Annotated in this window: 47 protein-coding genes (2 of these 47 running past the window's edge); 17 read left to right on the top strand and 30 right to left on the bottom strand. The window is 62.9% G+C overall.

Annotated elements, in window-relative coordinates:
- The 7 genes from C8C89_RS11140 to C8C89_RS11110 all read right to left on the bottom strand — a co-directional run.
- A protein-coding gene (locus tag C8C89_RS11140; protein ID WP_243857973.1) for an ATP-dependent DNA helicase RecQ crosses the window boundary here: on the bottom strand, positions 1–1,231 show its 5' portion. It extends 458 nt beyond the left edge of the window; only the first 1,231 of its 1,689 coding nucleotides appear in the window; the start codon lies at positions 1,229–1,231; its stop codon lies off the left edge, out of view.
- Between the two features lie 103 nt (positions 1,232–1,334).
- Positions 1,335–1,733: an MAPEG family protein gene (locus C8C89_RS11135; protein WP_101482289.1), complete on the bottom strand. Its 399-nt coding sequence runs from the start codon at positions 1,731–1,733 to the stop codon at positions 1,335–1,337.
- A gap of 37 nt (positions 1,734–1,770) precedes the next feature.
- Positions 1,771–5,175, bottom strand: a complete 3,405-nt coding sequence (locus tag C8C89_RS11130) for a PAS domain S-box protein (protein WP_133989909.1) — start codon at positions 5,173–5,175, stop codon at positions 1,771–1,773.
- A complete protein-coding gene (locus C8C89_RS11125; RefSeq protein WP_133989907.1) occupies positions 5,172–6,296 on the bottom strand; it encodes a hybrid sensor histidine kinase/response regulator in 1,125 nt (374 codons plus the stop codon). The genes C8C89_RS11130 and C8C89_RS11125 overlap by 4 nt, the downstream gene beginning before the upstream one ends.
- Positions 6,297–6,402: 106 nt before the next feature.
- Positions 6,403–7,011, bottom strand: a complete 609-nt coding sequence (locus C8C89_RS11120) for a chemotaxis protein CheB (RefSeq protein ID WP_133993299.1) — start codon at positions 7,009–7,011, stop codon at positions 6,403–6,405.
- Between the two features lies 1 nt (position 7,012).
- Positions 7,013–7,858: a CheR family methyltransferase gene (locus C8C89_RS11115; RefSeq protein ID WP_166674712.1), complete on the bottom strand. Its 846-nt coding sequence runs from the start codon at positions 7,856–7,858 to the stop codon at positions 7,013–7,015.
- A 128-nt stretch (positions 7,859–7,986) separates the two neighbouring features.
- A complete protein-coding gene (locus C8C89_RS11110) occupies positions 7,987–8,973 on the bottom strand; it encodes an aldo/keto reductase (protein WP_101482292.1) in 987 nt (328 codons plus the stop codon).
- 86 nt (positions 8,974–9,059) lie between these two features.
- On the opposite strand from C8C89_RS11110, the gene C8C89_RS11105 reads away from it, so the two are divergent.
- Together C8C89_RS11105 and C8C89_RS11100 are read left to right on the top strand one after the other, a co-directional pair.
- Positions 9,060–9,950 carry a LysR family transcriptional regulator gene (locus C8C89_RS11105; RefSeq protein ID WP_243857972.1) on the top strand — a complete coding sequence of 297 codons (891 nt, stop codon included), beginning with the start codon at positions 9,060–9,062 and terminating at the stop codon, positions 9,948–9,950.
- 67 nt (positions 9,951–10,017) lie between these two features.
- On the top strand, positions 10,018–10,527 hold the full coding sequence (locus C8C89_RS11100; RefSeq protein ID WP_101484676.1) for a GAF domain-containing protein: 510 nt from the start codon (positions 10,018–10,020) through the stop codon (positions 10,525–10,527).
- Positions 10,528–10,531: 4 nt separating this feature from the next.
- Here C8C89_RS11100 and C8C89_RS11095 read toward each other — a convergent pair whose 3' ends face one another.
- Entirely contained in the window at positions 10,532–11,119 is a 588-nt protein-coding gene (locus tag C8C89_RS11095) for a class I SAM-dependent methyltransferase (RefSeq protein WP_101482293.1), read from the bottom strand.
- Positions 11,120–11,157: 38 nt separating this feature from the next.
- Positions 11,158–12,051: a DMT family transporter gene (locus C8C89_RS11090; RefSeq protein WP_101482294.1), complete on the bottom strand. Its 894-nt coding sequence runs from the start codon at positions 12,049–12,051 to the stop codon at positions 11,158–11,160.
- A gap of 96 nt (positions 12,052–12,147) precedes the next feature.
- Here C8C89_RS11090 and C8C89_RS11085 point away from each other — a divergent pair, with 96 nt between their 5' ends.
- Both C8C89_RS11085 and C8C89_RS11080 read left to right on the top strand, forming a co-directional pair.
- Positions 12,148–12,927, top strand: a complete 780-nt coding sequence (locus C8C89_RS11085) for a helix-turn-helix transcriptional regulator (RefSeq protein ID WP_101482295.1) — start codon at positions 12,148–12,150, stop codon at positions 12,925–12,927.
- An 81-nt stretch (positions 12,928–13,008) separates the two neighbouring features.
- Positions 13,009–15,471: a tetratricopeptide repeat protein gene (locus tag C8C89_RS11080; RefSeq protein ID WP_133989905.1), complete on the top strand. Its 2,463-nt coding sequence runs from the start codon at positions 13,009–13,011 to the stop codon at positions 15,469–15,471.
- Between the two features lie 137 nt (positions 15,472–15,608).
- Here the strand turns inward: C8C89_RS11080 and C8C89_RS11075 are convergent, their stop codons facing one another.
- The 4 genes from C8C89_RS11075 to C8C89_RS11060 form a co-directional block, all read right to left on the bottom strand.
- On the bottom strand, positions 15,609–15,941 hold the full coding sequence (locus C8C89_RS11075) for a hypothetical protein (protein ID WP_180338515.1): 333 nt from the start codon (positions 15,939–15,941) through the stop codon (positions 15,609–15,611).
- A 136-nt stretch (positions 15,942–16,077) separates the two neighbouring features.
- A complete protein-coding gene (locus tag C8C89_RS11070) occupies positions 16,078–16,602 on the bottom strand; it encodes a hypothetical protein (RefSeq protein WP_133989903.1) in 525 nt (174 codons plus the stop codon).
- A 2-nt stretch (positions 16,603–16,604) separates the two neighbouring features.
- Positions 16,605–17,408: a type I methionyl aminopeptidase gene (gene map, locus C8C89_RS11065; RefSeq protein ID WP_101482298.1), complete on the bottom strand. Its 804-nt coding sequence runs from the start codon at positions 17,406–17,408 to the stop codon at positions 16,605–16,607.
- Positions 17,409–17,422: 14 nt separating this feature from the next.
- The gene (locus tag C8C89_RS11060) at positions 17,423–18,022 is read right to left on the bottom strand and encodes a TetR/AcrR family transcriptional regulator (protein ID WP_101482299.1); all 600 of its coding nucleotides are present in this window, start codon (positions 18,020–18,022) and stop codon (positions 17,423–17,425) included.
- Between the two features lie 112 nt (positions 18,023–18,134).
- Between C8C89_RS11060 and C8C89_RS11055 the strand changes: the two genes are divergently transcribed.
- Positions 18,135–19,649 carry an AMP nucleosidase gene (locus C8C89_RS11055; protein WP_101482300.1) on the top strand — a complete coding sequence of 505 codons (1,515 nt, stop codon included), beginning with the start codon at positions 18,135–18,137 and terminating at the stop codon, positions 19,647–19,649.
- 65 nt (positions 19,650–19,714) lie between these two features.
- Here C8C89_RS11055 and C8C89_RS11050 read toward each other — a convergent pair whose 3' ends face one another.
- Together C8C89_RS11050 and C8C89_RS11045 are read right to left on the bottom strand one after the other, a co-directional pair.
- Positions 19,715–20,185 (bottom strand): DUF1854 domain-containing protein, encoded by a 471-nt coding sequence (locus C8C89_RS11050; RefSeq protein ID WP_101482301.1) that lies wholly within the window; start codon positions 20,183–20,185, stop codon positions 19,715–19,717.
- Between the two features lie 2 nt (positions 20,186–20,187).
- The gene (locus C8C89_RS11045; RefSeq protein ID WP_101482302.1) at positions 20,188–22,458 is read right to left on the bottom strand and encodes an ABC transporter ATP-binding protein; all 2,271 of its coding nucleotides are present in this window, start codon (positions 22,456–22,458) and stop codon (positions 20,188–20,190) included.
- Between the two features lie 512 nt (positions 22,459–22,970).
- Between C8C89_RS11045 and cphA (C8C89_RS11040) the strand changes: the two genes are divergently transcribed.
- The 5 genes from cphA (C8C89_RS11040) to C8C89_RS11020 all read left to right on the top strand — a co-directional run bounded on the left by cphA (C8C89_RS11040) (position 22,971) and on the right by C8C89_RS11020 (position 30,567).
- Positions 22,971–25,148: a cyanophycin synthetase gene (gene cphA, locus C8C89_RS11040; RefSeq protein WP_101482303.1), complete on the top strand. Its 2,178-nt coding sequence runs from the start codon at positions 22,971–22,973 to the stop codon at positions 25,146–25,148.
- Positions 25,149–25,213: 65 nt separating this feature from the next.
- Positions 25,214–27,784 carry a cyanophycin synthetase gene (cphA, locus tag C8C89_RS11035; protein WP_101482304.1) on the top strand — a complete coding sequence of 857 codons (2,571 nt, stop codon included), beginning with the start codon at positions 25,214–25,216 and terminating at the stop codon, positions 27,782–27,784.
- A 151-nt stretch (positions 27,785–27,935) separates the two neighbouring features.
- Entirely contained in the window at positions 27,936–28,202 is a 267-nt protein-coding gene (locus C8C89_RS11030) for a hypothetical protein (protein WP_243857971.1), read from the top strand.
- Positions 28,203–28,265: 63 nt separating this feature from the next.
- Positions 28,266–29,165 carry a MurR/RpiR family transcriptional regulator gene (locus C8C89_RS11025; protein ID WP_133989901.1) on the top strand — a complete coding sequence of 300 codons (900 nt, stop codon included), beginning with the start codon at positions 28,266–28,268 and terminating at the stop codon, positions 29,163–29,165.
- A gap of 79 nt (positions 29,166–29,244) precedes the next feature.
- Complete coding sequence (locus C8C89_RS11020; RefSeq protein ID WP_133989899.1) at positions 29,245–30,567, top strand: aspartate aminotransferase family protein; 1,323 nt, start codon at positions 29,245–29,247, stop codon at positions 30,565–30,567.
- Here C8C89_RS11020 and C8C89_RS11015 read toward each other — a convergent pair.
- The 6 genes from C8C89_RS11015 to tssF form a co-directional block, all read right to left on the bottom strand.
- Positions 30,564–30,827 carry a PAAR domain-containing protein gene (locus C8C89_RS11015; RefSeq protein WP_133989897.1) on the bottom strand — a complete coding sequence of 88 codons (264 nt, stop codon included), beginning with the start codon at positions 30,825–30,827 and terminating at the stop codon, positions 30,564–30,566. The two genes, C8C89_RS11020 and C8C89_RS11015, sit on opposite strands and share 4 nt — an antisense overlap.
- A 28-nt stretch (positions 30,828–30,855) precedes the next feature.
- Entirely contained in the window at positions 30,856–32,199 is a 1,344-nt protein-coding gene (locus C8C89_RS11010) for a hypothetical protein (protein ID WP_243857970.1), read from the bottom strand.
- A 77-nt stretch (positions 32,200–32,276) separates the two neighbouring features.
- Complete coding sequence (locus tag C8C89_RS11005; RefSeq protein ID WP_133989896.1) at positions 32,277–34,529, bottom strand: hypothetical protein; 2,253 nt, start codon at positions 34,527–34,529, stop codon at positions 32,277–32,279.
- A gap of 23 nt (positions 34,530–34,552) precedes the next feature.
- Complete coding sequence (locus C8C89_RS11000) at positions 34,553–37,297, bottom strand: type VI secretion system Vgr family protein (protein ID WP_133989894.1); 2,745 nt, start codon at positions 37,295–37,297, stop codon at positions 34,553–34,555.
- A gap of 48 nt (positions 37,298–37,345) precedes the next feature.
- Entirely contained in the window at positions 37,346–38,374 is a 1,029-nt protein-coding gene (gene tssG / locus C8C89_RS10995; RefSeq protein ID WP_166674711.1) for a type VI secretion system baseplate subunit TssG, read from the bottom strand.
- On the bottom strand, positions 38,335–40,176 hold the full coding sequence (tssF, locus tag C8C89_RS10990; RefSeq protein WP_133989890.1) for a type VI secretion system baseplate subunit TssF: 1,842 nt from the start codon (positions 40,174–40,176) through the stop codon (positions 38,335–38,337). Before tssF ends, tssG begins: the two co-directional genes overlap by 40 nt.
- Before the next feature lie 294 nt (positions 40,177–40,470).
- Between tssF and C8C89_RS10985 the strand changes: the two genes are divergently transcribed.
- The 4 genes from C8C89_RS10985 to C8C89_RS10970 all read left to right on the top strand — a co-directional run bounded on the left by C8C89_RS10985 (position 40,471) and on the right by C8C89_RS10970 (position 47,347).
- Positions 40,471–42,705 carry a serine/threonine-protein kinase gene (locus C8C89_RS10985; RefSeq protein ID WP_133989888.1) on the top strand — a complete coding sequence of 745 codons (2,235 nt, stop codon included), beginning with the start codon at positions 40,471–40,473 and terminating at the stop codon, positions 42,703–42,705.
- Positions 42,702–43,259 (top strand): hypothetical protein, encoded by a 558-nt coding sequence (locus C8C89_RS10980; RefSeq protein ID WP_101482309.1) that lies wholly within the window; start codon positions 42,702–42,704, stop codon positions 43,257–43,259. The genes C8C89_RS10985 and C8C89_RS10980 overlap by 4 nt, the downstream gene beginning before the upstream one ends.
- 357 nt (positions 43,260–43,616) lie before the next feature.
- Complete coding sequence (gene mutS, locus C8C89_RS10975; protein ID WP_133989886.1) at positions 43,617–46,307, top strand: DNA mismatch repair protein MutS; 2,691 nt, start codon at positions 43,617–43,619, stop codon at positions 46,305–46,307.
- A complete protein-coding gene (locus C8C89_RS10970) occupies positions 46,304–47,347 on the top strand; it encodes a hypothetical protein (protein WP_133989884.1) in 1,044 nt (347 codons plus the stop codon). The genes mutS and C8C89_RS10970 overlap by 4 nt, the downstream gene beginning before the upstream one ends.
- 54 nt (positions 47,348–47,401) lie before the next feature.
- On the opposite strand, the gene C8C89_RS10965 is transcribed toward C8C89_RS10970, so the two are convergent.
- Positions 47,402–47,947, bottom strand: coding sequence for a peptidylprolyl isomerase (locus tag C8C89_RS10965; protein ID WP_133989882.1), 546 nt, complete (start codon positions 47,945–47,947; stop codon positions 47,402–47,404).
- 93 nt (positions 47,948–48,040) lie between these two features.
- Here C8C89_RS10965 and C8C89_RS10960 point away from each other — a divergent pair, with 93 nt between their 5' ends.
- Positions 48,041–49,162: a cupin domain-containing protein gene (locus C8C89_RS10960; RefSeq protein ID WP_101482312.1), complete on the top strand. Its 1,122-nt coding sequence runs from the start codon at positions 48,041–48,043 to the stop codon at positions 49,160–49,162.
- A gap of 353 nt (positions 49,163–49,515) precedes the next feature.
- The gene (locus tag C8C89_RS10955; protein ID WP_096237298.1) at positions 49,516–49,770 is read left to right on the top strand and encodes a hypothetical protein; all 255 of its coding nucleotides are present in this window, start codon (positions 49,516–49,518) and stop codon (positions 49,768–49,770) included.
- A 291-nt stretch (positions 49,771–50,061) separates the two neighbouring features.
- Here the strand turns inward: C8C89_RS10955 and bamC are convergent, their stop codons facing one another.
- The 8 genes from bamC to C8C89_RS10915 form a co-directional block, all read right to left on the bottom strand.
- Complete coding sequence (gene bamC, locus C8C89_RS10950) at positions 50,062–51,255, bottom strand: outer membrane protein assembly factor BamC (protein WP_101482313.1); 1,194 nt, start codon at positions 51,253–51,255, stop codon at positions 50,062–50,064.
- 81 nt (positions 51,256–51,336) lie between these two features.
- Positions 51,337–52,215 (bottom strand): 4-hydroxy-tetrahydrodipicolinate synthase, encoded by an 879-nt coding sequence (gene dapA / locus C8C89_RS10945; protein ID WP_101482314.1) that lies wholly within the window; start codon positions 52,213–52,215, stop codon positions 51,337–51,339.
- 84 nt (positions 52,216–52,299) lie between these two features.
- Entirely contained in the window at positions 52,300–52,872 is a 573-nt protein-coding gene (locus tag C8C89_RS10940; RefSeq protein WP_101484677.1) for a class I SAM-dependent methyltransferase, read from the bottom strand.
- A 42-nt stretch (positions 52,873–52,914) separates the two neighbouring features.
- Entirely contained in the window at positions 52,915–53,592 is a 678-nt protein-coding gene (locus C8C89_RS10935) for a site-2 protease family protein (protein ID WP_101482315.1), read from the bottom strand.
- Positions 53,593–53,675: 83 nt separating this feature from the next.
- Positions 53,676–54,299 (bottom strand): L-threonylcarbamoyladenylate synthase, encoded by a 624-nt coding sequence (locus tag C8C89_RS10930; protein WP_101482316.1) that lies wholly within the window; start codon positions 54,297–54,299, stop codon positions 53,676–53,678.
- Between the two features lie 38 nt (positions 54,300–54,337).
- Positions 54,338–55,222, bottom strand: a complete 885-nt coding sequence (gene htpX, locus C8C89_RS10925; protein WP_035821167.1) for a protease HtpX — start codon at positions 55,220–55,222, stop codon at positions 54,338–54,340.
- A gap of 92 nt (positions 55,223–55,314) precedes the next feature.
- Entirely contained in the window at positions 55,315–56,148 is an 834-nt protein-coding gene (locus C8C89_RS10920; protein ID WP_101482317.1) for a 3',5'-nucleoside bisphosphate phosphatase, read from the bottom strand.
- A 102-nt stretch (positions 56,149–56,250) separates the two neighbouring features.
- Positions 56,251–57,129 (bottom strand): alpha/beta hydrolase, encoded by an 879-nt coding sequence (locus tag C8C89_RS10915; RefSeq protein WP_133989880.1) that lies wholly within the window; start codon positions 57,127–57,129, stop codon positions 56,251–56,253.
- A gap of 229 nt (positions 57,130–57,358) precedes the next feature.
- Here C8C89_RS10915 and C8C89_RS10910 point away from each other — a divergent pair, with 229 nt between their 5' ends.
- Positions 57,359–57,671 carry the 5' portion of a gamma carbonic anhydrase family protein gene (locus C8C89_RS10910; RefSeq protein ID WP_133989878.1) on the top strand. The gene runs 212 nt beyond the window's last position, so 313 of the gene's 525 nt are visible here — the first part of the coding sequence; it begins with the start codon at positions 57,359–57,361; its stop codon lies beyond the right edge, outside the window.

The raw sequence follows: 57,671 nt of genomic DNA, 5'->3' as shown, positions 1-57,671 counted from the left end.
CTTTCAACAGTTTCAGGCAGACCTTCAAGTGGCCATCGGAAAACTCCGGCAAGCCCGATGCCAGCGCAGCAAAAGCGAAGGTGGCCGGCAGCTCTTGCGCTGCCGCGACGATGGCGGCCAGTTCGCCTTCCGTGGGATAGTGCTTGGCCAGGAAGAATTGCTGGACCCGCTTGTCTTGCTGGAAGTACAGCAAGGTACAGTCGGCGGGCAAGCCATCTCGCCCCGCCCGGCCCGATTCCTGGTAGTACGCTTCCAGGTTGGCCGGCACCTGCAAATGGATCACGAAGCGCGTGTCGGGCTTGTCGATGCCCATGCCGAAGGCGTTGGTGGCCACCATGATGCGGCGTTCGCCGCCCATGAACAAGTCCTGGTGGAGCTGGCGCTCGCGCGCCGCCAGCTTGCCGTGGTAGCACGTGACGCTCTCGCCCACATCCTCCAGCCGCGCCGTCAGATCCTCGACGGCCTTGACGGTGGCCGCATACACGATGCCCACGCCGGGTGTCCCGCGCAGCAGACGCAAGACTTCATCCTGTTTTTCTCCGGCATTGGTGACCTGGATCACGCGGTAGCGCAAATTGGCGCGGTAGATGCCCGTATTGATGATCTGCAGCTTGCGCGCTTCCAGTTGCGCGTCGATATCGGCCATCACTTCCCCTGTGGCCGTGGCCGTCAACGCCAGCACGGGCGGGCGGCCCAGCGCGCGCAGGACGGCGGCAATTTCCAGGTAGGCGGGACGGAAGTCGTGGCCCCACCGGGAAATGCAATGGGCTTCATCGATGACGACCAGGCTGGGCGGCGCGGCGCCCAGCAGGGACAGGAAGGCGGGATTGGTGAGACGTTCCGGTGTGCAAAAGATGATGAGCCGGCCACCCTGGGCTATGCGGGCGATGGCGGCATCGTCCTCGGCGCGCGACAGGCTGCTGTTGAGCTGCACGGCCGTGATGCCCAACTGCTGCAGCTTTTCCAGCTGGTCTTTCATCAGCGAGATCAGCGGCGACACCACCAGGGTCGCACCGGGCAACAGCGCGGCGGGCAGCTGGTAGCACAGCGATTTGCCGCTGCCGGTGGGCATGATGGCCAGGGTGTCCCGCCCGGCCAGCACGCTGTCGATCACTTCCTGCTGGCCCGCGCGCAGCCGCGCCACGCCAAATACGGAGCGCAGCAGGCGCTGGATCTTGCGCTGCCGGGCGCTGCCCGACTCTTGCGTTGCGGAAGTGGTGCTCGTCATCATGGTCCGGTCCCTGACATGCCGGCGCCAGCCGCCAGCTTGCCCTCACTTTATGGCCGGGCCCGGCGCACCGCCATAGGACGGCTGCTACAGCCCGCGTAGGACTTCAGGAAGCGAACAGGATGGCCCAGAAGACCATCAGCAAGCCGGCAATCGACACGCACCACACCAGCGTGCGCACGACGGGCACGCCAAACGCGTACAGGGGCAGGTAGAGCACGCGGGCGGCAAGGTACAAGGCCGCGCCGTACAGTGTCAGCGCGCTTTCCTGCGCCGTGACATGGGCGATCAGCACGGCGGCAGCAAACAGGGGCAGGGTTTCAAACAGGTTCGCCTGGGCCCGCTGCAAGCGGCCCGTGATCTTGCCCACGGGAGGCCCGTCGCCGTCGCGCGCGCTCACGTTATACGCCGTGCCGGTTTCGCGCGTGCGGAACAGCGCGGGCAGCAGGATTTGCACCAGCGCCAGCACCAGAGTACAGCCCAGCATGGTCAGTTCAGGAGTCATGTGTGTCTCTGCAGGTAAGACAGGCAGGCCGTGCCCGTCAGGGTTGGTCGAGTGCTGCTTGTAATTCCGTCAAATCATAGGGTTTGCGCAAGACACTGGCGGAAAAGCCCAATTCATCCATTGACTCCTTGCCATAGCCCGTGGAAAAGATGATGCGCATGCCCGGCTTATCGCGCAGCACCATGCGTGCCAGCGCGATGCCGGACATGCCGGGCAAGCTGACATCGGTAAACAGGATATCGAAGTCTTGCTCGTTGAGCAATTCCCACGCCGCCTCGCCATCGGAGACGCCGCTGACCGTGTGGCCCAGCATGCCCACCAGCTCGCACACCATCAGCTGGGAATCGAGATTGTCTTCCACCACGAGTATTTTCATCGATGTCGGCATGTCACCCTGCGGTACCAAAGCGTGGCCCGTCAAATCGAGCCCTGGCGTGCCGCTCCCCAGCACGCTGGCCGCCGTGCTGCCGTTTGCCGCAGAGCTGGCCACCGGCGCGCCGGACCGTTCAAACTGGCGCGCACGCATTTGCTGCTGGCGGTTGGCCAGCACATGGCGCAGCTTGCGCGCCAGCTCTTCGCGCCGGTAAGGCTTGCTGAGCAATTCCACCCCCGCGTCGAGCCTGCCCTCGTGCACGATGATGTCTTGCGCATAGCCCGAGGTGAACAATACGGCGATGTCGGGCTGCAACTCGCGCGCCTGGCGCGCCATTTCCGTGCTGCTGACGGGACCCGGCATGATCACGTCCGTAAACAGCAAGTCGATCTGCGCACCGCTGTGCAGCACGGCCAGCGCGCTTTCGCCATCCTCGGCTTTCAGCACCGTATAGCCGAGCGCGCCCAGCATGTCGACCACGGTGGTGCGCACGCCCACGTCGTCTTCCACCACCAGCACCGTTTCCGTGCCGCCCGTGACGACGCCGCTCAATTCCAGTTCCTCGTCCGCTTCGGCCATGAGGGAGCGGGGCAAATAGATTTTGACTCCCGTGCCCACGCCAGGTTCACTGTAAATGCGAATATGGCCGCGGCTTTGCGTGACGAAACCATATGCCATCGACAGGCCCAGGCCCGTGCCCGCGCCTTCCGGCTTGGTGGTAAAAAACGGCTCGAACGCGCGCTGCAGCACGGGACCGCTCATGCCGTGGCCTGTGTCCGTCACCGACAACATCACGTACTGGCCCGCCGGTACGTCAACAAGCTTGTGTACATACTGTTCGTCGAGCACCACATTGCCCAGCTCGATGGTCAGCTTGCCCACGCCATCCATGGCGTCGCGCGCATTGATGGCCAGGTTGAGGATGACGTTCTCGATCTGGCTGCGGTCGACCAGGGTATTCCACAGCCCGCCGCCGCCCACCAGCACGATGTCGATCGCTTCGCCCAGGGCGCGCCGCAGCAGCGCATCCATGTTGCGCACCACGCGCGCCAGGTCGGCCACCACGGGTTTCAAAGGTTGACGCCGCGCAAACGCCAACAGGTGCGACGACAGCTTGGCACCCCGCTCGACGGCGGCAATCGCCGTGTCCAGGCGCTGGCGCATCAAGCCATCCGTGCCCGTCAGGTGCTGCAGCAAATGCAAATTACCGGAGATGATTTGCAGCACATTGTTGAAATCGTGCGCGATGCCGCCCGTCAACTGGCCCACGGCTTCCATCTTTTGCGCCTGGCGCAAGGCATCTTCCGCCTTGGTGCGCTCACCCACTTCCTGTTCGACACGGTGTTCCAGCGTTTCGTTCAACTCATGCAACGCCTTTTCCACGCGGCGCCGGTCCGTGATGTCCGTCTTGACGGCGATCAAGGAGCGCGTTTGCCCCTGCTCGTCCAGCAGGCGGCTGACATTGCTCGACACCCACACTTGCGAGCCGTCGGGCTTCAAATAGCGCTTTTCCAGCGAGAACGACTCGCCCGTTTCCACCAGGCGCTGGAACAGCACGCTGTTGCCAGGCACGTCCGCCGGATGCATGATGTCGTTCATGTTTAGGCTCAGCAGCTCTTCTGCGGAACGCCCCAGCATGCGGCACAGGGCCCCGTTGACGCGCTGGAAACTGCCATCGAGGCCCAGCTCGGACAAGCCCACGGAGGCCTGGCCGAAAATGGCCGACATGCGCTCCTGGCTGGCGTTGAGTTCATCCTCGATCTGGCGCCGCTCCGTCACATCGAACGACACGCCCACGTAGCGGCGCTGGCCCGGCACGCGGCCGGCCACCACCTCGCCCTGGCGCGCAATCCAGCGCAACGCACCATCGGCAGGGCGGCGGATGCGATATTCCACGTATTCGAGAGGATTGGGCGCCAGATCAAGCTTGCTGGGTCCGACCTTTTGCTGGTCGCGCGCATCGACCAGGCTCACCAGCAGGCGTTCCGTCACGTCCTCCTCGTCGGCAAGGCCCCACAGGCGGCGGAAGGTAGGCGACACCAGCATCGCGCCCGTCTCGGGGAACCATTCGAAGGTACCGATGCCGCCCGCCTGCTGGGCCAGGCGCAGCCGTTCCTCGGCTTCCATACGCTCGGTGACATCGATGCCCTCGACGAGGATGCCCGTCACCACGCCCTCGTCATCCTTGATGGGCTGGTAGATGAAATCGATCTGGCGCTGGCCCGTGCGCCCGTCCGCCGTCTGCAAATCCACCTTCACCTGCCGCCCTTCGTAGGGCTCGCCCGTGCGGTAGACCTGGTCGAGCAGTTCGATGAAGCCCTGCGACTTGACTTCGGGCAAGGCCGATTCGACGGTTTTTCCCAGCAGGTCCAGTTCGAGGCGCCCCACCAGGCGCAGATAATGTTCATTCGCCAATTCAAACACGTGCTGCGGCCCGCGTAGCAGGGCCATGAAACTGGGCGCCTGCTGGAACAGGGCGCGCAGCAGCGCGCGCTCCTCGCCCAGGCGGCGGTTGGCCGCGCGCACGGCCTCGCTCTCCGTCTGCAAGGTGGTGTTGAGTTGGCCCAGCTCGGCAGTGGCCAGCTTCAGCTGGCGCCCCTCTTCCATGCGCGCCGTCAATTCCAGCGCCGTGCACAGCACGCCGTCCACCTGGCCCTCGGCGCCATGCACGGGCGCATAAAACAGGTCGAAGCAAACATCCGTCGCTTTTCCATCACGCAACAGCGGCAAACAGCGCTCGCGGTGCACCTGCGTCTCGCCACGCAGTCCCGCTTCGAGGATGCGCGCGTTCCAGTCCCAGATTTCGGGCCAGACGGCGGGCACCGTGCCGCCCAGCGCCGCCGGATGGCGCTCCCCGGCGATCTGGATGTAGTCGTCGTTGTAAATCATGACGTGCTGCGGCCCCCACATCAGCACCATCGCCATCGGCGAATTGAGCATGATGTCGACGCTGGTGCGCAAATTGGCCGGCCAGTCTTCAAGCGCGCCCAGGCTGGTGGCGGACCAGTCATGCTGGCGCACCAGCTCGCCCATACTGCCGCCGCCGCGCGGCCAGGCTGGCGCGCTCATGTGGCCAGTCCCGCTTGCACGCGCACCTGGCACTGGCGCGGGATGCGCACCGTCGCCACCGTGCCCTGCGTGGCCGTCGAACTGAGCTCGACAGTGCCACCATGCGCCTTGACGAACATGTTCACCGTGTACAGGCCCAGTCCCAGGCCCTGCCCCGTCCTGCGCTTCTCGCCCGCTTGCTGGAACGGTTCGAACAGGGTCGGCAGCAAGGCGGCGGGAATCACGCCACGATTGGCAATGCGCAACTCAATACTGTCGGCGGCGCGCCCATCTATCGACAGCTGCACCGGCGTGCCCGCCTCGCCATGGGTGAGGGCATTGCACAAGAGATTCGAAATGACTTGCGATAGCAAGCCGGCATCGCATTGGCCGTGCAGCTCGCCAACACTGCTGACTTCGACAAGCGGGGCCTGGCCGGCCGTCTCGAATTCCTCGACGATGGCGCGCGCCAGCACCTGGTAGTCGTGCGTGCTGCTGCGCAACTCCATCGTGCCGGAACGGATGCGCGCCAGGTCCAGCAGCTGGTCGACCATGCGCGCCATGCGCTTGGCGCTGCTTTCGATGCGCTGCGCCGTGACGATGACCTTCGGGTGGTCGCTCATCATCGGCAACAACATGGCGCCATTCATTACCACCGACAGGGGGGTGCGCAAGTCGTGGCCCAGCACGGCCGTGAACAGTTCATTGAGGTGCAGCGCATGCTTGAGTTCGTCGAGCTGGGCCGACAATTCGCGTTTCTGCTGGTACAGCTGCACCAGCACCGCCACCTTGCTTTGCAAGGCTTTCACGTCGATGGGCTTGTACAGGAAATCAACGGCACCCGCCTCGTAGCCACGGAAACTGTAGCTCGGTTCGCGCGATGCGGCCGTGAGGAAAATCAAGGGGATGCCGCGCGTGCGTTCGCTGCCGCGTATCAGTTCGGCCAATTCAAAACCATCCATCTGCGGCATTTGCACGTCGATCAGGGCAAGTGCAACTTCATGCGTCAACAGCAATTCCAGCGCCTGCGCGCCCGAATCTGCTTTCAGGATGACAATACCGGGCCTTGCCAGCACGGCTTCGGCGGCGACCAGGTTTTGCGCAATGTCGTCAACGACGAGGATATGGATAGGGGCGGTCACGGAATCATCTTCAGGCATCGCAACGGCAAGATGCCATCGTGTTTCGATATAGACATCAACATTGTTTCACTTTTCACATATATTACACGCACTGCTCCACTCCCACTCACTTGTGTTCGCCATCAACGAGCAAGGCCAGGCTGGCGGCCATCTGCGGCAAATCGAGCACCCGGTCGGCGCCGGCCCGCTTGAGCGCGGCGGCCGGCATGATGCCACAACTGGCCCGCTGCGGATCTTGCACCCAGGCGCTGCCGCCCAGCTGCCGCACGCGCGCCAGTCCCGCCGCGCCATCGGCCGAAGCACCCGTCAGGATGATGGCCAGCATGGCGCGCCGGTAGGCATACGCAGCCGTTTCCAGCAAGACATCGATGGACGGGCGCGAAAAATACACGGGTTCTTCCTGCGACAGGGAAAAACAGCCATCGGGTTCGATTTGCAGGTGGTAGTCGGGCGGGGCAAAATACACAGTGCCGCCTTGCAGGGGCTCCTTGTCTTGCGCTTCGCGCAAGGGCAGCGCACAGCGCTCCGCATACAGCTGTGGCAAGCGGCTGGAGCGGCCGGGCGCCAGGTGCAGCACCACCACCACGGCCGCGCCGCAGGTGGCGGGCAAGGCGCGCAGCACGGTGCCCAGCGCGTCCACGCCACCGGCCGAGGCACCTATGGCGATCAGGCGCAGGCCGGCAGGGGGTGGCGCCACTTCGCAGGTCGGCAACATATCAGGCACGCTGGAAGATGCGTTCAGCCGGGCTCAGCTCGTTGAAGCTGGACGCATGGCGGCTAAAGTGCAGGCTTTCCTTCATGCCCAGGCCCAGGAAACCCCGGTTCACCAGCGCTTCGTGGAACAGGCCCAGGCTGCGGTCTTGCAAGTCTTTATTGAAGTAAATCATGACGTTGCGGCAGGAAACCATGTGCACCTCCGAAAAAACGCTGTCCGTCGCCAGGCTATGGTCGGCAAAGACGAACTGGCGCCGCAGGCGCCGGTCAAAGATGGCGCCCTTGTAGGCTGCCGTGTAATAGTCGGACAGGGAGCGCTTGCCGCCCGCCATCTGGTAATTTTCGCTGAACTGGGCGATACGCTCGACCGGATAGATACCCGCTTCGGCAGCGGCCAGCGCCTCGACATTGATATCGGTCGCATAAATCATGCTGCGCTCCAACAAGCCTTCCTCTTCCAGCAAGATGGCCAGCGACCAGACCTCTTCGCCGCTGCTGCAACCGGCCACCCAGATCTTGATGGAGGGATAGGTGTGCAGGACGGGCACGACTTTTTCGCGCAAGGCGCGGAAATACGCGGGATCGCGGAACATCTCGCTCACTTGCACCGTGAAAAACTGCAGCATCTGCGCGAACATGGCCGGCTCGTGCAAGATGCGGTCCTGCAACTGCGACAGGCTGGCACAGCCGAAGCGCTCCATGGCCTGGCGCATGCGCCGGCGCAGCGACGCCACCGAATAATCGCGGAAATCGTGCTGATATCTCAACAAGATTCCTTCAAGCAATAACTTCAGTTCGATATCGAAAATATCATCGTCTAGCAATTTGACATCCACCCTTCTATGCATGCTGCATCCCCTGCCGCGCACCACTTCGCGGGTACACGAGGCCAGCCGAAATGCTAGCAGATCGCCAGCGATTATCCCGCAGGCAAAGTGTCAGTTTTGTACGCTGGCGTACACTCCCGCGCCTTTTTTCAAGCATCCACGCCCTTCATGCCCTCGTCCGTATAACGCGCGCCCGCCGCCATGCCCAAGGGAAAGGCGGCGTTCATCGCCGCCAGTTCGGCCCCGTCCAGCTGCACGGCCAGCGCGCCGAGGTTGTCGTGCAGATAGGCGGTGCGCTTGGTGCCGGGAATGGGGATGATGTCGTCCCCCTGGGCCAGCAGCCAGGCCAGCGCCAGCTGGGCCGGCGTGCAGCCTTTTGCGTACGCGATGTCCCTGACCTGCGCGACGATGGCCTGATTGCGCGCCAGGTTGTCGGCGGCAAAGCGGGGATTACACTGGCGAAAGTCGCCTGCATCGAGACTGGCCGCATCGACAATGGCGCCCGTCAGGAAACCGCGCCCCAGCGGGCTGTAGGCAAAAAAACTGGCGCCCACGTCGCGGCAGGCGGCCAGTACGCCCTGCTCCGGCTCGCGCGTCCACAGCGAGTATTCGCTCTGCACTGCGGCCACGGGGCAAATCGCCGCCGCGCGCCGCAAGGTGGCGGCGCTCACTTCGCACAGGCCCACGGCGCGAATCTTGCCCTCTTGCCGCAGTTGCGCCAGCGCCCCCATCGAGTCTTCCAGCGGGGTATCGAGGTTCAGCCGGTGCAGATAGAACAGATCGATGGCCTCCACGCCCAGGCGCGCCAGCGACGCTACGCACGCCCGACGAATATAGGCGGGCGAGTTGTCCACGCGGCGCGCATAACTGCCCGCCTCGCGCGCCAGGCCGCACTTGGTGGCGACCAGGGCTTGCCCGCGGTGCTTGCTCAAAAAACGTCCCAGCAACTGCTCATTGTGGCCAAAGCCGTAGGCATCGGCCGTGTCGAACAGGGTCACGCCCGCCGCCAGGGCCGCTTCCAGCGTGGCCAGCGACTGCGCCTCGTCCGTGGCGCCATAGAATTCCGACATGCCCATGCAGCCCAGGCCAAGTGCCGAGCTGCTCAAGCCGCTATTGCCGATGCGTCGTTGTTGCATGTTGATCTCCCTCAAGTGTCAAGGCAGCCAGTCTGCGCCGCGCAGGCCCTGCAAGGGAATGCGCAATTTCGTGATACCTTTCTGGTATGAGAGCCCTCGATACCCATGCCCTGACCCTGTTTTGCGCCGTCGCGCGCTGCCTGAACTTCCGCCAGGCGGCGGAACAGCTGCACATGACCCAGCCGCCCCTGTCGCGCGCCATCAGGCTGCTGGAAGACCGGCTGGGCACGCGATTGTTCGAGCGCGACACCCAGGGCGTGGCCCTGACGCCGGCGGGCCGCACCCTGCTGCCGCAGGCGCTGCACATCCTCGATCTGCTTGATATCGCGCAAACGTCGCTGCGGCAAGACAGCGCTCCCGCACGCCTGCGCCTGGGCCTGACCAGCTCGGTGGAAGCGGGCCTGTTCCGCCCTCTGCTGGCGGCATTGGGCAAGCAATTGGGCACCATGCGTCTGGAACTGACGGCGGCGCCCTCGCCGCGCCTGGTGGCTGCCGTGCGCAAGGGCCAGCTCGATGCGGCCCTGCTCGCCCTGCCCAGCGCCACCTTCGAGCTGGCCGTGCAGCCGCTGGCGCGCCAGCCCATGATGCTGGCCCTGCCCGCCGGCCACCGCCTGGCGAAGAAGCGCAAGGTCAGCCTGGACGACATCGCGGCAGAATCGATTTACTGGTTCGAACGGGCGCGCCAACCCGCCTTTTTCGACCATTGCCAGGAAATTTTTCGCCGGCATGGCTTCTCGCCCGCCTTCGTGCGCGAAGCCGTGGACCACCATGTGCTGCTCAGCGACGTGGCGGCCGGCAAGGGCATGGCGTTGCTGGCCGACTCGTTCCGCGCGCTGCGCCTCGCTGGCGTGGCCTACCGGCAATTGGTGGAAGGAGAGGAATTGGCGGCCGGCATCGGCCTGGCCTGGCGACAGGAACACGTCCATGCGGCCCTGCCCCTGCTGCGCCAGCTGGCGCTGGAGCATTTGAAAAAGTGAGGGCTGCACGCGGATGCGCCAGACGCGCTACCATGACGCCTTCCCCATTTTGTGCGCCACCACGACCATGACGTTTACCATCAGCGACGCCGCCTACGGCACCGATACCCCCGCAGCCAAACTAGCCATGTATGCGGACCTGCGCTCGCAGCTGCAAGGCTTGCTGTCGGGCGAAACCGATTTCATCGCCAATACGGCCAACTTCAGCGCGCTGGTCTTCAACACGATGCCGGGCCTCAACTGGGCCGGCTTTTATTTCCTCAAGGGTGAGGAACTGGTGCTGGGGCCGTTCCAGGGCAAGCCGGCCTGCATCCGTATCAAAAAGGGCCGCGGCGTGTGCGGCACCACCGTGGTCGAAGGCAAGTCCATCGTCGTGCAGGATGTGCACGCGTTTCCCGGCCACATCGCCTGCGACGTGAATTCCCGCTCGGAACTGGTGGTGCCCGTCTTTGCGAACGACCAGATCATCGGCGTGTTCGACCTTGACAGCCCGTTGACGGGACGCTTTGACGATGTCGACGCGCAAGGCGTCGAATCGCTGGTGCGCGTGCTCGAAGCGGCGATCGTCGCCGGGTGAATAGCTAGTTGCCTGCCTTGACGGCGATGAATTCGCCCTTGCCGACAGTCGCCAGGCACGTCGTGTAGCGGCTGTCGGCGCGGATGGCGTCAAGGAAGCCCGCCATGTCCGCGTAATGCGAACTGGCGTTGTCGACGACCAGCATGCCGCCGGCCGCCAGCGCGCGGTCCAGCTGCGGCCACCATAGGGCGTATTGCTGGCGCGCGGAATCGAGAAAGATGAAATCATATGCGCCATCGAGCGCATCGCGCAGCACGTCGCCCGCGTCGGCCAGCAACTGTTTGACCACGCCCTGCAATTGCGCGCGCACAAAGTTGGCATGCGCCATGTCGAACTTGTCCTGCGCCTTTTCCACCGTTACCACGCTGCCACCCAGCGAACGCGCCGCGCGCGCCAGCCACAGGGTCGAGTAACCGTTCGAGGTGCCGATTTCCAGCACCCGGCGCGCACCACGCGCGTGCACCAGCACGGCCAGCAGCTCGCCCGTGTCGCGCGTGATGTTGAGCATGCGCCTGGCGCGCTCCCCGTGCAAGGCGTCGTTGCTGCTACCGAATGCTTCGAGCTCGCTCAACAGAGTGTCGATGCCATGCATGCTGCCTCCTTGTTCAAAGCATCAGCATAGCAAAAAAACTAGACGCTGGCGCGGCGGCGCAGGGGGCGTTTCAGGGTTTGCACCATCACCACGCCCAGCAAGGTCACCCCGCCGCCGATCACGTCGTAGCTGTGCAGGGTTTCCCCCAGGAACATCATGGCGATGATCACCGTGAACACGGGTAACAGATTCATCAATGTCGTGGCGCGGCTGGGACCCAGCTTGGCCAGGCCATGCATCCACAAAAACGGCGCGATGATGGAGGCTGGGATGCCGGCAAACAGCACCAGCGGCAAGCCGGCGCTGGTGACGGGCGGCGCGGACTGGCTCAGGTAATACACGAACAGCACGGGCACGGCGCACCAGACCTGGATCAGCAGCGAATGCCAGTTATCCATGGGAATCTTCCAGCGCTTGAGCAGCACGCCGTAACCGGCATACGACAGGCAGGCCAGCAGCATCAGGGCATCGCCCGTGGCCGCGCCATGGGAGATCAGGGCTGCCGGGTCGCCATGGCTGAGCAGATAGCCGAGTCCCAGCAGCGACACCAGGCCGCCAAACACGCCGCCCACGGTGGGCGCCTCTTTCAACAGCAGCACGGACAGGCCCACGGCCAGCAGCGGCATCATGGACGCCAATATGCCCATATTGGTGGCCGTCGTCGTTTGCGCAGCGATATACGCGAGGCACTGGTACATGACCATGCCCAGCATGCCCAACACAAATAGTTTCCCAAGATACGGTTGCACCACGGCCCGCTGCTTCCACACGGCGCGGCCAAAGACCCCCGCCAGCAGCACGCCGGCCAGCAGCCAGCGATAAAACGAGATAGCGGCCGGGTCGATCACGCCCACGGCCAGCTTGCTGACGATGGTATTGATGGCCCAGATCAGCACGGCGATGACGGGAAGCAGATAATGCTTGGCTTGCATGCGAGAAACTCCATTATTCAATGACTGCCATTTTCGCATGGTCCGATTCCATGGATATAATGCATACCGGACAAACGATGCGATGAACAGGACAATATGGCCAGCAACCAGCATTTCCCCGCCGTTTCCGACACCCTGCCCTACCCCGTATACTTTCGCCTCGACGATTATCACGCGCACCAGCAATTCGATTACCAGAGCCATCCCTGGGGCCAGCTCACGTATTGCTCCACGGGCGTGATGGAAATCATGGTGGCGGGCCAGCGCTACCTGTCGCCGCCCCAGTACGCCGTATGGATACCGCCCGAGACCTTGCACGACGGCTATATTCGCCAGGATGTGGTGTTTCACTCGGCCTACATCGATGCCAGCCTGTGCGCGCAACTGCCGGCGCAGCCGTGCGCGCTGGTGCTGAGTCCCTTGCTGAAAGCCATCCTCGGCGACTTTGCCGCACGGGGCGTCACCACGCCCGCCACTCTGGCCGACCAGCGCCTGGCGCAAGTGCTGGTCGACCAGTTGCAGCTGGCGCCGTGCAGCCGCAACTATCTGCCGGGCAGCGACGAGCCCGTCATCGCGGCGCTGCTGGCGGCCCTGCAGGCAGATCCCGGCAGTAACCGCTCACTGGCCGAGTGGGCCGCGCGATTGCATGTCACCGAGCGCACGCTGGCGCGCCGCTGCCAGCGCGAACTGGGCATGCCGTTCGGCGAATGGCGCCAGCGCCAGCGTTTCCTGGCTGCCCTGCCCCTGCTGGAACAGGGAGAAACCGTGCAGACCATCGCGCTGGAACTGGGCTACAGCACGGCTTCCGCCTTCATCGCCATGTTTCGCCGCCAGAGCGGCGGCACGCCGGACCAGTTCCGCCGCGGCCTGCGCTGAAAAAGCGCGTCCGCTTTGTCATGGTTTGTCATATGGGGATGCTAAAATTAAAACATCTTTCCAGAGAGCAAAAGGACGCGCATGAACCCCAGCACCGAGACGGCCACCGATACCCAAGGCAGCGAGGACATGCCCCAGGCATCAGCAACGGCCGTGACGGCGCCAGCGCCCACCCGCCTGGACAAGGAGGAGATTCCCACCGTCCTGGGCAAGCTGCGCACCCTGGTGCAGGACAAGACGCGTTTCGAGCCGCAGGACATCACCCCCTTGAGCGAGGAAGATGTGCTGCAGGATTTTTCCTTGCAAGCGAACTACGCGCTCGAAGCGCGCTTCGAGCAGCGCGTCATCAATGGCTATTTCACTCCATCGGGCAATGACTGCCACTGTGCTTCCCACGAGGTGGGAGCACTCGCCCACGCGCAGGAAAAGGAACGCCTGCGCCGCGCGGCGGCAAAGCTCGACAATGCCTTGCGCCAGGCGGGCCATGCCTACAATGGCGTCGAGGCGGGCGTCTACCTGCCGCATGCCGTCAAGTACTGGCACCTGGACACCTGCAGCAACTGCCATGGAAAAGGCCGCATCAGCTGCCATACCTGCCACGGTTTGACCACGGAAACCTGCTGGAGCTGCCACGGCGGGCGCACCGTCAGCTGTGACGGCTATGGCTGCTACGGCAGCGGCAAGGTGTCTTGCTCGTATTGCAGCGGCAGCGGCACCGTTTCCGAGCAAGTCACCGATTACGTGACGGTGCAAGTGCCCACTACCACCTACAGCAACGGCAGCTCGCACACCAGCTACCACAGCGAAACGCGCACGCAATACCGCACCGAGCATCGCAATTGCTATCATTGCAGCTACGGCAAGGTCACGTGCAATAGCTGCCACGGTTCCGGCAACATCAATTGCGGCACCTGCCGCGCCAGCGGCAGCGTGACTTGCCGTACCTGCAGCGGCGTGGGCGACTTGCGCTGCAATCCCTGCGACGGTTCCGCCAAGGTGGGCAAGGCGGCCTGGGTCGACGTGCGCGTGGCGCCCGGCTACAGCGTCAGCCTGCCCAAGCAGGCCCCCGACGATGCGCGCCGCATCCGCGACAAGGAGAGCGTGCACTCACTGGCGGCCATTGCCAGCAGCATGGCCCTGGCGAAAGTGAGCATTTACAACGAAGACCAGCCGCAGGAAGTCGACGCACTGTATGGGGGCAAGCTGCGCATCGTGCGCCTGGATGCATCTTGCAACGCAGAAAAACATCACCTGGTGGCGTATGGCACGGACTTGCGCTGGCTGACGCTGGACGACATCGTGGAAAAGTTGCTGCGCGGCGACCTCAAGGCCCTCAGCGACGCGCTGGCCGGCAGCGCCGACGACGGCCTGTTCTCGGCCCACGTGCAAGGGCTATTGACGCCACTGCGCGACGTGGCCGCCTCGGAACTGAATGCGGATGTGATCGAGTCTGTCCTCAGCGGCGACGCGGACCACGCGCACGTCGATGTCGTCTCCGCCGAGTACGCGCAGAATGTGCGCACCTGCGTGCTGGGCGCCCTGCGCCAGGTCTACACGCGCCTGGCGAAGCAGTTCTGGTGGAAAAGCGCGCTGGTCGCCTTGGCCGCCGCCATCGCCACCTGGTACTTCGCCGGGCGCGGTGCCGCCGCCGTCGCAGGCTTGCTCGTCACGGGCGCCGGCTACTGGCTGTTCAACCGCAAGGTAAAAAACGTGCTGAGCGAAGCGCTGGGCGGCCAGCAGCAAGCCGAACGCGCCATGGGCATCGCCGGCAAGGGCCGCCGCAACCAGTTGGCGCAAGTGCTGATCCTCGCCCCCGCCAGCCTGGCCGTGCTGGCCGCCAGCTATGGCTTGCCCGTGCGCGTGCGCCCAGCTCCGCCGCCGCAGCAGGCGGCCATGGCGTCGGCGCCTGTCGCCCCCCATGCGCCGGCCGCCGTGCCGCAGGACGCAAGCAGCGCCAAGGCCGTCAAGCTGTATGAAAATGGCGACAAGGTGCAGGCGCTGGCCATGCTGGAAAGCCTGGTCGGCAAGGGCGACGCTGGCGCGTATGGTTTGTATGGCTGGATGCTGCTGATGGGCGAAGGCAAGCCCGGCCCCGCTACAGCGCCAACGGCCCAGCAACGCGAAGCGCGGCAGGTAGCCGCCAAGCCCCTGATCGGCAAGGGCCTGGTGAAGAACGACAGCTATGCGCTGACGGCAAAAGGCGTGATGCTGGCCGAAGGCTGGCAGGAAGCGCGCAACATGGCGCGCGGGCTGGACCTGCTGAAACAGGCCGCGAACAAGGGCAATGCGCAAGCCATGCATTTGCTGGGCCTGTACAACGTGCGCGGCTACCAGATTCCCGTCAACCACAAGGAAGCGCGCAAATGGTTCACCCTGGCCGCCGACAAGGGCAGCGCGGGCGATATCTACAATCTTGGCCTGATGGACTGGGAAGGCGCGGGCTTGAAACGCCCCGACCGCGCCAGCGCCATGCAGCGCTGGAAGATCGCCGCCGCCATGGGCGAGGAGCGCGCGATCAAGGCGGTAGCGCAGGGACAGCCTTAAGGAGCACCTGAGAAAAAGCCCATGGCGTTGTTGCATTGCCTGGCCGTACGTTCGTACTGCCTGCGGCAACGCGCCTAGCCCTGAGCATTTTTCAGGCGCTCCAACAGAATGGCGGCAAGAACCGCCGCTTCCGATTTTTATGCTGCCGCCAGCGCCTGCAAGGCCATCGGGTTCGGCGTCGGCTCGCCGATTCTCGTCAGCAGGTTGCGGTCCGTGTGGTGGAACGGTTCATCCTTGCCACGGATCAGCATGGCCGTATCTTCGTCGTAGCCCCAGGTGCCATCGGCGTGGAAATCGACCTTGATGCGGTATTCGACGGTGGTGAACGCGTGTTCAAGGAAGGGGTTCGAACAGATGCCGTAGGCCGTCGAATCGCGCTTGGCCACCAGTTCGAAACTGGTGGCGTCCACTGTCGTCGTGCCGGACGCCAAGGCGATCTGGCCGTGCGTGCCCGTCCTGATGCCGGCCATGCCGGTCAAGACTCCCAGGTTGTGTGCACGCCGGCGGACGGCTCGGTATGGATATCTTCGGGAAAATCGCTCTTGCGTCAATCTTTAAAATGGGGCCACCACCGTCTTTGCTGCCATTGCAAGACGCAGGCTACCGTCAGGGGAAGAGCGCGATGTGGCCCTCGATGAACAGCAAGGCTGCTGTCGCCAGCGCAGGACGCTGCGCTTCAAACACGGCTGCATCGTGCGTCTGCAGCAGGTTGGCGGCCACCTCGGGCAGCTCCAATGCACCGGCGATGAACGCCGCCACCGCTTCGACATTCGCGTACAGGGCGCTGTCGTAGCCTTCCCAGTCCACATAGGCCAGCCACTCGGCCAGCATCACCACGCCGGCGACAGGCGGCGACAGGGCCGCGATGCGCCCGGCGCGCAGCACACTGTCCGTGCCGATCTGCTCCTGCTGCTGCACGGCCAGCGCCACGTGCTGCAGCGCGTCATCCGGGTCGCGCCGGTACTTGTTCAGCAGGCGCTGCGTCAGCGTGTAGCGCTCGGCGTCGATGCCGCGCAAGGCAGCCGCCACCTCGTCATCATGCAGTGCCAGGTGGCGCGCCGCGCAAGCCGCATCCACGCCGGCTTTCGCGGCGACGATCTCGATGAGCTGCTGCCGGCGCGCGTCATCCATGCCTACACCAGCGGGTCGGTCAAACCGGTCAGGGTGAAGATTTCAAAGCCCGTTTCCGTCACGGCCAGCGAGTGCTCGAACTGCGCCGACAACGAACGGTCTTTCGTCACCGTCGTCCATTTGTCCGGCAAGACCTTGACCTGGTAGCTGCCCACGTTAAGCATCGGCTCGATGGTAAAGATCATGCCCGGTTCGAGCACGATGCCCGTGCCGGCGCGGCCATAGTGCAGCACCTGCGGCGTGTCGTGGAAGACCTGGCCTACGCCATGGCCGCAGAAGTCGCGCACGGAGGAAAAGCCCTGCGCCTTGGCCACCGCCTCGATGGCGGCGCCCACGTCGCCCAAGGTCGCACCAGGGCGCACGGTGTGGATGCCGGCCATCATGGCTTCATACGCCGTGTTGACGAGGCGGTTGGCCAGGATGGAGACGGCGCCGACCTTGAAGGTGCGGCTGGTATCGCCAAACCAGCCCTGGAACTTCGGCGTTACGTCGATATTGAGGATGTCGCCCACTTTCAGGATTTTCGTTTCCGACGGGATGCCGTGCGTGACCACGTGATTGACGGAGATGCAGCTGGCGTGCTTGTAGCCGTGGTAATCGATGGTGCCGGGGATGGCGCCGGCGGCGCGCATGAATTCTTCGCACAGGGCGTCAAGCTTGGCCGTCGACACGCCAGGTTTGACGAACGGCGTAATGTAGTCGAGCGTGTCGGCGGCGATGCGGCCGGCCGCGCGCATGCCGATGAAACCTTCTTCGTCATGCAGGGGGATTTTCTTGCCGTGTTCAAGCTGGGTGGAATAGCGCATGGAGTTCTTCTTTGTTAGTGTGATGTGGTGTGTGAGGCCCAGCCGCGCACGGCATCGTGCGAGGCGCGCAGCATGGCGTCGACGCTGGCCGGTATCGGCCGCTCCTGGGTCAGGTAAGGCTTGACGACGGCCACGGGGGCGTCGATCAGCACGAACTTGAGCAGCATATGGTCCAGGTCCAGCTCCGTGGTGGCGGGCATGGCTTCGGCGCAGCGGACAAAGCAGGCGTCGAGCGCAGCCTGCTCTTCCTCGACGGCGGCGGCCAGCTCCTCGCTGAGGCCACCGTTGAAATCGGGACTGTCCGCGCATTGCAGCAGGAAGCGCGCATACACGGGCTTGCGCCGGCACCAGTCCAGCAAGCCATGCACGCCGGCCCAGGTGTCGCCGCCGAGCCAGCGGCTGGCCACTTCCTCACGGAAATCGCTTTTCACGCGCAGCCAGGCGCGCGCCAGGATGGCGTTGCGCGAGTCGAAGCGGTGATACACGGAGCCGATGGGCGCGCCGGCCTTGACGGCGATGGCGGCCATCGACACGGCGCCCACGCCGCATTGGGCGGCGACGGCAATCGCGCTGTCGATAAAGTTGTTTTCGTTGAATTTTGCAAGTCTGACCATTCAAATAGAATACAGATTCTATTTGAATCCGTCAAGCGGCCCAAGATGCCCCCACAAGAGTTGCCGCGCTGCCTTACAATGATATGCACGAACCGCTACAAGGAGAATCAGCTTGCTTACGCCCCCCTTCATCGCCTCCTCACGCTTCGACGATCCACGCCTGGCATTGGAACAAGTGCAAGCCATTTACCGCAGCAGCATCGAACACCTGCGCGATGCGCTGCAGCGTTTTGTCGCCGGCGAAGACATGCACGAGCGCGTGCGCGCCTGCTACCCCTTCGTGCGCATCCAGACGGACACCGTGGCGCGCGCCGACTCGCCGCTGGCTTACGGCTTTGTCGCCGGTCCCGGCGTGTTTGAAACCACGCTGACGCGCCCCGACCTGTTCGGCGACTATTACCTCGACCAGTTCACCCTGCTGCTGAAAAATCATAACAGCGGCCAGAAGGTCCACCTGGAAGTGGGCGTGAGCGCCCAGCCGATCCCCGTGCACTTCTCGTTCGCCGAGCATGACCATATCGAAGGCAATATGGATGCGGGCCGCCGCCTGGCCATGCGCGACCTGTTCGACCTGCCCGACCTGTCGGCCATGGACGACGGCATCGCCAACGGCACGCACGAACCGGCGCATGGCGAAGCGCAGCCGCTGGCCCTGTTCACGGGTCCGCGCGTCGATTACTCGCTGCAGCGCCTGCGCCACTACAGCGGCACCTCGCCGCAGCATTTCCAGAACTTCGTCCTGTTTACCAATTACCAGTTCTACATCGACGAATTCATTCGCCTGGGGCATGCCATGATGGACCGTGCGCCCGACGCGCAAGCGCCGTCGGACGACGACGGCTACATCGCCTTTGTCGAACCGGGCAACGTGGTCACGCGCCGCGTGGGACAGACGGTGGAAAGCGAAGACGCCCTGGGCGCCGCGCCGCCACGCCTGCCGCAGATGCCGGCCTATCATTTGCTGCGCGCCGACGGCAGCGGCATCACCATGGTCAATATCGGCGTGGGACCGGCCAATGCCAAGACCATCACCGACCACATCGCCGTGCTGCGCCCGCACGCCTGGCTGATGCTGGGCCATTGCGCGGGCTTGCGCACCACGCAAAGCCTGGGCGACTACGTGCTGGCACATGCCTATGTGCGCGAAGACCATGTGCTCGACGAAGACTTGCCGCTGTGGGTGCCGATACCGCCGCTGGCGGAGATCCAGCAGGCGCTGCAAACGGCCGTGGCGGAAATCACCCAGCTGACGGGTCATGACTTGAAACACATCATGCGCACGGGGACCGTGGCCAGCACGGACAATCGCAACTGGGAACTGCTGCCGCAGCGCACGCCGGAGCGCCGTTTCAGCCAGAGCCGCGCCATCGCACTGGACATGGAAAGCGCGACGATTGCCGCCAACGGCTTCCGCTTCCGCGTCCCGTACGGCACCCTGCTGTGCGTCAGCGACAAGCCGCTGCACGGCGAAATCAAGTTGCCCGGCATGGCCAACCACTTCTACCGCGAACGGGTCGATCAGCATTTGCGCATCGGCATCCGCGCCGTGGAACTGCTGCGCCGCCAGGGCGTGGACCGGCTGCACAGCCGCAAGCTTCGCAGCTTTGCGGAAGTGGCGTTCCAATAAAAAAACGGCGCCTGCAGTTACTGCAGGCGCCGTTCTTCCTTCCCTTGCGCTTCAGTTGCCGCCGCTTACAGGAAGCGGTCGAGTATCTTCCGCGTCGTCTTGTCGATATTGAACATGTCGCGTATCAAAAAGTGGATGCCGTGGTTGTCGGCGATCAGCAGCGACGTGGCGCCGATGCGGCGGATGTCCTCCTCCCCCTTGAGCACGAACTGCGTCTCGCCCCGGTCCGTATCGACATGCCAGGTGCACGGCGTGGCGAAGCTGGAAACGCTTTTCACGCGCGCGATCTCGGGCATGAATTCGCGCCCTTCCAGCTCTTCCTGCAGCAGGCTGCGCGCCGGCTCGGGCAAGTCGTCGAGGCGATCGATCCACGCCACTTCCTTGCCATTGCCCAGCACCAGCGAAATGCCTTCGTCGGGCGACTGGATGGGGAAGGCGCGCACGGGCGCCACGCCTTCAAAGACCTGGCCGTCCGCGTCCGTCATCACCAGCTTGCCGAAAGTGTCGCGGCTTAATGTAAAAGTTGTACTGGCCATGCTTATTCCTTGTCATCCAGGGCGAGTTCGTTGTTGCGCGCCTGTGCTTCGTAGAGGCGGAAATAGGCGCCCTCTTTCGCCATCAGTTCATCGTGACTGCCCACTTCGACGACCTGACCGCGGTCCAGCACCACCAGGCGGTCGGCCCGGTGCAGGGTCGACAGACGGTGGGCGATGGCGATCGTCGTGCGGCCCTGCACCAGGTTGTCCAGCGCTTTCTGGATTTCTTTTTCCGTTTCCGAATCGACCGACGATGTCGCTTCATCCATGATCAGGATGCGCGGGTCGATCAGCAGGGCGCGAGCGATCGAAATGCGCTGGCGCTCGCCGCCGGACAGGCCCTGGCCACGTTCGCCCACCATCGAATCGTAGCCTTGCGGCAGACGCAGGATGAATTCGTGGGCATGCGCGGCGCGCGCTGCGGCGATGATGTCCTGGCGCGACGCGTGCGGCTTGCCGTAGGCGATATTTTCCGCGATGGTGCCGAAGAACAGGAATGGTTCCTGCAGCACCAGGCCGATATTGCGGCGGTAGTCGGACACGGCGAACGAACGGATATCGACGCCGTCGAGCAAAATCGCGCCTTCCGACACGTCATAGAAGCGGCAGATCAGATTGACCAGGGTACTCTTGCCCGAACCGCTGTGGCCCACCAGGCCGATCATCTCGCCCGCCTTGATGTTCAGGGTGATACCGCGGTTGACGGCCCGGTTGCCGTAGCGGAAACCGACTTCGCGCAAATCGATCCTGCCTTCGATCTTGTCCAGTTTCACCGGTTGCGCCGGTTCCGGCACGCTCGACACGTGGTCGAGGATGTCAAAGATGCGCTTGGCGGCGGACGCCGATTTCTGCGTCACGGAGACGATGCGGCTCATGGAATCGAGGCGGCCATAGAAGCGCGTGCTGTAGGCGATGAAGGCGGTCAGCACGCCGACGGTGATTTCGCCGCGCGACAATTGCCAGATGCCGAAGCACCAGATGACCAGCAAGCCCATCTCCGTCAGGAAGGACACGGTGGGCGAGAACAGCGACCAGACCTTGTTCAATTTATCGTTGACAGCCAGGTTGTGCGCGTTGGCGTCGCGGAAGCGTGCCGCTTCGCGTTTTTCCTGCGCAAACGCCTTGACAACGCGGATGCCCGGTATCGTATCGGCCAGCACGTTGGTCACTTCGCTCCACACGCGGTCGATCTTTTCAAAGCCCGTGCGCAAGCGGTCGCGCACCAGGTGGATCATCCAGGCGATGAAGGGCAAGGGCGCCAGGGTCATGATGGCCAGCCAGGGGTTCATCGACCACAAAATGACACCCGTCATGATGATCATCAGCACGTCGGAGGCGAAATCGAGCAAATGCAGCGAGAGGAAGACGCAAATGCGGTCGCTGCCGCTGCCGATGCGCGACATCAGGTCGCCCGTGCGCTTGCCGCCGAAAAATTCCAGCGACAGTTTCATCAGGTGTTCATACGTGGCCGAGCGCAAGTCGGCGCCCATGCGTTCGGACACCAGGGCCAGCACATAAGTCTTGCCCCAGCCCAGCAGCCAGGCCAGCAGGGCCGAGCCCAGCAAGCCGCTCATGTAGTACACCACCAGCCACGGGTCGATATGCTTGCCGTTTTGATACGGGATCAGCACATTATCCATCAGCGGCGCCGTCAGGTAAGGCGGAATCATGTGCGCGGCAGTGCTCAGCAACATCAGCATGAAGCCCAGGGCCAGCTGGCCACGGTAGGGATGGGCAAAGCGCCACAGACGGAACAGGGTCCAGGTCGATGGCGGCGTGTACAGTACCTTGGCACAGATCGGGCATTCTTCCTGCTCGGGCTCCAGAGGCGCCTTGCAGCTGGGACACACTTCCTGCTCCGCTTCCAGCACGGGCTGGCCCGTCAGGTGGCTGTCGAGGCGCTCGACGAACTGTTCCAGCACGCGGATCGCGTGCAGGTTCTGCCCCAAAGTGAAGCGCCACGAGGCCAGGCGGCCGTGGTCGTCGAACAATTCCAGGTGGCCGACACCGGCGTGGTCGTGGTGCGTCAGGCGCAATCCAGGACGGAAAGACCAGCTTTTCCAGGCGGTATCGCCCGGTGAACGGGCCAGCAAACGCTTCTCGGTGACAACAATTATGCCTTTTGTGAAACGTAATCGCGCATCGAGGTCAACCTCAACGCTACTTAAAACGTTCTCCCCTGGAGAAAGGTTGCTCTCCACCTCCGCCAGCCAGTGTTCCGGCAGCGAGGTGAGGGGAATAGTTGTTGCAGGAACACTCAGTTCAGTTGTCATCGTAAAGCATACTCCGGCTCAAGGCCAAGCCCTTCAGGGCGGGATTTTGGGGATGGGGCAGACGCCCGATCAATGTTTGTGTACTGCGCGATGGCGAGGTAGATGCACCAGTGGCAATTTCCTGTATTGTATCGAATGGATGCCTGCCGGTAAGGATTGGATGGCAAAACGGAGCAAAAAATGACTGGCCGTCGCAGGAAGTGCCAGGCAGGCGCGGCGCTTTTGCAACGCGGCCCAAGTACAGGGGCAAGTATACAACAGCTCGTTGTTGCGCAAATGCTCCAGCTTAGCCCGGAGTCGGTATCTTTATAACAAGTAAGGCAACAATTAGTAACAATTAGAATGACAACACCAGCAGAATACGAGAAGCAAACGCGACAAAAGACCGCTAAAAGTGGCACACTGCGCATACCCGGGATAAAGAACCAAGCAAGAGCCTGAAAAGACTCTGTAGAGCCAACATAAAGTATCTGGCGCCCAGACGCCTGGCTTGTTATCAAGAAACCACTTACATGATCAAGAAGAAGAACATCGAATTTGCCCGCGTCACCCACTTGCGCGGCCCCAACATCTGGACGTATCGCCCGGTGATTGAAGCCTGGGTCGACATCGGCGAACTGGAAGATTATCCATCCAATACCCTGCCCGGCCTGTACGAGCGCCTGGTAGCGTGGCTGCCCGGCATGATCGAGCACCGCTGCGGCGTGGGCGAACGGGGCGGCTTTTTCGAGCGCCTGCGCGAAGGTACGTGGTCGGCCCACATCCTCGAGCACGTGGTGCTGGAACTGCAAAACCTGGCAGGCATGCGCACGGGCTTCGGCCAGACGCGCTCGACCAGCCAGCGCGGCGTCTACAAGATGGCCTTCCGCACGCGCGAAGAACACGTGGGCCGCGCCGCCCTGGCCGCCGCGCGCGAACTGCTGATGGCCGCCATCAACGATGAAGCCTACGACCTGGAAGCGGCCTTGGCGCCCCTGCGCGACATGGTCGACTCGCGCTGCCTGGGCCCGAGCACGGCCAGCATCGTCGATGCGGCCACCGAGCGCCGCATCCCTTCGCTGCGCCTGAATGACGGCAACCTGGTGCAACTGGGCCACGGCGCCGCGCAGCGCCGTATCTGGACGGCCGAAACGGACCGCACCAGCGCGATCGCCGAAGGCATCGCCAGCGACAAGGACCTGACCAAATTCCTGCTCAAATCGTGCGGCGTGCGCGTGCCCGAAGGCAGCCTGGTGCGCAGCGCCGAGGCGGCCTGGGAAGAAGCGCAAGACATCGGCGTGCCTGTCGTGGTGAAGCCGTATGACGGCAACCATGGCCGCGGCGTGTCGCTCAACCTGATGACAGAAGCCGATGTGAAAGCGGCCTACGAACTGGCCGCGCGCAAGGGCGACAGCTCGGCCGTGCTGGTGGAAAGCTTCATCACGGGAGACGAACACCGTCTGCTCGTCGTCGGCAACAAGCTGATCGCGGCCGCCAAGGGCGAGTCCCTGTGGGTCGATGGCGACGGCGTCTCCAGCGTACTGGAACTGGTGAACACGCAGATCAATATCGATCCGCGCCGCGGCGAAGGCGAAGACTTCCCGCTGGGCACCGTCAAGCCGCATGAATCGGGCGAAATCGTGCTGGAGCTGCAACGCCAGGGCATGACCGCCCTGTCCGTGCCGCAGGCGGGCCAGAAAGTGCTGATCCAGCCGAACGGCAACGTGGCCATCGACGTCACGGACGACGTGCACCCCTCCGTCGTGCATGCAGCCCTGTTGGCTGCCAGAGTCGTGGGCCTCGATATCGCCGGCATCGACCTGGTCACCACCGATATCACGCGTCCGCTGGAAGAGCAGCGCGGCGCCATCATCGAAGTCAATGCCAGCCCTGGCTTGCTGGCGCACATCAAGCCGGGCGTGGGTCAGCCCCGCCCTGTGGGCGCGGCCATCGTCGATCACCTGTTCGCGCCCGAGGAAACGGGCCGCATTCCGCTGATCGGCGTGACGGGCACGCGCGGCGCCAGCCTGATCGTGCGCATGCTGTGCAAACTGCTCAACCTGTCGGGCCTGCACACGGGCGCCGTCTGCAGCGAAGGCATGTACCTGGACCAGCGCCGTGTCGTCAGCAGCGATTGCGTGAACTGGGACGCGGGCCAGCGCCTGCTGCTTAACCGCACCGTGCAGACGGCCCTGTTCGAGAGCAATCCGCGCATGATCCTGGCCGAAGGCCTGGCCTACGACAAATGCCAGATCGGCATCGTCACCGACATGGGCAGCCTCGATAGCGTCAAGGATTTCGACGTGCTCGACGAAGCAGGCCTGTACAAGGCAGTGCGCAGCCAGGTCGACGTGGTCGTGCCAACGGGCGTGGCCGTGCTCAATGCCGCCAACGCGCACGTGCTGGAACTGGCCGAACTGTGCGACGGCAGCGTGACCCTGTATGCGCAGGATGGCAGCTTGCCGGCCATCGCGGCGCAGCTGGCCGCCGGCCAGCGTGCCGTGTTCGTGCGCGGCAACCACATCGTGCTGGCCGAAGGCGGCAGCGAAACGGTCTTGCTGTGCCTGGACTTGCTGAAACCGGCCACGGCCGGCAATGTCGATAGCGTGCTGGCCGTCGCGGCGGCAGCCTGGGCCCTGAACCTGCCCGTCGACCTTATCTGCGCGGGCTTACGCACCTTCGACGCGGCACCCGGCTGCATCGGGAATTAAGACAGCACTCAAGCCCGGCCAGGACGGCCGGGCCCACAAGAACACAACAGGATTACGGTTTAATTATGGAAGTATCTCGCGTACGGGCCTTGCGGGGCCCTAACCTCTGGAGCCACGACACTGCCGTGGAAGCCATTGTTTCCTGCACCACGCAGGAACTCGACATCGCCCAGCTGCCAGGCTTCGAAGCCCGCCTGCGCGCGCGCTTTCCGCAACTGAGCCCGCTGCAACCGCTGGGCAACTACAACGCCGCGCCGATGGCGCAGGTGCTGGAACTGGCGGCGCTGGGCCTGCAGGCGCAAGCCGGCTGCCCCGTCACCTTCAGCCGCACCACGCCGACCCTGGAAACGGGTATCTTCCAGGTCGTCGTCGAATACTCGGAAGAAGCCGTCGGCCGCCTGGCCCTGGAACTGGCGCAACAGCTGTGCCGCGCAGCGCTCGACGATGCACCGTTCGACCTGGCCGGCGCCCTGCACCAGTTACAGGAACTCGATGAAGACGTGCGCCTGGGCCCCTCCACCGGCGCCATCGTCAACGCCGCCGTGGCCCGCAACATCCCGTTCCGCCGCCTGACCGAAGGCAGCCTCGTGACGTTCGGCTGGGGCAGCAAGCAGCGCAAGATCCAGGCTGCCGAAATGGACGGTACCAGCGCCATTGCCGAAGCCATCGCGCAAGACAAGGAACTGACGAAAAAACTGCTCGATTCGGCCGGCGTGCCGGTGCCGCAAGGCCGAGTCGCCGTCGACGCCGACGACGCCTGGGCCGCCGCCTGCGAGATCGGCTTGCCGGTCGTCGTCAAGCCTAAGGATGGCAACCAGGGCAAGGGCGTGACCGTCAATGTCACCACGCGCGAACAACTGACGGCCGGCTTCCTCGCGGCGCAGGAATTCCGCGACGACATCCTCGTCGAGCGCTATCTGCCGGGCCACGATTTCCGCTTGCTCGTCATCGGCAACAAGATGGTGGCAGCAGCCCGCCGCGACCCGCCGCAAGTCGTGGGCGACGGCCAGCACACGGTGCGCGAACTGGTTGACCAGGTCAACCTGGACCCGCGCCGCGGCAGCGGCCACGCCACCTCGCTGACGAAAATCCGCTTCGACGACATCGCCCTGGCCAGCCTGGCCAAGCAGGGCTATGTGGCCGAATCCGTGCCGCCCGTGGGCCAGCGCGTGATTTTGCGCAACAACGCCAACCTGTCGACGGGCGGCTCGGCCACCGACGTTACCGTCGACGTGCACCCGGAAGTGGCGGCGCGCGCCGTCGCGGCCGCGCACATGGTGGGCCTGGACATCTGCGGCGTGGACGTCGTCTCCGAGAGCATCTTGAAACCGCTGGAAGAGCAAAATGCAGGTATCGTCGAGGTGAACGCCGCGCCGGGCTTGCGCATGCACCTGGCGCCGTCGTTCGGCAAGCCGCGCCCCGTAGGTGAAGCCATCATCGCCGCCATGTTCGCCGAGGGCGACGATGGCCGCATTCCCGTTGTCGCCGTCACCGGCACCAACGGCAAGACCACCACCGTGCGCCTGATCGCCCACCTGCTCACCACCTCCGGCCTGCGCACGGGCATGACCAACACCGATGGCGTGTACATCGAAGGACGCCAGATCGACAGCGGCGACTGCAGCGGTCCGCGCAGCGCGCGCAACGTGCTGCTGCACCCTGACGTGGACGCGGCCGTGTTCGAGACGGCGCGCGGCGGCATGCTGCGCGAAGGCCTGGCGTTTGACCGCTGCCAGGTCGCCGTGGTGACGAATATCGGCGCGGGCGACCACCTGGGACTGAACTACATCACCACCGTGGAAGACCTGGCGGTGCTGAAACGGGTGATCGTGCAGAACGTGGCCGACAGCGGCGTAGCCGTCCTGAACGCCACCGACCCTGCCGTGGCGCGCATGGCCAAGAATTGCAGCGGCACGGTGACCTTCTTCGCCGCCGACAAGACGCACCCCGTGATGGCCACGCACCGCGCGCAAGGCAACCGCGTGGTGTACGTGGAAGACGGCAAACTGGTCGCCGCCCAAGGCAAGGAACGCCATGAAATCGCCCTGTCGCAAGTGCCGATCACGCGCAACGGCGCCATCGGCTTCCAGGTCGACAACGTCATGGCTTCTCTGGCCGCCGCCTGGGCCGTCGGCCTGGACTGGAAAACCATCGCGCTGGGCCTGAAAACCTTTGCCAATGAAGCCGACAATGCGCCGGGCCGCTTCAATGTGTTTGACTACAAGGGCGCCACCCTGATCGCCGACTACGGCCACAATCCGGACGCCATCCTGGCGCTGGTGCAAGCCGTCGAAAGCATGCCGGCCAAGCGCCGCCTTGTCGTCATCAGCGGCGCCGGCGACCGCCGCGACGAAGACATCCGCCAGCAGACGGAAATCCTCGGCGCCGCCTTCGACGACGTGCTGCTGTACCAGGACCAATGCCAGCGCGGCCGCGCCGACGGCGAAGTGGTGGCCTTGCTGCGCCAGGGCTTGAACGGCGCCAAGCGCACCAGCCATATCGATGAAATCAACGGCGAATTCGTCGCCATCGACAAGGCCCTGGCGCGCTTGAACGAAGGCGATCTGTGCCTGATCCTGATCGACCAGGTGGAAGAAGCGCTGGCGCACATCGCCAAGCGCGTCGCCGAAGCGTAAGCGCAGCCTCACGGCATGCAAGGGCGGCCTGCGGGCCGCCCTTTTTATTGCCTTGTGAAATCTATCCGGCAGTGGAGTGATCTGGCACAAAGTGGCGCCGCCGGCGCGCTTTTATGCTGGCAGCCTGACTAGCGAACCCGGCGGGGACAGCATGCGTGATGCACAGCAGGTCGATGCACAGTTATTTCAACCCGACATCCCGGTGCGGCTTGACATGCGCACGGCGGCACTGGTCGAGCATGCACTGGCCTTGCAGGAAATGGCTGGCACGGGCGCCGCCGCCCTGTTCCTGCATTGCCACGACGTGCCGCTGCCCACCGCCTTGCGCGTGCTGACGACGGGACCGCGCCGCCAACCGGCCGGGCCGCACCTGTTTGCCCGCCTGCGTCCGCGCACGGCTGCCCTGGTGCAAGGCTAGCAGCTACCGGCGCGCTGACGAATCCTGTACCATCGCCGCAAGCTATTAATCTGAGGCACGACGATGCAGGCAGCGACACCCCACGACCCCTATGCGGCACTGATGGCCCTGATCAAGGCGCGCCATGCGGAGCTGAGTCCGCAATTCCAGGCCGGCGCCCGCTACCTGGCCGACCATCCGGACGAGGTGGCCGTGTCATCGATGCGCAGCATTGCCGCACGTGCCCAGGTGCAGTCGGCCGCCCTGGTGCGCCTGGCGCAGCAACTGGGATTTGCCGGCTGGCCGGAACTCAAAGCCATCTTCGTGGAGCGCCTGCGCGCGGGGCCAAGCGGCTACGCGGCAAAGGCCGGTGCGCTGGCCGGCAAAGAAGGGAAAGTGCGCGACCTGGTCACCGAAGTGTTCACGGTGCAGCAGCGCAACCTGGCCGCCACGGAAAGCGCCAACCACGCCGCACTGAACGCGGCCGCCAATCTGCTGCAGGCGGCGCCCCGCGTGCACGTGGCCGGCTTTCGCGCCGCCCACCCTATCGCGTATACCCTGCACTACCTGTACCGGCTGCTGCGCCCCAGCGTACAGCTGCTGAGCGGCCAGGGCGGCACCCTGGAAATGGACTTGCGCGCCCTGCAGGCGGGTGAAGCCGTCGTCGTCGTCAGCTTCGCGCCGTATTCCAGCGAAGCGCTGCTGGTGGCGCAGATGGCGCGCCAGGCCGGCTGCCAGGTGCTCGCCATCAGCGACAGCGCCATGTCGCCGCTGGCCCTGCAGGCCGACGCCAGCATCGTCATCGCCGTCGACAGCCCCTCGTTCTTCCCCTCCATCGTGGCCGGCGTCGCGGCCGTGGAAAGCCTGGTGGAATTGCTGGTGTCGCGCGGCGGGCCGGATGCCGTCACGGCCATCGGCGCGGCGGAAAGCCAGTTGCGGGCGCTGGGTGCTTACGCAAAAACATCAACTGATGTAATTTCATAAAAAATACATCGAACGTTGCAATTTGGTGCGGCGCATCCTATAATCGGCCCTCTCCCCTTGCCGATAAGAAAGCGATGCCATGAGCCATGTCTTCCACCGCAGCTTGAGTAGCAGCTATCCCGTCGCCATTGGCGGCGATGGCCCTTACCTGATCGATGCGGATGGCAAGCGCTACCTGGACGCCTGCGGCGGCGCGGCCGTGTCTTGCCTCGGCCATTCGGATGCAGCCGTGATCGCCGCCGTGCAGCAGCAGATTGCCAGCATGGCGTACGCGCACAGCTCCTTCTTTACCAGCGAACCGATGGAGCAGCTGGCCGATTTCCTCGTCGCCCGGGCACCAGCCGACATCGACAGCGTGTATTTCGTCTCGGGCGGCTCGGAAGCGGTGGAAAGCGCGCTCAAACTGGCGCGCCAGTATTTCGTCGAGCGGGGCCAGCCGCAACGCCGCCACATCATCGCGCGCCGCCAGAGCTACCACGGCAACACCCTGGGCGCCCTGGCCACGGGTGGCAACGCCTGGCGCCGCCAGCAGTTCGAGCCGCTGCTAGTCGACGTGATGCATGTGTCGCCATGCTACGCCTGGCGCGACCAGCGAGCCCATGAAACGGATGCTGACTACGTTGCGCGCCTGGACCAGGAACTGGAAGACAATATCGCCGCACTGGGCGCGGACAAGGTCATGGCCTTCATCGCCGAACCCGTCGTCGGCGCCACGGCCGGCGCCCTGCCCGCCGTCACCGGCTACTTCCAGCGCATGCGCGAGATCTGCCAGCGCCACGGCATACTCCTGATCCTCGACGAAGTCATGTGCGGCATGGGACGCACGGGCAGCCTGTTCGCCTGCGAGCAGGAAGGCATCACGGCCGACCTGATCTGCGTCGCCAAGGGCCTGGGCGCCGGCTACCAGCCCATCGGCGCCGTCATGGTATCCAAAGACATCCGCGACACCCTCCGCGCCGGCACGGGCTTCTTCCAGCACGGCCACACCTATATCGGCCACGCCACCGCCTGCGCCGCCGCCCTGGCTGTGCAGCGGCAAATCGAGGAACGCGATTTGCTGGCCAACGTGCGCGCCATGGGCGACTTGCTGCAAGAGCGGTTGCGCCAGCGCTTCGACGACCATGCGCACGTGGGCGACATCCGTGGCCGCGGCCTGTTCCTGGGCCTGGAACTGGTGCAGGAGCGCGCCAGCAAGCAGCCATTCGACCCGGCCCGCCGCCTGCATGCGCGCATCAAGGCGCACGCCATGCAAGACGGACTGATGTGCTACCCCATGGGCGGCACCATCGACGGCCAGCACGGCGACCACATCCTGCTGGCGCCGCCCTACATCATCAACGCCAGCCATGTCGATGAAATCGTCGACAAGCTGAGCATGGCTATCGACGCCAGTCTGCGCTAAGCGCGCCCGCTGTTGCCCACCGTGGACATGAGGCTGGCGCCGCAGCTGGTCTTGTGCCCGTCAAAGGCCACGGGCACGCCATCGATCAGTACCTGCGGATCGCCCTCGGCAATCACGCAGCGCACATGACCTTTTATCGGGCAAACGCAAGGGTCGCCCTTGCGCGCCACGGCCACGCCCAGCACCGTACTGTTCGGTGCCGCGCCCACCACCTTGCCACCATGGCTGGTGGGGTCGTTCAAGCGAATCACGCCACGCATGTTTTTCTCCCTGGATAACTAAAGCACTTTATTGCGAAAACCCCTGGTAATACTCGGGCGCATCGTAGCGCAAGCCCCACCAGGGCAAATACGCATGGTTGCCGCCGCGTGCACGGAACCACGGCTTGTCGGGCCGGATCGGCCGCGCGACGGCGGGCGGCGCCACCACCAGCGCCACGGGAGCAAGCAGGTCGCTGGTGCCGGCCACCAGCACGGGCTTGCCGAAATGGTGCGCGTAAGCGATGCCCAGCGCCACGTTCGTCAGGGCCGTGCCCGCACCCGTCTCGCCCAGCACGGCGGTCAAATTGAAGCTTTGCTTGAGGAAATCGAATTCCGGCAATTGCAGAGTGAGCGTCTGCGCCAGCGCACCCAGGCGTTCGGACGAGTCCTGGTGCGTATTGCCGGCGTCATGGATGAGATAGCCAATCCCGGTCTCGGCTTGATTGGCCTTCGCCGCAGCCTCTTCGATGGCCGCCGTCCACGCCTGCACCATGCGGGGCGGTTCGCCCTTTTTGACTTCAAAATCGGCAACCTGTTTGCTACTCGGATACCCGAGCCACGCCAGTGGCGCCCGCTCCGTCTTGTAGTCGGGGCCGGCTAGCACCAGCAAGACAAGGTTCTCGTTGATCTGCCGGTCCAGGGGCCGGCTGGGCGCATCCCAGTTCATGGCCCAGACGGTTTCCTTGGGATGGGTTTGCAGGTAATCGAGCGCCGCGGAAAGTGAAGTAAAACCGGCGTTGGGACCGCCCATGGTGACGCGAACGTCGGGGAGCGTAGAACGCGCCCAGAGTGTAGGGAAGTTTGGGTTGCCGATGGTAAAGGTACGACGAACATAGTCCTGCACGAAGGCTCCAGCATCAGTCGGGTCGAGTTTCCCTTCAGGAATGGCGTATTCAATATGAATGCCAGCCAATTCACGCCAGCGTGAACGATTCTCGGCCGAATGAACGTTATAAAAGTATTCGGGGTCGGAATAGTAAATGTCGTGGAATAAATTCATAATTTCGCGAATATATTTTCGATGATAGCCACGAAATGTTTCTTCACCTTCATTACCTGCGACAACAGGTGACACAGCCTGCAAACTGGAGTACTTTTTGGAATTCGCCTTGACCATGTCATCGTCAGAGTTTGGCTGCACCAGTCCTAAAGTCCACAGCAACTGCCATTGAGTAGGATAGTCACGTCGCTGTAACGGATTCAGCCATTGGACGCCTACCACCTGCGCCATATAAGGTTGTTTTTCCGCTTCGGATATTGCTGTGACAGCATTTGACGACGTTGTAACGTTTGAACGCAAACGCACACAGGCCGCTAGGAAAATCAACGCCAGAAAAACCATCAATGCATACAGAAAAAAGGATTTCATCATATAGAATTCTCCATTTTTAATACATATTTTGAATAGCGGCATCTGATTCATGACTAGAAAAAACAAGCAACGCAAAGTCACCCATGAGCGCGCTCACCTGACGTTGGATTGAGGTGCCGTGGCGGATTTTCACGTTTGTCGATTATTGAACTCGGCATGCAAGCTGGACCGCCCTCACACCGCGCCCAATCGCTTATCGTTAATTCGTCGATAGTGGCACTTGCAAAATACTGTTCAAAAGCCTTTGCTGAATCGGTTTCATCCAACCACTTCACCAACCTCCAATCCGCCGCCACCCTCAACCTGCGCAGCGCCTCCGGCTTGATACGGCACACGCCCACCGCCACGTCATATGCGAGCGCCCGCTCTGCGTGCATGGGGTTGGTCAGGATGGTGGAATGGTCGGTGGCATAGGCGCCGGCCTGGCCGGACATCATTTCGCCGATGCGCGTGCTGCGCCACTGCTGGTAGTCGGCGTCAGGCGTGGCGTTGGGCATTTCCTGCTGCACTTTTTGGCCCGCGGGACTTTTGCCTTCCCGTACCGCTTGCGCGCGTATCACTGCGCGCTGCTCGAACCGCAGACGCGCCTCGTCGTCGGCCGTGCCCCTGGCAATGTCCATGCGTTTGGCCTCGTCTTTTGCCGCCTGCCCCTGCAAGCCGCCGGGCGGGATGGCATGATCGGCAAGATAATCGTCGCCGGCAGTACGTTGTTTGCCCGCTTGGCGCGATTCGCCGGGCGGATCGTAGCCCTCGTCGAATTCATCGCTTTTCTGGCCAAAGCGCAAGGACTGCGGCTTGAAGGGCAGCAGCAAGTCGGGCGCGTTCAGTTCGATTTTCCAGTCTTTGTGGGGCGAAGCATTGCAGGGACTGCGGGCCAAGCCCGTTGCCACGATAAACAAGGGCGCAAACCCGACCGTCAGGATGGTGGAAAAGCGACTCTCCTGGCTGGCCTCGACGCCCTGTTTGATGGAATACATCGCAAATTTCTGCGCCGGAAACCAGAAGTCCTTGCCGTCCGGCGCAGGCTTGCGCCAGTGATCGCTCCAGTAGTGATAGCTGCCCTGCCTGCCCACCTCGAATCCCTGGGCAAACACGCGCTGCACGCACACGCCTGCGGCCTCGGTGGCAGCCAGCTCGCCGCCGTCCTTGCTGTCCTTGGCCAGCGAACCCGACAGACCGCGCCAGCCGATGCCCTCGATGGCGACGGACGACACCACCACATCGTGCGGATTGCAATAGATGGTTACCCTGCCATACGATGATTTCTTGCCGCCGCGCGCGGCGCCGGCAATCCCGTATTGCTCGCGGTCCGCCGCAGCCGAAAAACCGTGCTGCACGTTGGCCATGCAGCGGTCGATTTCCTCGTCTGTCTGCGCCTCGCCCAGGCTGGCGCGCTGGCGGATGATGGCAAAGAAATTTTTCAAGGTGGCTATGCGCGCCTGCACCGTCACCCTGCCCGTGCTGCCGTCCGCCGCGCGTAGATTGCTGGCCACCCAGTTCTCGGCGCTATTGCGTTTCGCCAGGCTGTACGGGGAATTGCAAATGACATAGTTGTCGGCCACGCAGGGAAAGCTGTTCTTCACCTTGGGCAGGCGCGCGCCGAGAAAAGCCGCCGCCATCGCCACCATCGTGCCCTGGCTGTGGCAGACGATGGTGACCGGTACGTCGGCCTGCTGTTGGCGGATGGACTCGACCAGCCTGGCCAGACGATAGGCGGCCAGCACGAAATACGTGCGCGGCGGGCAGCTGTACACTTGCCGTTCCGAAAAGGGATTCATGTGCTGGATGGTGTTCCACAAAAATAGATCCTCGCTCAGCCCTTCCTTCCACAAGTCCGCCAGCGCGCTGCAGCCATTGGCAAACGGCCCGCCGCCCCAGTAATCCTGTTCGTTCAGGTAGATGCCCTTGCCGTATTTTTGCAGTTCCTCGCCCGAAGCCTTGTAGCCCCAGCGAAAACGGATCACGGGAGAAAAAGTGCCGGCATCGCGGATCAAGGTATCGGCCGACATTTCTGGATGGAGAAAGCCTTCGGCCGTGATCTCGGCGCCATAGCTGACCGCCTTCAGTTCGCCGCCCTCCACGCCACGGTGCTGCATATGATGGCAGGAACGTTTGAGGCGCTCGTTGAGGCCGTTGCACAGCCCCTCTTCGGCTGCCGCGTACCACTCGCCATCGGAATTAACGCCGTGCACGAAAATAATGACGCCGGGCAGCGGCAACTGCTGCTGCACTTCATAATCGCTGATCTGGAAATTGGCGTTGCAGGAAAACTGGCCGAGGAGATCGATGTCAGGGTCGTCGCACAGCGGAGGGTGGGGGTCAAACAGCATGGTGTGCTCTCCAATGTCGGGGTTCAGGAACGGCGGCGGAAGAAAAATCCCTTCAGCCGCTGCAGGTGATCGGTTTCCACCTTCGGCCCGCGCCCGTCGGCACCGCTGACGCCCATCATGGGGACGTCGCCTTCGCGCTCGATGTGCACTTCCACGCCTTCGACGGGCAAGCCATCGGTGGGACGCAGCAAGCGCGGCACGCGACCCAGTTCGCCTTCGCCGAAGGTGGGCAGTGCCGCCTTCATGCTGGCAGGGCCGTTCCAGTGGTGACCGTCGGTTTTGACCGTCAGCGCGCCGGGCCCGCCCAGCTCGACCGCACCGCCGGACAGTTTCAAGTAGGCGCCGCCCGCCGTCATGAAGGTGATCTCGTCCTGCGCCACGCCGACCAGGCGCGTGCCGGCCGTCAGGCGGATGTCCTTGGCGGCATCCGCCTGCAACTGGTCGTGCTGGCTTTGCAGCAGGAACTTGCCGAAATGGGCCACCTGCACGATGCCGTCCTTGTGCGCGAACAGGGAAATACCCTTGCCCGCGTTAACGTTGCAGCGCTGGGCCGCGCTCAGTTGCAAATGCTGCTGTGCCACCAGGTCGATATTCGTGCCCGCATTGCCGGCGATGGTTCTGGGCGTACTCAGCGCCACGCCCTCGGGCGCCGTGATGCTGACGGCGGACTGATCGGCGGCAATGGCTGCCCCCAACGCCTTGCTGCCGGCCGCGTCCAGCGCCAGCGCCTGGTGCTGCGCGGCAAACTCGCCCAGGGAACTAAATAATTCCAGGCATTCCTGCATCACGGCGGCATGTTCGCTGCTATCGAGTTGCTTGCCGCTGGCGCCCAGCTGTTTCCAGGCCGAAATCAACAGCGAGCGGGCCGTGCGCACGCTGCCGCTGGCGTCGCTGCGCAATTCAAAGCCGTCACCGCGCTGCTGCCCTGCCCCGTCGCTACGCGGCTCGGTCAGATAGCCGAGATTCAATTGCGTGGCCGCGTGGTCGCTGGCCAGCTGTGCGCTGATCTGCGACGGCGTGTCGTCAAAGCACAGCTGGTTGCCGCGCCCGCCCCGCACTTCGCGGCTGCGCATGCCGGACAGATAACGGTTGCCCGGCAAGGCGCCGCGGCTGCTCAAGCCGGGCGGCACGCCCACGGCGTTGTACAGTTGGCCGACGATGATGGGCCGGTCCGGGTCGCCACCGAGGAAATCGATCAGCACTTCCGCGCCGATGCGTGGCAAGCTCAAGGTGCCGCATTGTTTGCCGCTGCCCGGCCCATTGCCGGTCCAGCTGGATGCCACGCGCACCCAGGCCGAGTCGCGCTCCGTATCGGAGGCGCCGGAACCGTTGGCATGCGCGTGGTCCGGCGCGCGCGTGGAGCCAAAACGCACCTTGACACGTCCCAACGCATCGCAATGCATTTCCTCGCCGGCCGGCCCGACGACCAGCGCGCTTTGCAGGCGGACGACGGGAAAATCGCTGCGCGGATCGAAGGCAGGCACGATGGCGATGCCGCGCCGCACGCAGGTAAAACGGTTACGGTAGCGCAAGGCCGGCTGGCCATCGGCGCCCGTGCCTTGCGCCAGGCCGGCATCGCACTGCCAGCCGCTCTGTGCAAACAAGCGCCCGACCCGGGCATCCAGGCCTGTCGGCAAGTTATTGCTGGCCGCAACGCTCAAGGCCGTGATGACGAAACTGCGCTCGGCCACAGGGTGGCTATCGATGTCGGCATGCCCTTCCAGGCTGAACCACTGGCCCGCGCAAAAGTCGCGCACGCAGCCTTCCCCCTGGAAACACTTGCTGTCCATATCGTGACGCGCCATCGCCAGCTGGCCCAATTGCCGCAATTCGTCATTGCTGCCAGCGGCCAGCGGAGGCTCCACGATATAGTCGTCGAGACTGGCCGCCAGACGATTGCCATGACCGCCCTGATCCACGCCGCCGAGGGACTGCGTGACCATGAACTGCGGGCTGTGCGGGTGGCCATCGTCCCAGCTGTAGCGCTCGGACTTTCCGGGCTGCAATCGGCGCACGGCGCTCCAGGCCGTCACAGCATCCCTTTCCTCGGTGGCGTCATCTCGGTGATAGCGCACCATGCCGGCCGCGTTTTGCGCCAGGCGGCTGGCGTCATCAAACAACAGCAGGGTATGTACGGGCACGTCCGAAGCGTTCGCGCTGGCTGGCGCTCCCGCCTGGAAACACCAGGCAATGCTGCGGCGCCTGAGCAGGCGGCGGATAAAGGCAGCATCGGATTCATTGTGCTGCATCGTGAATTCGCGCACGGGCAAGCTGCGCGCCGCCAGCGCCGCATCGATGGCGAGATCCAGGCTGGCGGCGAGTACGCCATTGCCCTGCCGCCACTCGTCAAACAGCAACTGCACGATCTGCAATTCGTGCTTGTTGCGAAACACGCGCGTGTTAATGCGCTTTTCCAGCAGCGCCAGGCCGTCGCGCAGCACCAGCTGATAAGTGGCCAGGCCGCCGTCGGTCTGCCCGGCACACGCTTCGGCGACGATGCCGCAGACCCTGCGCAAATGCCCCTGGTCGGTAACGATCTGCAATTCGGCCGGCACGGCGATGAACTGTTTCAGCGGCAGATGCGCCTCGGTGGCCACGCATAGGATGCGGTACTCAATCGCGCCGCAGATGGCCTCGCTGCCGCTGATGCGCTGCGGTAGCAAGACATCCTCATTGATGCCTTCCGGGTAAGCGAGGCGCAGTCGCAGAGCGCGGTTGTCGGCAGTCAAGGCTTTGTCCACGGCCAGCCATTGCGCGAAGTCTTCCATGGTTTTCTTCCTTCCAGCATTTATCGGGGTACAGCATTTACGGCAGTTTCAGGCGGAACCATCGAATCGAATGTCGTAAAGCATGTCGTCACGGTCAGGGGTCGGCAACTTGTCGACCAAAAAAGCATCCTCGGACAGGCAGGCGCCCATGCCCAGGACGCAGGTGCGCACGTCTTCCCGGCGCAGCACCAGGCGTATTTCAAAACTCATGCCAGGCAAGCCAAACAGCGCCAGCATCTGGCGCAGGGCCAGCGCGCCTGTCCGGCCGGGCAAGAAATCCTCGTAGACATGGCGCGCCAGCGGCCCCAGCACCAGGCGCACGCGCAAGTCGGCGCGCCGGCAGCGCTCGCCCAGCATGGCGCCCTTCCCTAGTCTGGCATGCGCGGAGGCCAGCAAGGTACGCTCCTGTGGCGCGCGCCGGAACCAGGCGCCAACAAAACGCTGCAAGCGCACGGGCACGCCGAAATACTCGGCCAGCACCGCCTGCATCACGTCGGCCGCCACGGGCCGATGCCGCAGCAAGGCCGCATAATGGGCCAGCACATGCGCAGGCAAACCATCGTCCTGCCTGGCCACCTCGGCAGGCCAGGCACCCGCGAGGGCCAGTTGCAAGGGCAGGAAATCGCCGCCGTCGGCGTCTTGCTGGCATTCGATGCGGTAGCGGGCCCAGGCCTGGTAAAACAGGACCAGCGCGCGGTGCGACAGCGTATCGAGCCAGGCCCGGGGACCTCCATCGCCCGTTTGCCGCTCGTGGCGGGCGAGCGTGTCCGTGTAATGCAGCGGCAAGTTGCCATACAGGCCCAGGAAACCCAGCATCGCCGCTCGCACATGCACTTGCATATCGCCGTCCGCCTGCGGCTCCAGCCAGAGCTGTTCGATTTCGCCCGGCGCAAATGACAGCGACGCGCTGCCATGCAGGCGCAGGCAATCCTCAAACACCTGCTCCTGCGAAATGCCCTGCTGCATCAGCCAGGCAGACAGCAGGCGCACCGCCTGAAAGAAGCCTGTGCCGGACGGATCGGCCAGCAGGCGCGCGACTACACCAGCGTCTGGTTTCCATTGCGTGGCAGGCAGCACAGCAACTCCTTTCCAGTCTTTTGCGACAAGACGATCAGGCGGGTAAACGATGCCAGGTGCACATACAGCCCGAGAAAGCGTTCGATGACTTGGGCAAAGGCATGCAAGCCGCTGCCGACAAAGGCTTCTTCGTCGACGGACAGCAGGACGTCGATGCCGAAGACCAGGCTGCCGCCCGCCTCATCGTGCAGCCAGGTACTGGCGGCGCGCTGGCGCAGTCCGGTCATGCCCGCGATCTGGCGCGCGGCACTGGCCGAACCCGGCAAGTTGTACAACTCGAGTATTTGCTTGAAGAGCGGCAAGCCCTGTTCATTCAGCGACTGATGGTTCAAGGATAATTGCGCGATCAAGCGCCAATGCGACGCCGCACCCGCAGGAAAACGGCACGGCGCGCCGGGTTTGCGCAGCAGGCGCACCGGCAAGGCGCTGGCGACGCCGTCATGGTGCAAATCACCCGCGGCATTGCCGAACACCAAACGACTTGGCAAATCACGGTTGCTGCAGGTCATCATGATGGAGACCGTTTGCGTCGCGTCGCGCAGCGGCTGCATGGCGCCGTCGACAAAGGCGATGCGCATGTCGTAACCGGGATTGGTCAGCGCCATGTCTTCGTCGCGCCGCATCACCCAGTAGCGCCCCTGGCGCCCGCCCGCTTCGCCATGGCGCATGGAATAGAAAGGGTGAAACGCATCGAGTGCGCCACCGCTCTCCGTTTCACTGAGGACATGCACGCTATCGACCTTGTAAATATCGTAGCAATGCGCCTGCCGCACCGATGGCAGCAGCACATGCTCGGCGCTCGCGTGCGTCAGGCGAATGGGATTGGCCGCCTGGCGGAACAGGTTGACGACGGGAGTGCATCCCGTCAGCAGATGCCTGGCGGACAGGGGCCGCAGGATGCGCGCGATATCTGCATCGGCCTGTACGTCGGCCAGCAGCAGGTGTACGGTGCAGCGCCGGCAGGCTGGGGGCAGGCGCTGCTGCAGCGCGGCCAGGTCCAGGTCGACGAAATTGAATTTATCCGGAAAGGCAAACCATTCGCCCAGCAGACGGTAGGCGGGGTGCGAGGCAGCCATGGCCGGCATCAAGGCATCCTCGGCGGCAAAGCCGACCGGATGCAAGGGCACTGCGTCCAGCGCATGCCAGACGCCATCGACTTCCACATAGGCACAACGCGCAAGCAGGAACAGGCTGTCGCGCAAAGTGGCGCAAAAGGAAGGCTCGCCGTCGAGGAACAGGCGCAGCGCCGGCAGCGGCAGCCTGTCCAGAGTGGACGTGGCGCCCGTCGCTTCGAGCGTGATGCTGATCGCCGCCCCCAGATCCGGTGGCAGGCGCACTGCGGGCGGCGCCGCCACGATGGACTGGAAGCGCACCTCAGCCAGACGCAGCGGCGCCACAACGACATCGTAGGCGGTGGTGAACTTGCAGGCAACGCCCTGATGTTCCGCAGCATGCATGACCGTGCCGCGCGCAATGGTGGCCAGCTCGCTCACCGTGGCAGCGTCGTTATCGATGCGGGCAATGGCGCAGGCAGGAAACGGGCGCAAATAATGAGGAAAGTTCACTTCCAGCAAGGTTTCGCTGAAGGTGCCGAAGCCATCGGCCAGCCGCTTGGCCGTGCGCGCATTGAACATGGCAAACGCCTGCAGCATGCGCGCCAAGTGCGGATCGTGGGTGCTGCCCAGGTCACCGCCCACGATGCCCAACGCGCCGGCGATGGCCGGATAGCGCCGGGCAAACGCCTGATTGTGCGCATGCAAGGCGCCCAGTTCGCGCTCGTAATATTGCAGCAACTCATCCATGCCCGCTCCCATCGCCTGATCAGCACATGCCGAGGCAGCCCCATCTGCATTATTGAGGAAGCGCGAAAGAGGAATGTGAGTTTGAACAATATTGCGCGCATGCGTCGGCAAGAAATGTTATTCCGGCGCTGGCACAGCACTTTTGTTCACTCCTTGTCAATATTAATTGACTTATTCTAAACAATAGTTTTAAATCAGGAAGTTACTCAAAATCAATCATCTTGAGCATGCAGCCATCGCATTGAGCCTCTCGATGCTGGATGCCCACGTTGATGCACTCTGAAGCCAAGGTATATGGAACTGCTCGACCCCCTGCGTCAGACCCCGTCGCAAGACGACACTATCAGCGGGCACTACGAAGTGCGCCGCTTGCTGGGCGAAGGCGGTTTCGGCCATGTATTCGAAGCCTGGGATGCCAAGCTGTGCCGCAGCGTGGCGCTGAAGCGGCTGAAACCGCAAGCCGACGTGCTGCATCCGGAAAAACTCATCAATGAAGCGCGCCTGGCCGCCTCGCTCAAGCATGCCGCCTTCGTGCGCATCTTCGCCATCGAGGGCCAGGGCACGAGCCAGTCCATCGTCATGGAACTGGTCGAAGGCCAGACCCTGGGCCAGTTCATGCACAGCGGCAAGGCTGACCTGCAAGCGGCGCTCGACATCGCCTACCAGATCGCCGACGCCATGGACGAGGCGCACGCCATGGACCTCGTGCACGGCGACCTGAAACCGTCGAACCTGATGCTGGAAGCGGATGGCAAGGTACGCATCCTCGACTTCGGCCTGGCCCGCCACATCGACCCGCAAGCGACCCAAACGACCACCCTGTGCGATCTGCAGGGCACGATCGCCTACATGGCGCCCGAACGCCTGATGGGCCGCCTGCCCGACACGCGCGGCGACGTCTACGCGCTGGGCGCCATGCTGTACGAAATGCTGGCCGGCCAGCGCCACTTCGCCCACCTGAACGGCCTGGCCCTGGCCGCCGCCCACATGCAGGCGACGGAGCCGTGGCCCGACCTGCCCGACTCTGTCCCGCCCGCCATCAACGCGCTCGTGCGTTCGATGACGGCGCACGACCCGGCCGAACGGCCACGCACCATGCGCGATGTGCGCGAGGCGATCGGAAGGCGAGACGGGGAAGCAGCGACATTGACGCCACCGATCGTAGCGGTGCCATCAGTAGAGGTGGCACCCACGTTGTCCATTCGCCTGCCGATACCGCGCAAGCGCACCTTGCAAACGGGTGCAGCGGTCGTCCTGCTGACGGTGGTAGCGGCTTGGCAATGGCCAACTATAGTGCCCACTTTAAAGTCTTTTGTCACCGGAGAAGAAGCGCCGGATCCATATTCCGAAATTGCCAGCATCGCGTCTGGAATGAAGGCGTTGCGTGCATTTGATCGTGATAGCAGCCAAAAGCAGGCGATCGAAGATTTCAGCACCGTACTTAAACACAATCCTGAACATGCAGCTGCCAATGCAGGCCTGTCGCTGGCTTTCACGCTACGCTATATGGGTACCAGCCGCGACGAAACCTGGTTGCAACGCGCGGATGTCGCTGCGAAACAGGCATTGACTACAGACGACCAATTAGCTTTGGCCCATGTGGCGCAGGCATGGGTTCTTGAACACCATGGCGAACGTGCGCAAGCACTGCAAGAGATCACCACCGCATTGAATCTGGACCCAAGCAATGCACTCGGCATGTACGGCAAGGCGCGCTTGCTTATCCAAGCACAAAAATTTGACTTGGCGCGGGAGGTAATCGATAAGGCTCTCACACTTTATCCCAAAGATACCCCTTTCATTTCGATGCTGGGCAGAATGCACTACAACCTCGGCAATTACACCGAAGCTGAAAAACTGTTTCGAACGGTGATAGAGATGACTCCTCAGGTGGCGGAGACATATGCCCAGCTCAGCGCCACGCTTGAACGCCTGAATCGTAGCGATGAGGGCCTGCATGTTCTGCAACAGGGACTGCAAGTGCATCCCGACTGGGAGCTATACACCAACCTGGGCAACGCTCTGTTTAATCGGGGCGACTATCTGGGGGCGGTACAGGCATTTAAAAATGCCGTATCGGAAAACAAAGGCAATCCTGGCAACTACCTGCTATGGGCAAACCTGGCAGATGCTCAACGCTGGGTTCCCGGCCAGCTTGAGTTGTCGCGCGACTCATATCGTCGTGCGATCACTTTGATTAAAGTCGTCCTGAAACGCATGCCTGACGACCCGAAAGCCCACTCGCGCCTCGCGCTGTATTCAGCCTATGCGGGCTTGCGAGACGATGCGCTGGAGCACTTAGCACAAGCAATCCGGCTTGCTCCCACCTTGCCAGATACGTTTTTCAGGGCGACGCTAACCTATGAGCTGACAGGTAGGCGCAACGAAGCGATCGCAACACTAAGACAGGCCATAGCGCTTGGCTACCCTCTCAACCTGATCGAATCTTCCCCTGATCTGTTGACACTCCGGCGAGATGCTCGCTACCAGAAGCTACTTATTGACATGGAAAGAAAGCAGAAAACATGACGTACGAAAAACCCTGGATGAAGTTATCTATCCACTTTGATGCAGACCAGATCACCAACCAACTCGACTATGCATTTACGTCCTGCGACGGCAGCGCTGACCCGCGCCACGGCCCCTACATGGGTGGAGTACACTTCCAGCAGGGCCAACACGTTTATCTGGAAGTCAATTGCTGTGGCAGCAAAGACAGTGGTTTCACATCCTTCCAGATTGTTGATTGTTGCCTAATCAGCGTACCTCAGCTGACCCAAATCGGCCCCGATGTCCCTACACGCTACTCCCTGCCATCACCCTTCCTGCAATCGATCGGCGCCACGTATCAGGTGCCATTGGATTTCGAGTCCCATTTATTACCGCCTGATCCAGCCCTGCCCGATCTACGCCGCATTCGCCAAGAGTGGAAACACAATCTTGACGTCGGCCAGAGCAAGGGTCGCTGGGAACTCTCGTTCGTATTGACAGTACGCATCATCCGCGGCGAACAAGACTTGCCAGAATTGCGCGTATTCAGTTTTGATCCTGAGGCTTCGGTAGGTGGGCGAGTCGAGATGTAATCTCTACAGTCCCAGACAAACGATTTGCCTCCAGCCGTGAGTGAATATCGAATAACGGCAATTCAGGTTCAGAAAATCTGGGGCGTACGACGGCAACAGCTACTGGACCTAAGCCTGAAGCCCGTCAATATGCAAACTTTCAGTTCTACCATCAGCTAGATACCCGAAGCCGCGCCCCCTCCACCGGCGCGGCTTTTTCACATCCGCACGCAATACGCCGCCCCGCCTGCCGAAAGCGGTAAAATGACGGCCTTGGACTCAAGCCTCGCCTGGCAGCGCGGCCTTGAACGCACACAGCACCACCCACAGCCCGGCAGGCACGCCTTTCCCTGCCGCCGGACCAACGACAAAGAACACATGACCACCGTCCCCAAAGAAATCAACGCCGCCGCGGCAAAGAAAAATTCGGCTGAAAAGCTCACGCCGATGATGCAACAATATTTAGGCATCAAGGAAAATCACCCGACGATGCTGGTCTTCTACCGCATGGGCGATTTCTACGAGCTGTTTTTCGAGGATGCGGAAAAAGCGTCGCGCCTGCTGGGTATTACCCTGACGGCGCGCGGCGTGGCCAGTGGCAATCCCATCAAGATGTGCGGCGTGCCGTTTCATTCGCTGGACGGTTACCTGGCCAAGCTGGTCAAGCTGGGCGAGTCGGTGGCCATTTGCGAACAGATCGGCGACCCGGCCACCAGCAAGGGTCCCGTCGAGCGCAAGGTCATGCGCGTGGTCACGCCGGGCACCCTGACCGATGCGGACTTGCTGCCAGAAAAGGCCGAGCGCCCGCTGCTGGCCATGTGCAGCATCACGCAACGCAAGACGGTGACGACGGGCCTGGCCTGGCTGTCGCTGGCCAGCGGTGCACTAAAACTGATGGAGTTTTCCGGCGACAGCAGCACCGTGGCCGCGCGCCTGCAGCAGGAACTGGAACGCATCGTGCCGGCTGAAATCCTGAGCGGCGACAATGGCAACCTGTTCGACGACTACGCGGGCACGCACATCAACCGCGTGCCGGACTGGCATTTCGACGTGGTCGGCGGCCACAAGGCCCTGCTCGACCAGCTGGGCGTAGCGACACTCACCGGTTTTGGCGCCGATGGCCTCGGCGCCGCGTTCGGCGCGGCTGGTGCGCTGCTGCGCTATGCGCAGTCGACGCAGGGACGCGGTCTGCAGCACGTGCGCTCCCTGACGACGGAAACGGAAAGCGAATTCATCGGCCTGGACGCGGCCACGCGGCGCAACCTGGAATTGACGGAAACCATCCGCGGCCAGGAATCGCCTACATTATTTTCCCTGCTCGACCATTGCCGCACGGCCATGGGTTCGCGCATGCTGCGCCACTGGCTGCACCATGCGCGGCGCGACCAGAACGTGGCGCGCGCGCGCCATGAAGCGATTGCCGCGCTGGCGCAAAGCGAAGCGGCGGGGCCACTGGCTGCCACCTTGGCGCAAGTGCCCGATATCGAACGCATCACCACGCGCATCGCGCTGCTGTCGGCGCGTCCGCGCGACTTGGCCGCCCTGCGCGACGGTTTATTGCAACTGCCGGCCCTGCGCGGCGACGTCGTGCGCTGCTATGGCCCTGGCCAGGGTGGAGAAACCGGTTTGCTGGCCGCCATCCACGCGGCACTGGCGACACCGACCGCCTGCCTGGACTTGCTGGTGCGCGCCGTGGCGCAGGAACCGGCTGCCATGGTGCGCGACGGCGGCGTGTTTGCCACCGGCTTCGACGCCGAACTGGACGAACTGCGCGCCCTGTCGGAAAACGCGGGCCAGTTCCTGCTCGACCTGGAAACGCGCGAACGGGCGCGCACGGGCATCGCCAACCTGCGCGTCGAATACAACAAGGTGCACGGCTTCTATATTGAAGTTACGCACGGCCAGACGGACAAGGTGCCGGACGACTACCGCCGCCGCCAGACCCTGAAGAACGCCGAACGCTACATCACGCCCGAACTCAAAGTATTCGAAGACAAGGCCCTGTCGGCGCAAGACAAGGCCTTGGTGCGCGAAAAGCTGCTGTACGACCTGCTGCTGGCCGAACTGGCGCCGCACATCGGCACCCTGCAAACGATTTCGCAGGGCCTGGCCCAGCTCGACACCCTGAATGCGCTGACGGAACATGCGCAGCAGCACAACTGGGCCGCGCCGCAACTGGTCGACGAGCCGTGCATCAACATCGTCGAAGGCCGCCACCCCGTGGTGGAAAAGCAGATCGAGCGCTTCATCGCCAACGATTGCCGCCTCGTCAACGAACGCCGGCTGCTGCTGATTACCGGCCCGAACATGGGCGGTAAATCGACCTTCATGCGCCAGGTGGCACTCATTACCCTGCTGGCCTACGTGGGCAGCTACGTGCCGGCCGCTTCCGCCACCATCGGCCCCATCGACCGCATCTTCACGCGTATCGGCGCCACCGACGACCTGGCGGGCGGACGCTCGACCTTCATGGTGGAAATGACGGAATCGGCCGCCATTTTGAACGGCGCCACCGAACACTCGCTGGTGCTGATGGATGAAGTGGGTCGCGGCACCTCGACCTTCGACGGCCTGGCCCTGGCGTGGGCCATCGCGCGCCATCTGATCGACAGCAGCCGCAGTTTCACCCTGTTTGCCACGCACTACTTTGAGCTGACGCAACTGCCGGACAGTCACCCGAGCGCCGCCAACGTGCATTTGTCGGCCGTCGAACACAAGGACAGCATCGTCTTCCTGCACGCCGTGCAAGCCGGTCCCGCCTCGCAAAGCTATGGCTTGCAGGTGGCGCAACTGGCCGGTGTGCCGCAGCCCGTGATCAAGGCGGCGCGCAAGCACCTGGCGCGCCTGGAAGCGCAGGCGCTGGACGCCACGCCGCAGCGCGACCTGTTCGCCGCGCCGGCAGCCGATCCGTATGCGCAAGAGGAAGAAGAGGAAGCCGCGCCACTGGCCGCGCTGAACGCGGCGCAGCAAGCCTTGCTCGACGCCATCGCCGACCTCGATCCCGATGCGCTCACGCCGCGCGACGCGCTGGAACAGTTGTATCAGTTGAAACGGCTGGCCGCCGCATGACCATACGGCGCAGCATCGCCAGCCTGCGCCTGCTGGCTGCCGGCCTGCTGGTCGCCAGCCTGCCATGGCAAGCGGCGCTGGCCGCACCAAGCGAGCAGGCCGGCTTCGAGTTTGCCGTGCTGGGCCATTCCTTCAATGCGGGGCCGGACGATGCCCCCCTGAAAAAAGCCATCGCCGACACCAGCGCCTTCAATGCCTCCTTCGTGGTGGCCACCGGCATCAAGGCCGCCAGCGAATCGTGCAGCGACAAGCTGTACAGCCAGCGCAAGGACGTGCTGGACGCGAGCGGCCCGCCCCTGATCGTCTCGCTGTCTGCCAGCGACTGGGCCAACTGCCGCAATTCGCGCGGCAGGGTCAACGCCATCGAGCGCCTGAACCGCCTGCGCGACGTGTATTTCGCCGACGACCAGAGCCTGGGCCAGCGCAAGCTGACCCTGTCGAGGCTGTCATCGACGGCGAAGTTCCGCAGCTATGCGGAAAATGCCCACTGGGAATACGGCGGCGTGCTGTTCGCCACCATCAACCTGCCCGCGAATAACAACCATTTCCTGCCAGAAGCGGGACGCAACAGCGAATTCGAAGACCGGCTGGTCGCCAACCGCTCCTGGCTGCAGCGCCTGTTCGCCATGGCGCAGCGCAAGCAGCTCGACGGCATCGTGCTGTTTTCCGATGGCGACGTGGGCGTGCTGGACGAAGACGACAATTCGCTGCTACCCAGCTTCAGCTCGAAACAGGATGGCTTTGCCGGACCACGCAAGCAGATCCGCACCCTGGCGAAGAAATTCAGCGGCAAGGTCTTATTGGTCGATACGCAGCGCGATGGCGAAGCGGACGGCAAGGAAGGCAAGAGTAGAAAGGCCGCAGCCAGGACAGGCGGGCCGAAAATCAGCTGGAAAGGCAACCTGGGCCACGTCAGCATCGACAACGACTGGTCCGCCATCGCCGTACGGCCCGGCAAGACGCCCTTCTTTGAGGTACGTCAACGGGCCGTCAGGCCATCGGCGCAAGCAAGAGCCAAGGCGTCGACCGTGCGCCGTTAATAACAGAGGCACAAACGAACAGGCCGGCATGTAGCCGGCCTGGAACAAGCGGTATTAATGAATCGGATGCGTGCGGAAGTGGTCGCCCTCGTCGCCTTCATCTTCATCATCGCCATGGTCATGGCCGTGTGCGCCATGCACGTGGCCATGGGCGATTTCTTCGTCGGTGGCTTCGCGCACGTCAGCGACGGTCAGCGAGAAGCGCAGCGCGATGCCGGCCAGTGGATGGTTGCCGTCCAGCACGACTTTGTCGTCGGCGATATCGGTCACCGTGAAGATCATCGCTTCTTCGTCCGGCGAATCGCTTTCCGGCATGCCTTCGAACTGCATGCCCACTTCCAGCGGCTCAGGCAGGCGATTGCGTGGCTCGACCTTGACCAGGGCTGGATCGTATTCACCGAAAGCATCATCCGGTTCGATCTGGATCGTGTTGGAATAGCCAACTTCCTTGCCGTCGAGCTCTTCTTCGATCTTCGGCAGGGTGTTTTCATAATCACCGTGCAGGTAGACCATAGGCTGGCGGCCGTCTTCGATCAGATTGTCTTGCGCGTCTGACAGTTTGTAGTTGACAGTCACGACCGTATTTTTGGCAATCTTCATTATGCTTCCTTTCATTGTATAAGCTGGCAAATTATACCTTCACGCCGCCAACGGCAGGCGCATTCCTGCATTTCCGGTTGTTATAATGGGCGCATGAAAAAATTAACTCTCCTCGGCGATATCACGCCGGCGCAATTCCTGCGCGACTACTGGCATAAAAAGCCCTTGTTGATCCGTCAAGCCGTGCCTGGCTTCAAGGCACTGTTCGATTTCAAGGCCCTGGCCGAGCTGGCCACCCTGGACCACGTCGAATCGCGCCTGGTCAGCCATGCGGATGGCCACTGGAACATGCAGCAAGGTCCGTTGACCAGCCTGCCATCGCTGAAACAGAAGGAATGGACGCTGCTGGTGCAGGGCGCCAACCTGCACAGCGCCAAGGCCGACGCCCTGCTGCGCCAGTTCCGCTTCCTGCCGGACGCGCGCCTGGATGACCTGATGGTCAGCTTCGCCACCGATGGCGGCGGCGTGGGCCCGCATTTCGATTCCTACGACGTGTTCCTGCTGCAAGGCCAGGGCAAGCGCCACTGGCGTATCGGCGCGCAGAAGGACCTGAGCCTGATCGACGGCTTGCCGCTGAAAATCCTCAGCAACTTCACGCCTGACGAAGAATTCACCCTGGAACCGGGCGACATGCTGTACCTGCCGCCCCACTACGCGCACGACGGCGTGGCCATCGGCGACTGCCAGACGTATTCGATCGGCTTCCGCTCGCCAACCTTCCAGGAACTGGGCGAAGCTTTCCTGCAATTCATGGCCGACTCGATCGACTTGCCGGGCATCTACAGCGATCCCGACTTGAAAGCGTCGGGCAAACCGGCGGAAATCCCCCGTGAAATGCTCAGCACCATCACGGAAGAAATGAACAAGGTACGCTTCACGGAAGAAGACGTGACCATTTTCCTGGGCGAACACCTGTCGGAACCGAAGCACAATGTGTTTTTCACGCCGCTGTCCAAGCCGCTGACTGTAGGCCGCTTCGCGGACGCCGCACAGAAAAAGGGCGTCGTGTTGTCGCGCAAGACGCTGATGCTGTATCGTGGCAAGAATGTCTTCATCAATGGTGAATCGTTTGCCATAGGCAAGGCCGACAAAGCGGCCCTGGAAACCCTGGCCAACGAACGCGCGCTCGATGGCACCGCCGTGGCCCAGGCTTCCGATGATGTGATGGATGCGCTATATACCTGGTATCAGGATGGCTGGATCGAACTGGCCTGAATGATGGTGGCGTAGCAAAGTGGTATGGCACGAGCAGAAATGACAGCATCTGCGCTAGCGCAATGAAACATATTATTTTTATATCGTTTTGTCGTGCTTTCGCAAATCGCTTACACTTGCTTGCAATTTGCTTCGGCAAATATTGCGATATCACAAAATAGTTGCGAATTTGCCTCTTGCTCCTATTGCGACGCACCAAAAATCGCTATAATATTCGGTTAGGAAGTTTCCGTTGTCTGGCAGGCACCACCTGGTACGAAAAGCCTTCGAAGACGACCTAACGAGCGATAATTACCGGTAATTATTCATCGCAACAATATTGATTTATTTTTTGAAATAATTAAGGAAAACAAATGAAAAAATCCCTGCTGATCGCCTCCCTGATGGTTGTTGCTCTGGCTGCTTGCAGCAAAAAAGAAGAAGCTCCTGCACCAGCACCAGTAGTTGAAACCCCAGCAGCTGCACCAGTAGTTGAAGCTGCTCCAGCTGCTGCTGCTGACGCTGCTGCTTCGGCCGCTACCGACGCTGCTGCTGCTGCTTCGGCTGCCGCTTCGGCCGCTACCGACGCTGCTTCGGCTGCTTCGGCTGCTGCATCGGCTGCTAAGTAATTTAGCACCCAGCACTAGAGAAAGCCGGCCTTAGGGCCGGCTTTTTTATTGGGTAAACGCCCAAGCAAACCTGCTGCGCGCCGCGCTTTGCGCGCCTGCAATGCTCACCGGCTCGGCGCCCCCGTACTACAGGACGGTTGCGCTATTTAGCCGCACATCACTGGCGCTCGCTACGGTTTTGTCGGGCGTTGCCGCATTCAGGTGCATGCGTAATAAAAAAGGCTGGCCCCGTTTCCCGGGCCAGCCTTTTTAATGCGCGGCAGGTTTTACGACCTGCCGCTATCACCCTGCTTATTTCAACTGATCGTTCAGCAGACCCAGGATCTTCTCGGCCACTGGCGAGACGTCCGGCTGGCCTTCGTTGCTGAGGATGCTGACCAAGCTGGTCGAGCCGTTGCCGGCCTTGACCAGGACGCGGTAGCGCTGCGCTTCCTTGTCCTTGTCGGACGACGAGCCCCAGCTGAAAAGTTTCGAGAAGAAACCATCTTTCTTGACCACATCCGGATCGACGTAACGCACGAAATACGTGCCTTGCGTGCGGTCGCGGTCTTCCACGGTGAAGCCAACGCGGTCCAGCGCCAGGCCAACACGGCGCCAGGCGCGGTCGAAACCTTCATCGACTTCGATTGCGCGCGCCGGCGTGGCGGCGTCGCCCACCAGCTTGGCGTGCAGCGGCTGCACAATGGCGGCATCCACGGCTGTCTTCGCCTGCGCTTCGTCGCCGGCCGCGCCCAGGCGCGTCATCAGCTTGGCCAGGAATTGCGCTTCCAGGCCCGGATCGTTGGGACGCGCGGTCCAGGTGGTGGTTTCCTTGTCGCGACCCGTGACGACCTCTTCTACGCCACGGTGGCTGATGTAGATCTCGGTCGAGCCATCGGCCAGGCGTTCCACGCGGGTACGGAACTTGTCTTTTTCACCCGTCGAGTACAGCGAATCGAAGGCCTTGCCAATGGTGCTGCGGATAAAGTCCTGCGGCACTTTGGCGCGGTTTTCATTCCATTCAGTTTCCATGATGCCAGCCGTCGGCTGGTCGATGGCGACGGTAAAGCCCGAATCTTCCCAGAACTGCTTGAGTTGCGGCCACAGCACTTCAGGCGACTGCTTGACGACCAGCCAGCGCTGGTTGCCCGCGCGCTCGACCTTCACGCCACCGGCCGTGACAGGCACGACGCCCACCACGCCGTCGGCGCCCACGACGACAGGCGTACCTGCCGTGGCGTTGCGCTGCGCGTTGTAGCCGGAAGCCGTGGCCACGCCGTTCTTCGCATCCGGCAGGGAGTAGCGGTTGTCCTGCTGCAATTGCGTCAGGTCAGGCGGCACGTCCAGAGTGCTGGCTTTCTTGACCGACTTGTAGTCGACCTTGTCGCCGCCGACTACCGAACTGATCATGCCGCAGCCCGCGAGGCTGGCTGCGATGGCGCCGATGACGATGCCGCGGACGGCGATGGTGGCAGGCGCCGATTGGTTTTTCTTGCAATTAGTCATGTCGTAACTGGATAAGAAGCTAAGTAGCAGCTGGAATCAGGGAAGGTCCGGACTGGTCAAGTCCGGGCTTGAGGTTCGGCCTTAAGACAGGATGCCGGCGTCGCGCAAGGCATCGCGCACGGTAGCATGGCAATTTTCAGCCAGTGGCACCAGTGGCAAGCGTATGCCAGCCGGCATCAGGCCCATTTCGGCCATCGCCCATTTGACGGGCACCGGGTTGGGCTCGACAAACAATTTCTGGTGCAGAGGAAAAACTTTGTTATTGATGGCGATCGCCGTGGCGCGATCACCCGCCATGGCCGCAACGCACAGTTCGTGCATGGCGCGCGGCGCCACGTTGGCTGTCACGGAGATGTTGCCGTGGCCGCCGCAGAACATCAGCGCCATGGCCGTCGGATCATCGCCCGAGTACACGGCGAAACCGGCTGGCACGAGGCGCAGCAGGTCGATGCCACGGCCGATGTTGCCGGTCGCATCTTTCACGCCGACGATATTCGGGATGGCGGACAGGCGCACGATCGTTTCGTTGCTCATGTCGGCAACCGTGCGGCCTGGCACGTTGTACAGGATGACGGGAATATCGACGGCTTCGGCGATGGCCTTGAAGTGCTGGTACATGCCTTCCTGAGTAGGACGGTTGTAGTACGGCACCACTTGCAAGACAGCATCGGCGCCCGCTTCTTTCGCATAGCGCGTCAGTTTGATGGCCTCGGCCGTGGAGTTGCCTCCGGCACCGGCGATGATAGGAATGCGTCCCTTGGCATGTTCGACGGTCAACTGGATCAGTTCGCAGTGTTCTTCCACGCTGACTGTTGCCGATTCGCCCGTCGTGCCAACGATGACGATGCCGTCCGTCCCCTCGGCGATATGCCAGTCGATCAGCTTGCGCAGACCTGGAAAGTCCAGACTGCCGTCTGCGTGCATCGGGGTGACGATTGCTACAATGCTGCCCTTGATCATAGTAAGTTTATAGCGCCGATAAATAAAACAACGATTGTAGCGGATAGCCCGCGCCTGTGGTGCATTCTGACATAGTATGGCCGCTCAAAACGTCGGCAGCAAGGCTGCCAACCGTGGAAAATCCGGCCGGACGGCACAAATTCGTTGCACCAAAGCAGCTTTTGGCTGTTCCACGCGCCCATCCTCGTACGCTACCACACGCAAGCCGTGCTGCACCGCCCAACTCAGCATTTCGCCTTCCTTCAGCAGGAATTTCGGATTCGACGGCTTGCCGAACTGCTCGTTACCTTCGGCGAAAGTTTCAACCAGCAGCACGCCATCGGGCGCCAGGCTGGCCACCATCGCTTCGAGCAAAGGCCGGTGCAGATAATTGGTGACGACGATGCCGGCAAAGCGGCCGGGCGCGAAGGGCCACACGGCGCCCTGCGCCTCCAGGTCCACCAGCGAGGTGGTGATGCCCGTGCCGGCCGCCTTTTCCAGCATTTCCGGATCGTGGTCGAGCGCGATGACGGGATGGCCAAGGCTGACCAGGTGGCGCGCATGGCGGCCCGCGCCGCAGGCCAGGTCCAGCACTTCGCCGCCCGGGATCAGGGGCGCCCAGCGGCGTACCCAGCCAGAAATCGCTTCAGTTTCTATTGTTGGTTCAGTTACTTGCATCGGTACTTCCATCAATTATTTGCGACCATTCAGTTGCTTGTTTCAAGTCAATATGGCCGTCAGGGGCGTGACCAGGGTGACAAAAATGCCAATCACAAATTCGATCGCCGTCAGCAGGGCGCGGTTCAGGATGCCCGTGTACATCAGCAGCACCAGGGCGCCGAACACGTACAGGCCGTAGCGCTCGATGCTGGCGTAAGGACGCGCCAGCTGCATCGGCAGCAAGCCCGTCATGATGCGTCCACCATCGAGGGGCGGCACGGGAATCAGGTTAAAGACAAACATGGCCGCATTCACGCTGACGCCGGCGCCGGCCATCTTGCGGAAAAACATGCCCATCTCCGTCGGCGGCATCACGCTGAGGACGACAAAGGCGATCATCCAGCCCAAGCCCATGACGAAATTGGCGCCAGGACCGGCAAACGCCACCCAGGCCATCTGCTTCTTCGGATTACGCAGGCGGCTGAAATCGACAGGCACCGGCTTGGCATAGCCAAACGGTACCTGGATCGTGAAATACAGTATCAAGGGCAGCAATATCGTGCCGAAAGGATCGATATGCCGGATGGGATTGAGGCTCAGCCGGCCCTCGTTCGAGGCCGTGGGATCGCCGAAATAGCGGGCGGCGTAGCCGTGCGCCGCCTCATGCAGGGAAATGGCAAACAGCACCGGCACCAGGTACACCGCAACGGTCTGGACTATCGTATTGAAATCGCTCATGACCGCGATTCTACCAGAGGCGTCCCAGGCACTTTCTTATGTTGCCATTAAAGATAGGTAAATCGAGCGCCCTGCGCCAGCCGCTACAAGCCCAGCACGGCCGGGTCGCCCCGTCCCACGCGCACCACTTCCGGCTCCGGCCCCGTCAGGTCGATCACGGTACTGGGGCCATGCGCGCAAACGCCGCCATCGACGATCAGGTCGACCAGCTTTTCCAGCCGTTCGCGGATCGTGTCGGCATCCGTCAGGCTGTCTTCGTCGCCAGGCAGGGTCAGGGTCGCACCCAGCAGGGGCTGGCCCAGTTCTTCCAGCAGGCTTTGCACGATGCGGTGCTGCGGCACGCGCAGGCCGATGGTCTTGCGCGAAGGATGGCTGAGGCGACGCGGCACTTCCTTGGTCGCCTCCAGGATGAAGGTATAGGCGCCCGGCGTGCCCGCCTTGAGCAGGCGGAACTGGCGGTTGTCCACGCGGGCATACAAGCCCAGTTCGCTCAAATCGCGGCACAGCAGGGTCAGGTGATGCTTTTCATCCACGCCGCGGATGCGGCGCAGGCGCTCGACGGCGCCCTTGTCGTCGAGCTGGCACACCAGCGCGTAGCAGGAATCCGTAGGCAAGGCCACGACGCCGCCGGACTGGATGATCTGCGCCGCCTGCTTGATCAGGCGCAATTGCGGATTTTCAGGGTGAATATGGAAAAATTGACTCATGTGTAAGCGTTCTGGCGAACCAGCTTGTTAAGTTAGCATTATTGTACGCCGCGCAGCGCGGCGATGCGTTGTTCGAGGGGTGGATGGGTGGCGAACAGCGCGCCCCAGCCGCCATTGCCGCCGCTGATGCCCAGCGCCTGCATCGATTGGGGCAGTTCGCCCGGCGGCACGCCGCCCAGGCGGGCCAGCGCATGCATCATCGGCGTCGGGCTGCCCAGCAGCTTGGCGGAACCGGCATCGGCGCGAAATTCGCGCTGGCGCGAAAACCAGGCCACGATGATGGAAGCGAGCAAGCCGAAGATGACTTCGCACACCATGACGGTGACGAAATAGCCGATGCCCCGTCCACCGCCTTCGCGGTTGTTATTTTTCAGCAGCACATTGTCGACAAAGAAACCCACAACGCGCGCCATGAAGACGACAAAGGTATTGACCACGCCCTGGATCAGGGTGAGCGTCACCATGTCGCCATTGGCGACGTGGGCGATTTCATGGCCCAGCACGGCCTCGACTTCATCGCGGTTCATGCTTTGCAGCAAGCCGGTGGAAACGGCCACCAGCGCCGAGTTTTTGAAGGCGCCCGTGGCAAACGCATTCGCGTCGCCTTCGTACACGGCCACTTCCGGCATGCCGATGCCGGCCCGTTCGGACAAGGCGCGTACGGTATTGACCAGCCACAACTCGGTCGACGAGGTCGGATTGTCGATCACGCGCGCGCCCGTGCTCCACTTGGCCATGGGTTTGCTGATCAACAGCGAAAAGATCGAGCCCGTGAAGCCCACCACCAGCGAAAACACCAGCAGGCTGCCCAGGTTCAGGGTACTGCCCCGCGCCGGATTGCCCACGCCCAGCAAGCTGAGGACGAGCGACAGCACCAGCATCACGGCCAGGTTGGTTGCGATAAAGAGGACGATACGTTTCATGGGCGATGGCTCCGAAAAACAATAATAACTAAAAGATAAGTATGCGGTCGCGACTTTTCAAGCCCGCCCAGCAGGCGCAGGCCGGCCGTGCCTTAAAACCAGTCGTGCCAGATGGGTGTCACGTTGGCAGGCAGCGGCGGCAGCTTGGCAAAATCCACGCGCGACTCGCCCGGCGCATGGAAATCCGTGCCGCGCGAGGCGAGGAATCCATAAGCGTTGGCCAGCTGCGCGTATTCGGGATACTGGTCCGGACTGTGGCTGCCCGTGACGACTTCGATGGCCACGCCGCCGAGCTGCTTGAATTCATCGAACAGCACGCCTTGCGCCATGTCGCTGAAGCGGTAGCGGCCCGGATGGGCGATGACGGCCACGCCGCCCGCGCCGCGTATCCAGCCCACCGCTTCGGCCAGGGTCGCCCAGCGGTGCTCGACATAGCCCGGCTTGCCTTCCGACAGGTATTTCTTGAATACGTCAGGGATGTTTGCGCACTTCCCCGTTTCCACGATGTAGCGGGCAAAGTGCGTGCGCGACATCAGATCCGGGTTGCCGACAAATTTCAAGGCCCCTTCATAGGCATCGGGGATGCCGGCCAGATCCAGCTGGCGAGCGATCTCCCGGCCCCGCGCGTCGCGCCCGGACCGTGTCTGGTGCAAGCCCTGTACGAGACCTGGATTGTTTTCATCGACTTGCAAGCCCACGATGTGCACGGTCTGGCCGGCCCAGGTGATGGATATTTCCACGCCGGCCACGAAACGCATGCCCAGGTCCAGCGCGGCCGTACGCGCGGCGGCGACGCCGGACACTTCATCGTGGTCCGTCAGCGCCCACACATCGACGCCGGCCTTGCGTGCGTAGGCGGCCACGGCAGCGGGCGCGAGCACGCCGTCGGAAATATTCGAATGACAATGCAGGTCGACTTTAAGCATACGAAAACAATACCCTGCACGGGCTCAGCATGAAAGAAGTTTTCATTGTACGCTGCTTGCCCGATATGGAAGTCGCGTTAGCGACACAGTTGCGCCAGCGCATTATTGCGCAAGGAAGGTTTCCACCAGGCGCGCCAGCTCCGCCGGCTGGTCATGGTGCAGCATGTGGCCCGCGTCCAGCATCATCTCGCAGCGCACATCCTTGATGCAGGCCAGACGCCGGTCGATTTCGATGCGCGCCTCTTCCTTCGGCCCCATCCACTGCCACATATTTGTGTCAATCGCCTCCACCCACAGCACGGGCGCCTTGATGCGGCGCCAGCAAGCCATCACTTCTTCCACCTGGTACAGGATGGGATTGACGCGCTTGTGTTGCGGGTCGCCCATGATGTCCCACTCGCCCGCCTCGTTCTGCGCCGACCAGTGCTCGGCCAGGAAGGCGGCGCGGTCATCCGGCAGGCGCGGATTGGTCTTTTGCAGGCGCTCGGCCACCGCGCGCTGCGAGGGATAACTGCGCATGACGGGCGGCTCGCGCAATTCGTCCAGCCACTTGGCGTAGCGGCCAGGGGCTTGCTCTGGCTTCGTCGCCATCATGCCAAAGCCTTCCAGGTTGATGAAACGGCTGATGCGCTCGGGCCGCACGCCAGCATACAGGCCGGCCACATTGGCGCCCATGCTGTGACCGAGCAGGTTCACGGGTGCATCCGGCGAATAGTGCAGCAGCATGGCGTCCAGGTCGGCCAGGTAGTCGGGGAACCAGTAGGTGTCCGATTGCGTGTAGTCGCTCACGCCAAAGCCGCGCCAGTCGGGCGCGATCACGTGCCAGTCACCAGCTAACTCGTCGACGACGAACTGGAACGAGGCGGCCACGTCCATCCAGCCGTGCACCATGAACAGGATGGGAGCGCCTTCGCGGCCCCAATGGCGTACATGCGTGCGGGCGCCGCGGATGTTGATGAATTCGGAACGGGAAAGTTTCATGGGTTTCATCTCATTGCCTGCCTTGAAAGTGGCGCGGATGGCGCCACATGCTGTGTCTGTAGATAGTGCGGCATAAAAGTACGACCGTTCGATAATTATACCGGATTAGCGCACGGCGCCAGGACTTGCCCTGCAACAGCGTAAAATAGCGTACATAGTAGCTAAGCAAGTAAGTAAAACTCTCGCGTCCGGCCCAGCCCGGCGCTTCCACCACCGCCACAGGCTAACGATGACACTCTACCAATTGGGCGCCGATGCGCCACAGATTGACGCTTCCGCTTTTGTAGCCGACACGGCCAACGTGATCGGCAAGGTGACCCTGGAAGCGAACACCTCCGTATGGTTCGGCGCCACCATCCGCGGCGACAATGAACGCATCACCGTGGGCGCCAACAGCAATGTGCAGGAAGGCGCCGTACTGCACACGGACCCGGGCTACCCGCTGGACATCGGCCAGAATGTGACCATCGGCCACCAGGCGATGTTACATGGATGCACGATTGGCGATGGTGCCCTGATCGGCATCCAGGCCGTGATCCTGA

Origin of the sequence: Janthinobacterium sp. 75, from assembly GCF_004365495.1 — a bacterium.
Classification (GTDB): domain Bacteria; phylum Pseudomonadota; class Gammaproteobacteria; order Burkholderiales; family Burkholderiaceae_D; genus Janthinobacterium.
This window is presented reverse-complemented; position numbering and strand designations above follow the sequence as displayed.

What these genes read in the sequence shown, in the direction of transcription:
- cphA (WP_101482303.1), top strand. Translation starts at nt 22,971, where the DNA reads ATGATCAAGAAGAAGAACATCGAATTTGCCCGCGTCACCCACTTGCGC.
- C8C89_RS11075 (WP_180338515.1), bottom strand. Translation starts at nt 15,941, where the DNA reads ATGGCCGGCATCAGGACGGGCACGCACGGCCAGATCGCCTTGGCGTCC.
- C8C89_RS10985 (WP_133989888.1), top strand. Translation starts at nt 40,471, where the DNA reads ATGGAACTGCTCGACCCCCTGCGTCAGACCCCGTCGCAAGACGACACT.
- dapA (WP_101482314.1), bottom strand. Translation starts at nt 52,215, where the DNA reads ATGATCAAGGGCAGCATTGTAGCAATCGTCACCCCGATGCACGCAGAC.
- C8C89_RS11045 (WP_101482302.1), bottom strand. Translation starts at nt 22,458, where the DNA reads ATGACAACTGAACTGAGTGTTCCTGCAACAACTATTCCCCTCACCTCG.
- C8C89_RS10940 (WP_101484677.1), bottom strand. Translation starts at nt 52,872, where the DNA reads ATGCAAGTAACTGAACCAACAATAGAAACTGAAGCGATTTCTGGCTGG.
- C8C89_RS11135 (WP_101482289.1), bottom strand. Translation starts at nt 1,733, where the DNA reads ATGACTCCTGAACTGACCATGCTGGGCTGTACTCTGGTGCTGGCGCTG.
- C8C89_RS10920 (WP_101482317.1), bottom strand. Translation starts at nt 56,148, where the DNA reads ATGCTTAAAGTCGACCTGCATTGTCATTCGAATATTTCCGACGGCGTG.
- C8C89_RS10935 (WP_101482315.1), bottom strand. Translation starts at nt 53,592, where the DNA reads ATGAGCGATTTCAATACGATAGTCCAGACCGTTGCGGTGTACCTGGTG.
- C8C89_RS11020 (WP_133989899.1), top strand. Translation starts at nt 29,245, where the DNA reads ATGAGCCATGTCTTCCACCGCAGCTTGAGTAGCAGCTATCCCGTCGCC.
- C8C89_RS11090 (WP_101482294.1), bottom strand. Translation starts at nt 12,051, where the DNA reads ATGCAAGCCAAGCATTATCTGCTTCCCGTCATCGCCGTGCTGATCTGG.
- C8C89_RS11080 (WP_133989905.1), top strand. Translation starts at nt 13,009, where the DNA reads ATGAACCCCAGCACCGAGACGGCCACCGATACCCAAGGCAGCGAGGAC.
- map (WP_101482298.1), bottom strand. Translation starts at nt 17,408, where the DNA reads ATGCGCTATTCCACCCAGCTTGAACACGGCAAGAAAATCCCCCTGCAT.
- C8C89_RS10915 (WP_133989880.1), bottom strand. Translation starts at nt 57,129, where the DNA reads ATGAAACTTTCCCGTTCCGAATTCATCAACATCCGCGGCGCCCGCACG.
- C8C89_RS11010 (WP_243857970.1), bottom strand. Translation starts at nt 32,199, where the DNA reads ATGATGAAATCCTTTTTTCTGTATGCATTGATGGTTTTTCTGGCGTTG.
- C8C89_RS11105 (WP_243857972.1), top strand. Translation starts at nt 9,060, where the DNA reads ATGAGAGCCCTCGATACCCATGCCCTGACCCTGTTTTGCGCCGTCGCG.
- C8C89_RS11005 (WP_133989896.1), bottom strand. Translation starts at nt 34,529, where the DNA reads ATGCTGTTTGACCCCCACCCTCCGCTGTGCGACGACCCTGACATCGAT.
- tssF (WP_133989890.1), bottom strand. Translation starts at nt 40,176, where the DNA reads ATGGATGAGTTGCTGCAATATTACGAGCGCGAACTGGGCGCCTTGCAT.
- C8C89_RS11000 (WP_133989894.1), bottom strand. Translation starts at nt 37,297, where the DNA reads ATGGAAGACTTCGCGCAATGGCTGGCCGTGGACAAAGCCTTGACTGCC.
- mutS (WP_133989886.1), top strand. Translation starts at nt 43,617, where the DNA reads ATGACCACCGTCCCCAAAGAAATCAACGCCGCCGCGGCAAAGAAAAAT.
- C8C89_RS11100 (WP_101484676.1), top strand. Translation starts at nt 10,018, where the DNA reads ATGACGTTTACCATCAGCGACGCCGCCTACGGCACCGATACCCCCGCA.
- C8C89_RS11060 (WP_101482299.1), bottom strand. Translation starts at nt 18,022, where the DNA reads ATGGTCAGACTTGCAAAATTCAACGAAAACAACTTTATCGACAGCGCG.
- C8C89_RS11025 (WP_133989901.1), top strand. Translation starts at nt 28,266, where the DNA reads ATGCAGGCAGCGACACCCCACGACCCCTATGCGGCACTGATGGCCCTG.
- C8C89_RS11120 (WP_133993299.1), bottom strand. Translation starts at nt 7,011, where the DNA reads ATGTTGCCGACCTGCGAAGTGGCGCCACCCCCTGCCGGCCTGCGCCTG.
- C8C89_RS10955 (WP_096237298.1), top strand. Translation starts at nt 49,516, where the DNA reads ATGAAAAAATCCCTGCTGATCGCCTCCCTGATGGTTGTTGCTCTGGCT.
- C8C89_RS10965 (WP_133989882.1), bottom strand. Translation starts at nt 47,947, where the DNA reads ATGAAGATTGCCAAAAATACGGTCGTGACTGTCAACTACAAACTGTCA.
- htpX (WP_035821167.1), bottom strand. Translation starts at nt 55,222, where the DNA reads ATGAAACGTATCGTCCTCTTTATCGCAACCAACCTGGCCGTGATGCTG.
- C8C89_RS11115 (WP_166674712.1), bottom strand. Translation starts at nt 7,858, where the DNA reads ATGCATAGAAGGGTGGATGTCAAATTGCTAGACGATGATATTTTCGAT.
- C8C89_RS11095 (WP_101482293.1), bottom strand. Translation starts at nt 11,119, where the DNA reads ATGCATGGCATCGACACTCTGTTGAGCGAGCTCGAAGCATTCGGTAGC.
- C8C89_RS11070 (WP_133989903.1), bottom strand. Translation starts at nt 16,602, where the DNA reads ATGGATGACGCGCGCCGGCAGCAGCTCATCGAGATCGTCGCCGCGAAA.
- cphA (WP_101482304.1), top strand. Translation starts at nt 25,214, where the DNA reads ATGGAAGTATCTCGCGTACGGGCCTTGCGGGGCCCTAACCTCTGGAGC.
- bamC (WP_101482313.1), bottom strand. Translation starts at nt 51,255, where the DNA reads ATGACTAATTGCAAGAAAAACCAATCGGCGCCTGCCACCATCGCCGTC.
- C8C89_RS10960 (WP_101482312.1), top strand. Translation starts at nt 48,041, where the DNA reads ATGAAAAAATTAACTCTCCTCGGCGATATCACGCCGGCGCAATTCCTG.
- C8C89_RS11130 (WP_133989909.1), bottom strand. Translation starts at nt 5,175, where the DNA reads ATGAGCGCGCCAGCCTGGCCGCGCGGCGGCGGCAGTATGGGCGAGCTG.
- C8C89_RS11030 (WP_243857971.1), top strand. Translation starts at nt 27,936, where the DNA reads ATGCGTGATGCACAGCAGGTCGATGCACAGTTATTTCAACCCGACATC.
- C8C89_RS11050 (WP_101482301.1), bottom strand. Translation starts at nt 20,185, where the DNA reads ATGGCCAGTACAACTTTTACATTAAGCCGCGACACTTTCGGCAAGCTG.
- C8C89_RS10970 (WP_133989884.1), top strand. Translation starts at nt 46,304, where the DNA reads ATGACCATACGGCGCAGCATCGCCAGCCTGCGCCTGCTGGCTGCCGGC.
- C8C89_RS11085 (WP_101482295.1), top strand. Translation starts at nt 12,148, where the DNA reads ATGGCCAGCAACCAGCATTTCCCCGCCGTTTCCGACACCCTGCCCTAC.
- C8C89_RS11110 (WP_101482292.1), bottom strand. Translation starts at nt 8,973, where the DNA reads ATGCAACAACGACGCATCGGCAATAGCGGCTTGAGCAGCTCGGCACTT.
- C8C89_RS10980 (WP_101482309.1), top strand. Translation starts at nt 42,702, where the DNA reads ATGACGTACGAAAAACCCTGGATGAAGTTATCTATCCACTTTGATGCA.
- C8C89_RS10930 (WP_101482316.1), bottom strand. Translation starts at nt 54,299, where the DNA reads ATGAGTCAATTTTTCCATATTCACCCTGAAAATCCGCAATTGCGCCTG.
- C8C89_RS11015 (WP_133989897.1), bottom strand. Translation starts at nt 30,827, where the DNA reads ATGCGTGGCGTGATTCGCTTGAACGACCCCACCAGCCATGGTGGCAAG.